The 57501-nt window shown below is 38.0% G+C and carries 61 protein-coding genes and 1 tRNA gene (2 of these 62 running past the window's edge); 52 read left to right on the plus strand and 10 right to left on the minus strand.

Going from position 1 to position 57501, the window contains the following annotated elements:
- From G521_RS0106710 to G521_RS0106720, 3 genes are all read left to right on the plus strand, one after another.
- Positions 1 to 607 carry the 3' portion of a VOC family protein gene (locus G521_RS0106710; protein ID WP_220096046.1) on the plus strand. 158 nt of this gene lie to the left of the window's left edge, so 607 of the gene's 765 nt are visible here — the last part of the coding sequence; the start codon falls outside the window, past its left edge; it ends in the stop codon at positions 605 to 607.
- A 118-nt stretch (positions 608 to 725) separates the two neighbouring features.
- Positions 726 to 1838, plus strand: a complete 1113-nt coding sequence (locus G521_RS16670) for a ligand-binding sensor domain-containing protein (protein ID WP_081675022.1) — start codon at positions 726 to 728, stop codon at positions 1836 to 1838.
- A 197-nt stretch (positions 1839 to 2035) separates the two neighbouring features.
- Positions 2036 to 2677, plus strand: coding sequence for a hypothetical protein (locus G521_RS0106720; protein ID WP_155975691.1), 642 nt, complete (start codon positions 2036 to 2038; stop codon positions 2675 to 2677).
- On the opposite strand, the gene G521_RS18285 is transcribed toward G521_RS0106720, so the two are convergent.
- A complete protein-coding gene (locus tag G521_RS18285; protein WP_026897857.1) occupies positions 2647 to 3030 on the minus strand; it encodes a helix-turn-helix domain-containing protein in 384 nt (127 codons plus the stop codon). The two genes, G521_RS0106720 and G521_RS18285, sit on opposite strands and share 31 nt — an antisense overlap.
- Here G521_RS18285 and G521_RS0106730 point away from each other — a divergent pair.
- The gene (locus tag G521_RS0106730; RefSeq protein WP_026897858.1) at positions 3017 to 3454 is read left to right on the plus strand and encodes a VOC family protein; all 438 of its coding nucleotides are present in this window, start codon (positions 3017 to 3019) and stop codon (positions 3452 to 3454) included. The genes G521_RS18285 and G521_RS0106730 overlap by 14 nt on opposite strands.
- Positions 3455 to 3579: 125 nt before the next feature.
- Here G521_RS0106730 and G521_RS17735 read toward each other — a convergent pair whose 3' ends face one another.
- Positions 3580 to 4881, minus strand: a complete 1302-nt coding sequence (locus G521_RS17735) for a sensor histidine kinase (RefSeq protein ID WP_051189537.1) — start codon at positions 4879 to 4881, stop codon at positions 3580 to 3582.
- Between the two features lie 42 nt (positions 4882 to 4923).
- Between G521_RS17735 and G521_RS18110 the strand changes: the two genes are divergently transcribed.
- Entirely contained in the window at positions 4924 to 5079 is a 156-nt protein-coding gene (locus G521_RS18110) for a hypothetical protein (RefSeq protein ID WP_155975693.1), read from the plus strand.
- A gap of 45 nt (positions 5080 to 5124) precedes the next feature.
- Here the strand turns inward: G521_RS18110 and G521_RS0106745 are convergent, their stop codons facing one another.
- Positions 5125 to 5304 carry a hypothetical protein gene (locus tag G521_RS0106745; protein ID WP_026897859.1) on the minus strand — a complete coding sequence of 60 codons (180 nt, stop codon included), beginning with the start codon at positions 5302 to 5304 and terminating at the stop codon, positions 5125 to 5127.
- A gap of 168 nt (positions 5305 to 5472) precedes the next feature.
- On the opposite strand from G521_RS0106745, the gene G521_RS0106750 reads away from it, so the two are divergent.
- Positions 5473 to 6318: a CvfB family protein gene (locus G521_RS0106750; protein WP_036678281.1), complete on the plus strand. Its 846-nt coding sequence runs from the start codon at positions 5473 to 5475 to the stop codon at positions 6316 to 6318.
- Positions 6319 to 6335: 17 nt separating this feature from the next.
- On the opposite strand, the gene G521_RS0106755 is transcribed toward G521_RS0106750, so the two are convergent.
- Positions 6336 to 8711 (minus strand): hybrid sensor histidine kinase/response regulator, encoded by a 2376-nt coding sequence (locus G521_RS0106755; protein ID WP_051189539.1) that lies wholly within the window; start codon positions 8709 to 8711, stop codon positions 6336 to 6338.
- A gap of 232 nt (positions 8712 to 8943) precedes the next feature.
- Between G521_RS0106755 and G521_RS0106760 the strand changes: the two genes are divergently transcribed.
- From G521_RS0106760 to G521_RS0106775, 4 genes are all read left to right on the plus strand, one after another.
- Positions 8944 to 11232: a GH92 family glycosyl hydrolase gene (locus tag G521_RS0106760; protein ID WP_026897862.1), complete on the plus strand. Its 2289-nt coding sequence runs from the start codon at positions 8944 to 8946 to the stop codon at positions 11230 to 11232.
- A gap of 10 nt (positions 11233 to 11242) precedes the next feature.
- Positions 11243 to 13582 (plus strand): GH92 family glycosyl hydrolase, encoded by a 2340-nt coding sequence (locus tag G521_RS0106765; protein WP_036678284.1) that lies wholly within the window; start codon positions 11243 to 11245, stop codon positions 13580 to 13582.
- Between the two features lie 210 nt (positions 13583 to 13792).
- Complete coding sequence (locus G521_RS16680) at positions 13793 to 19510, plus strand: HAMP domain-containing protein (RefSeq protein WP_051189541.1); 5718 nt, start codon at positions 13793 to 13795, stop codon at positions 19508 to 19510.
- Positions 19511 to 19531: 21 nt separating this feature from the next.
- Positions 19532 to 20731, plus strand: a complete 1200-nt coding sequence (locus G521_RS0106775) for a hybrid sensor histidine kinase/response regulator (protein WP_026897864.1) — start codon at positions 19532 to 19534, stop codon at positions 20729 to 20731.
- Here the strand turns inward: G521_RS0106775 and G521_RS0106780 are convergent, their stop codons facing one another.
- Positions 20732 to 21598: an SDR family oxidoreductase gene (locus G521_RS0106780; protein WP_026897865.1), complete on the minus strand. Its 867-nt coding sequence runs from the start codon at positions 21596 to 21598 to the stop codon at positions 20732 to 20734. It lies immediately after the preceding gene.
- Between the two features lie 165 nt (positions 21599 to 21763).
- On the opposite strand from G521_RS0106780, the gene G521_RS17740 reads away from it, so the two are divergent.
- From G521_RS17740 to G521_RS0106795, 3 genes are all read left to right on the plus strand, one after another.
- Positions 21764 to 24637: a PAS domain S-box protein gene (locus G521_RS17740; RefSeq protein WP_051189543.1), complete on the plus strand. Its 2874-nt coding sequence runs from the start codon at positions 21764 to 21766 to the stop codon at positions 24635 to 24637.
- A gap of 67 nt (positions 24638 to 24704) precedes the next feature.
- Positions 24705 to 25238: a hypothetical protein gene (locus tag G521_RS16690; protein ID WP_051189545.1), complete on the plus strand. Its 534-nt coding sequence runs from the start codon at positions 24705 to 24707 to the stop codon at positions 25236 to 25238.
- Between the two features lie 55 nt (positions 25239 to 25293).
- Positions 25294 to 26247: an acetyl-CoA carboxylase carboxyltransferase subunit alpha gene (locus G521_RS0106795; RefSeq protein ID WP_026897866.1), complete on the plus strand. Its 954-nt coding sequence runs from the start codon at positions 25294 to 25296 to the stop codon at positions 26245 to 26247.
- Between the two features lie 142 nt (positions 26248 to 26389).
- On the opposite strand, the gene G521_RS0106800 is transcribed toward G521_RS0106795, so the two are convergent.
- A complete protein-coding gene (locus G521_RS0106800; RefSeq protein ID WP_026897867.1) occupies positions 26390 to 29551 on the minus strand; it encodes a glycosyltransferase family 117 protein in 3162 nt (1053 codons plus the stop codon).
- 213 nt (positions 29552 to 29764) lie between these two features.
- On the opposite strand from G521_RS0106800, the gene G521_RS0106810 reads away from it, so the two are divergent.
- From G521_RS0106810 to G521_RS0106830, 5 genes are all read left to right on the plus strand, one after another.
- Positions 29765 to 29835, plus strand: a tRNA-Gln gene (locus tag G521_RS0106810).
- Positions 29836 to 29900: 65 nt separating this feature from the next.
- Complete coding sequence (locus G521_RS0106815; RefSeq protein ID WP_026897868.1) at positions 29901 to 30845, plus strand: ribose-phosphate pyrophosphokinase; 945 nt, start codon at positions 29901 to 29903, stop codon at positions 30843 to 30845.
- Between the two features lie 79 nt (positions 30846 to 30924).
- Positions 30925 to 31500, plus strand: a complete 576-nt coding sequence (locus G521_RS0106820; RefSeq protein ID WP_026897869.1) for a 50S ribosomal protein L25/general stress protein Ctc — start codon at positions 30925 to 30927, stop codon at positions 31498 to 31500.
- 107 nt (positions 31501 to 31607) lie between these two features.
- Positions 31608 to 32168: an aminoacyl-tRNA hydrolase gene (pth, locus tag G521_RS0106825; protein WP_026897870.1), complete on the plus strand. Its 561-nt coding sequence runs from the start codon at positions 31608 to 31610 to the stop codon at positions 32166 to 32168.
- Between the two features lie 4 nt (positions 32169 to 32172).
- Positions 32173 to 32520: an ArsC family reductase gene (locus G521_RS0106830; protein ID WP_036678287.1), complete on the plus strand. Its 348-nt coding sequence runs from the start codon at positions 32173 to 32175 to the stop codon at positions 32518 to 32520.
- Positions 32521 to 32556: 36 nt separating this feature from the next.
- On the opposite strand, the gene G521_RS0106835 is transcribed toward G521_RS0106830, so the two are convergent.
- Positions 32557 to 35022, minus strand: a complete 2466-nt coding sequence (locus G521_RS0106835) for a helix-turn-helix domain-containing protein (protein WP_036678290.1) — start codon at positions 35020 to 35022, stop codon at positions 32557 to 32559.
- A 262-nt stretch (positions 35023 to 35284) separates the two neighbouring features.
- Here G521_RS0106835 and rpsL point away from each other — a divergent pair, with 262 nt between their 5' ends.
- The 4 genes from rpsL to rpsJ all read left to right on the plus strand — a co-directional run bounded on the left by rpsL (position 35285) and on the right by rpsJ (position 38733).
- Positions 35285 to 35698 (plus strand): 30S ribosomal protein S12, encoded by a 414-nt coding sequence (gene rpsL, locus G521_RS0106840; RefSeq protein ID WP_026897873.1) that lies wholly within the window; start codon positions 35285 to 35287, stop codon positions 35696 to 35698.
- 15 nt (positions 35699 to 35713) lie between these two features.
- The gene (gene rpsG / locus G521_RS0106845) at positions 35714 to 36181 is read left to right on the plus strand and encodes a 30S ribosomal protein S7 (RefSeq protein WP_026897874.1); all 468 of its coding nucleotides are present in this window, start codon (positions 35714 to 35716) and stop codon (positions 36179 to 36181) included.
- 10 nt (positions 36182 to 36191) lie between these two features.
- On the plus strand, positions 36192 to 38300 hold the full coding sequence (gene fusA, locus G521_RS0106850; protein ID WP_026897875.1) for an elongation factor G: 2109 nt from the start codon (positions 36192 to 36194) through the stop codon (positions 38298 to 38300).
- 127 nt (positions 38301 to 38427) lie between these two features.
- Positions 38428 to 38733, plus strand: coding sequence for a 30S ribosomal protein S10 (gene rpsJ / locus G521_RS0106855; RefSeq protein WP_008244591.1), 306 nt, complete (start codon positions 38428 to 38430; stop codon positions 38731 to 38733).
- A gap of 198 nt (positions 38734 to 38931) precedes the next feature.
- On the opposite strand, the gene G521_RS0106865 is transcribed toward rpsJ, so the two are convergent.
- The 3 genes from G521_RS0106865 to G521_RS0106875 all read right to left on the minus strand — a co-directional run bounded on the left by G521_RS0106865 (position 38932) and on the right by G521_RS0106875 (position 40838).
- Positions 38932 to 39471 carry a hypothetical protein gene (locus tag G521_RS0106865; protein WP_026897876.1) on the minus strand — a complete coding sequence of 180 codons (540 nt, stop codon included), beginning with the start codon at positions 39469 to 39471 and terminating at the stop codon, positions 38932 to 38934.
- Between the two features lie 32 nt (positions 39472 to 39503).
- The gene (locus G521_RS0106870; protein WP_026897877.1) at positions 39504 to 40022 is read right to left on the minus strand and encodes a hypothetical protein; all 519 of its coding nucleotides are present in this window, start codon (positions 40020 to 40022) and stop codon (positions 39504 to 39506) included.
- 201 nt (positions 40023 to 40223) lie between these two features.
- Entirely contained in the window at positions 40224 to 40838 is a 615-nt protein-coding gene (locus G521_RS0106875) for a hypothetical protein (protein ID WP_026897878.1), read from the minus strand.
- Positions 40839 to 41270: 432 nt separating this feature from the next.
- Here G521_RS0106875 and rplC point away from each other — a divergent pair, with 432 nt between their 5' ends.
- The 30 genes from rplC to dnaK form a co-directional block, all read left to right on the plus strand.
- Positions 41271 to 41888: a 50S ribosomal protein L3 gene (gene rplC, locus G521_RS0106880; protein WP_026897879.1), complete on the plus strand. Its 618-nt coding sequence runs from the start codon at positions 41271 to 41273 to the stop codon at positions 41886 to 41888.
- Positions 41889 to 41892: 4 nt separating this feature from the next.
- Complete coding sequence (rplD, locus tag G521_RS0106885; RefSeq protein WP_026897880.1) at positions 41893 to 42522, plus strand: 50S ribosomal protein L4; 630 nt, start codon at positions 41893 to 41895, stop codon at positions 42520 to 42522.
- 1 nt (position 42523) lies between these two features.
- Complete coding sequence (rplW, locus tag G521_RS0106890) at positions 42524 to 42814, plus strand: 50S ribosomal protein L23 (RefSeq protein WP_026897881.1); 291 nt, start codon at positions 42524 to 42526, stop codon at positions 42812 to 42814.
- 7 nt (positions 42815 to 42821) lie between these two features.
- Entirely contained in the window at positions 42822 to 43646 is an 825-nt protein-coding gene (gene rplB / locus G521_RS0106895) for a 50S ribosomal protein L2 (RefSeq protein ID WP_026897882.1), read from the plus strand.
- On the plus strand, positions 43646 to 43912 hold the full coding sequence (rpsS, locus tag G521_RS0106900; RefSeq protein WP_026897883.1) for a 30S ribosomal protein S19: 267 nt from the start codon (positions 43646 to 43648) through the stop codon (positions 43910 to 43912). Before rplB ends, rpsS begins: the two co-directional genes overlap by 1 nt.
- A gap of 3 nt (positions 43913 to 43915) precedes the next feature.
- The gene (gene rplV, locus G521_RS0106905; RefSeq protein ID WP_026897884.1) at positions 43916 to 44278 is read left to right on the plus strand and encodes a 50S ribosomal protein L22; all 363 of its coding nucleotides are present in this window, start codon (positions 43916 to 43918) and stop codon (positions 44276 to 44278) included.
- Positions 44279 to 44282: 4 nt separating this feature from the next.
- Entirely contained in the window at positions 44283 to 45170 is an 888-nt protein-coding gene (gene rpsC / locus G521_RS0106910; RefSeq protein ID WP_026897885.1) for a 30S ribosomal protein S3, read from the plus strand.
- Positions 45171 to 45210: 40 nt separating this feature from the next.
- A complete protein-coding gene (gene rplP, locus G521_RS0106915) occupies positions 45211 to 45633 on the plus strand; it encodes a 50S ribosomal protein L16 (RefSeq protein WP_026897886.1) in 423 nt (140 codons plus the stop codon).
- A gap of 113 nt (positions 45634 to 45746) precedes the next feature.
- The gene (rpmC, locus tag G521_RS0106920; protein ID WP_026897887.1) at positions 45747 to 45974 is read left to right on the plus strand and encodes a 50S ribosomal protein L29; all 228 of its coding nucleotides are present in this window, start codon (positions 45747 to 45749) and stop codon (positions 45972 to 45974) included.
- A 14-nt stretch (positions 45975 to 45988) separates the two neighbouring features.
- Positions 45989 to 46243 carry a 30S ribosomal protein S17 gene (gene rpsQ / locus G521_RS0106925; RefSeq protein ID WP_026897888.1) on the plus strand — a complete coding sequence of 85 codons (255 nt, stop codon included), beginning with the start codon at positions 45989 to 45991 and terminating at the stop codon, positions 46241 to 46243.
- A gap of 1 nt (position 46244) precedes the next feature.
- Complete coding sequence (gene rplN / locus G521_RS0106930) at positions 46245 to 46613, plus strand: 50S ribosomal protein L14 (RefSeq protein WP_008244575.1); 369 nt, start codon at positions 46245 to 46247, stop codon at positions 46611 to 46613.
- A gap of 1 nt (position 46614) precedes the next feature.
- A complete protein-coding gene (gene rplX / locus G521_RS0106935) occupies positions 46615 to 46956 on the plus strand; it encodes a 50S ribosomal protein L24 (RefSeq protein WP_026897889.1) in 342 nt (113 codons plus the stop codon).
- Positions 46956 to 47525, plus strand: coding sequence for a 50S ribosomal protein L5 (gene rplE / locus G521_RS0106940; RefSeq protein WP_026897890.1), 570 nt, complete (start codon positions 46956 to 46958; stop codon positions 47523 to 47525). The genes rplX and rplE overlap by 1 nt, the downstream gene beginning before the upstream one ends.
- Positions 47525 to 47794: a 30S ribosomal protein S14 gene (gene rpsN / locus G521_RS0106945; protein WP_026897891.1), complete on the plus strand. Its 270-nt coding sequence runs from the start codon at positions 47525 to 47527 to the stop codon at positions 47792 to 47794. Before rplE ends, rpsN begins: the two co-directional genes overlap by 1 nt.
- Positions 47795 to 47925: 131 nt before the next feature.
- Positions 47926 to 48324 (plus strand): 30S ribosomal protein S8, encoded by a 399-nt coding sequence (rpsH, locus tag G521_RS0106950; protein ID WP_026897892.1) that lies wholly within the window; start codon positions 47926 to 47928, stop codon positions 48322 to 48324.
- Positions 48325 to 48338: 14 nt separating this feature from the next.
- Positions 48339 to 48896 (plus strand): 50S ribosomal protein L6, encoded by a 558-nt coding sequence (gene rplF / locus G521_RS0106955; protein ID WP_026897893.1) that lies wholly within the window; start codon positions 48339 to 48341, stop codon positions 48894 to 48896.
- A 5-nt stretch (positions 48897 to 48901) separates the two neighbouring features.
- On the plus strand, positions 48902 to 49255 hold the full coding sequence (gene rplR / locus G521_RS0106960) for a 50S ribosomal protein L18 (RefSeq protein WP_026897894.1): 354 nt from the start codon (positions 48902 to 48904) through the stop codon (positions 49253 to 49255).
- Positions 49256 to 49267: 12 nt separating this feature from the next.
- Entirely contained in the window at positions 49268 to 49786 is a 519-nt protein-coding gene (gene rpsE, locus G521_RS0106965) for a 30S ribosomal protein S5 (protein WP_026897895.1), read from the plus strand.
- A 4-nt stretch (positions 49787 to 49790) separates the two neighbouring features.
- A complete protein-coding gene (gene rpmD / locus G521_RS0106970) occupies positions 49791 to 49970 on the plus strand; it encodes a 50S ribosomal protein L30 (protein WP_026897896.1) in 180 nt (59 codons plus the stop codon).
- 94 nt (positions 49971 to 50064) lie between these two features.
- Positions 50065 to 50511: a 50S ribosomal protein L15 gene (rplO, locus tag G521_RS0106975; RefSeq protein WP_026897897.1), complete on the plus strand. Its 447-nt coding sequence runs from the start codon at positions 50065 to 50067 to the stop codon at positions 50509 to 50511.
- A gap of 3 nt (positions 50512 to 50514) precedes the next feature.
- Positions 50515 to 51840 (plus strand): preprotein translocase subunit SecY, encoded by a 1326-nt coding sequence (gene secY, locus G521_RS0106980; RefSeq protein ID WP_026897898.1) that lies wholly within the window; start codon positions 50515 to 50517, stop codon positions 51838 to 51840.
- Positions 51841 to 51845: 5 nt separating this feature from the next.
- Positions 51846 to 52631 carry a type I methionyl aminopeptidase gene (gene map, locus G521_RS0106985; protein ID WP_026897899.1) on the plus strand — a complete coding sequence of 262 codons (786 nt, stop codon included), beginning with the start codon at positions 51846 to 51848 and terminating at the stop codon, positions 52629 to 52631.
- Positions 52632 to 52703: 72 nt separating this feature from the next.
- Positions 52704 to 52922, plus strand: coding sequence for a translation initiation factor IF-1 (gene infA, locus G521_RS0106990; RefSeq protein WP_026897900.1), 219 nt, complete (start codon positions 52704 to 52706; stop codon positions 52920 to 52922).
- A gap of 1 nt (position 52923) precedes the next feature.
- Entirely contained in the window at positions 52924 to 53040 is a 117-nt protein-coding gene (gene rpmJ / locus G521_RS16695) for a 50S ribosomal protein L36 (RefSeq protein WP_036678297.1), read from the plus strand.
- 83 nt (positions 53041 to 53123) lie between these two features.
- Positions 53124 to 53501, plus strand: a complete 378-nt coding sequence (rpsM, locus tag G521_RS0106995; protein ID WP_026897901.1) for a 30S ribosomal protein S13 — start codon at positions 53124 to 53126, stop codon at positions 53499 to 53501.
- 13 nt (positions 53502 to 53514) lie between these two features.
- Complete coding sequence (gene rpsK, locus G521_RS0107000; RefSeq protein WP_026897902.1) at positions 53515 to 53904, plus strand: 30S ribosomal protein S11; 390 nt, start codon at positions 53515 to 53517, stop codon at positions 53902 to 53904.
- Positions 53905 to 53975: 71 nt separating this feature from the next.
- A complete protein-coding gene (rpsD, locus tag G521_RS0107005) occupies positions 53976 to 54584 on the plus strand; it encodes a 30S ribosomal protein S4 (RefSeq protein WP_026897903.1) in 609 nt (202 codons plus the stop codon).
- Between the two features lie 72 nt (positions 54585 to 54656).
- Positions 54657 to 55649, plus strand: coding sequence for a DNA-directed RNA polymerase subunit alpha (locus tag G521_RS0107010; RefSeq protein ID WP_026897904.1), 993 nt, complete (start codon positions 54657 to 54659; stop codon positions 55647 to 55649).
- A gap of 72 nt (positions 55650 to 55721) precedes the next feature.
- Positions 55722 to 56288: a 50S ribosomal protein L17 gene (rplQ, locus tag G521_RS0107015; protein WP_026897905.1), complete on the plus strand. Its 567-nt coding sequence runs from the start codon at positions 55722 to 55724 to the stop codon at positions 56286 to 56288.
- A 243-nt stretch (positions 56289 to 56531) separates the two neighbouring features.
- On the plus strand, positions 56532 to 57501 hold the 5' portion of the coding sequence (gene dnaK, locus G521_RS0107020; protein WP_026897906.1) for a molecular chaperone DnaK. Its footprint extends 953 nt past the window's final position; the window shows 970 of its 1923 coding nt (coding positions 1-970); the start codon lies at positions 56532 to 56534; the stop codon falls past the right edge of the window.

Genomic DNA, 57501 nt, shown 5'->3' on the forward strand with positions numbered 1-57501 from the left:
ATTAAATTTCACTTTATTAGAAGACACTATACTTTCCGACACAAAACGTTGGGTTTTGGTTAGACCAAAAGGTGCAAATGAGTGTTCTTTATTGTTAGCCAAAGGAGCAAATGAAGAACAAATAAGCAGAATTGGAAATCAAACTGGCGGACGAGTTTTTTTATTTTTGCATACTGACAATTTCAAAAGAGACTATCAAAACCTAATAGAAAACGAAATTAAGATTGTTAGAGAACCAAGTTTTGAAGACTACGGAACAGTAGCCGTTTTTGAAGATTTATACGGAAATCTTTGGGATTTAATTGAACCTAAAAAAGTTGAACAAAATTTCTATTCGACAGGAATTTTAAAAATAAAAGACCTGACCAAAATTGATTTCGCAGTTTCTCAACTTATAAAATTGAGAGATCAGACACTGCTTGAAACTGGAAATATTTCATTCGACATAAAACAAGTGAAGGATGACCCAAGCAAAATTATTCTTTGGGAATGCTTTAAAAATGAACAGTCATTTAATGACCATTTAAACTCAAAACATCTTCAAGACTTCACAAAACTTTGCTTGGTAGAACTTGAAAATGGGTACATAACAAACAATATTGAATAAGCAACGAACCGCCAACATCGGTTTGGCAATGTGGCGCTGAAGTGCTTCTATGAAACATTTGTGCAACGCCAAATCGCAAAGCCGACAATTGTTATGAGTCATACTAAAAACCAGCTGAATGCGAGTAAAATCAAATAGACAATACATATTTATCCTTTGCTGCACATTTTTGATTGTTGTAACAATCTCTTGTAATAATCAAAGTCGATCAAATAAGGGAAATCAGATAGTACAGGCTAAAAGTAATACTCAACCCATTGAAAGTGGAATCAACGCTATAAGATTAAAATACACAACAGGAGTTCGTTCAATATTAGAAGATAGTAAAGGAAATATTTGGTTTGGTAGTTACAATGAAGGAGTGTGTTTGCTTCATAATGGAAAGCTCCAATATTTCACAACAAAAAACGGATTAAGTGACAACCAGGTTAGGAATATTTATGAAGATAAAAATGGCATAATTTGGTTTGAATGCGGAAGAGGGTTGAGTATTTATAGTGGAAAAGAAATAACTACATACAAACACCGAAATTACAATACAAAGAACGAGTGGAAATTAAATGAAAGTGACCTTTGGTTTAAAGGAGATGAAATTGAGGGCTATAATAAACTTGAAAATTATCCTGGAGTGTATCAATATGAAGGTCAAAAGCTTTCCTATCGCCCGTTTCCTGTTACACCCAAACCCGGAGATGGGTTTAAATATTACATTTCAACACCTTTTGTCAAAGGTAAAAATGGAACTGTTTGGTTTGGAGCATACGGCGCTGTAATAGGATATAATGGTTCAAATTTTAAGATACTGGATAATGAGTATCTTGGGCTAAACTCAGAAACTAGTTCTTTGCATGTTCGAAGTATAATTGAAGATAGAAAAGGAAATCTCTGGATTGGTAATAATGGTATGGGGGTTTTGAAATATGATGGAAAAAAAGTAGTCAATTTCACAGTACAACAGAAATTGACGAAGGAGTATACGAAAGGCAATTCTCTTGAAAAGGTTTTTTCGATTGGTGAAGATGCTAAAGGAAACATTTGGTTCGGTACTGTAGGTTCCGGTGTATGGAGATATGATGGTAATTCCGTAAAAAATTTCACTAATGAGGATGGACTTAAAAGTAAACACATTTGGACTATTTATAAAAGCAAACAAGGAGAGTTGTGGTTTGGAGGAGCAAACCCAAGTGGTATATATAAATTCAATGGCAAGTCATTTGAAAAAAAATATTAACAAGAAGTACGAATGCATAACAGGCGTTTGGCAAAAAATCGAGTTGAGTGGTTAATTGAACATTTTACCTCATATCAACTTTTGTGTAGGGCTGACATGTTTAGTGCTTCAAAATTCGCTTCTTCGCCAATGCAAAATGTTATGGGATATCTTATTGTCAGGATACGGGATTATTCCGTTATAAAACCAAAAATATAATGAAACAAATAATTTATCTATCAGCTATACTGGCAATGCTCTCCTGCAACAACCATCCGCCAGCGAATGAAGAATCGGCTAAAGAAACTCCAACTACAATATCAAAATCTCCGGAAAGTTCATCTAAAGCGTTGAACAAAATACAGACCGTTGATGGAATAAAGGCTGCTTATTCATCCATAATTTCTAAAATTGCAATGAAAAATATGGATTCGATCTCATTTAAATACAATTGCAATGGCGAAAAAACCGGAAAAGTGCTATACTTTATTGAAAACGGAAAAGTCCGATTAATAAAACATACATATAATGAATACAGCCATTTCTCTGCAACTGAACAATACTTTATAAATGATGGCGAAGTTTTCTTTGTTCTTTATAATCACGTCTCATGGAGTTTTGTTGACCAGGACAAAACCAAAGACGATATTACGGAAAAGCGATTCTATGTAATAAATAACAATCCTGTAAAATGCCTCCAAAATAAATCTACAGTCATATCCAGTTCTGGCAAAGCAGGTAAACCAACTGTTGTTTCAAACAACGAAATAGAATGTTCATCATTTGAACCTGCATTAAAGCAGTTTAATACGCTTATAAAATTAAGTGGTCAAAGGAAGGATCTTAAATGTCTGGAATAGAAATCCACTAACAACAATTTACGAATGACTGGAAATCCCATTTCATCGGATATTTCTGAAATATTCAGGTTTTTGTTTTCCGGCAGCAAAACAATTCGTTCTTTAGCGTATCGTTGTATCCATTGCGATGCTGTAATGCCTGTATTGGTTTTGCAAATTTGATTCAGATGTTTTGCGGTGTTATGTAGTCGGTCGCTGTAAAATTGCACTTCCCGATTTTTCCTGCAATGGAGTTCAACCAGATAAACAAAGCGTCCGTATAAGGTTCCAAGTAATGCTGAACTGCAAATTTCCTCTTTTGTGTTTATATTAAACTTTTGTACATTAATACCAAAAATTATGGCACTGATCAATCCTCACATTAACTTCAACGGAAATGCTGAAGAAGCTTTCAATTTCTACAAATCTGTATTTGGTGGAGAGTTCGTAAAGATTATGCGTTTCAAAGATCTGTCAAGCCCTGAAAATCCGGTAGCAGAAAATGAGGCAAATAAAATAATGCACATTGCTTTGCCAATTGGCAAAAATATTTTAATGGCCAATGATGTTCCCGAAAGTATGGGTCGGGTAAATGAAAATGAGAACAGATCTAAAATCTCTATTAGTGCGGTAAGCAAAGAGGAGGCCGACAGGCTATTTAGCGGACTTTCAGCAGGCGGAAATATTGAAGTGCCAATTGGCGAAAGCCCCTGGGGTTCGTATTTTGGAATGTTTAGAGATAAATATGGTATTGAATGGATGGTAGATTTTGACCCAAAATATAAGGGGGAATTTTAAAATTTATAAAGCTCATTGGTAATAAATGGAAATAAAATACGCTACACAAATGAGTTATATGTTGCACTCTAAGTTTTAATGAGATAAAATTTAAATCTAATGGAATAGTTGCTTCTCAATTCAAATTATCCGGCCTTTGTATTCGGAATAATTAAAGAAAAGGCACTTCCTTTCCCGAATTCAGACTCTGCGGTAACTGTGCCTCCTATCCGATCAAGGATTTCTTTTACAATATAAAGTCCCAGTCCGCTTCCTGTAATACTCGAATTTGCCCGGTAAAACATTTGAAAGATCTTATTCAATTTATCTTCCGGAATTCCTAAGCCGTTATCAATGATTTCTATTTTTGCCTCATCAGTACCTGTTTTAATCCGGATATGGATGAATCGTTCTGCTTTATCGGGATCATAATATTTAATTGCATTGGAGATCAGGTTATTTAAAACCACCGCAATTCTCTTTCTGTCTGAATAAAAAATCCCCTGTTGCTCAATATCCAACTGAATATTCAGATTTTCTGTTTCAATAGAATAGCTCAGTGGTTTTTTAATTTCCTCCAGTAGGTTGCTGAAACTGATTTCGTCATGCTCAATATCTACCCGGCTATTCTTAGAGTATTCAATAATATCTTTAATTAGCCCGTCGAGGCTGGCTACACAACTTTCAATCAGATTGATGCATTTATTTTTTTCTGCCTCCGTATCCTGAAGCTTGGCAAGAGTTACTAATCCCATAATGGAAGTTAAAGGAGAACGCAGCTCGTGCGACGCACTGTACACAAAGCGATCGAGTTCTGAATTGGTTTTAACAAGCTCTTTATTTTGATCTTCCAGCTTTTGTTCAGCCAGCTTGCGTTCGGTAATATTCTTAATTATTCCATCAACCTGCGTTAGTTTACTATCAGTAAACACCGGTACAACCGATACTTCGATCCAGCGAATGTTTTTGTCTTTCAGTATAATTCGGTATTCAGAATTGATAGATTCTCCGGTCAGGAGTCTTTCATTGTCGCGGTCAATAATATACCGGTCATCGGGATGAATTACTTCAAACCACAGATTTACATTATTTTTAAAGTCCTCGATAGAATATCCGTAAATCTTTTGGCATCCGGCCGATAAATAATTATACCGGTTATTAATCAGGTCCCGGGAATAGAACCCTTCGCTAACTACATGAAAAATTCGGTTTAATTCGTTTTTGGTCAATTTAAGTTCTTCAGATTCTTTTTGAAGCCGGCTTTCTAAATTGAGTTTTTGATTTTCCAGATCTGATACCAGGGTTTCCTTTTGGAGCTGATCCTTCTCAAAAGTGTCATAGGTGCTGCTGATTTTGCTTAACAAACGCAAAAAATCATCCGGTAACGAGCTCTGTTCAATAGAAAAATCCTTAATCTGATCAGACAGCAACTTATTTAAATCTCCCATACATAGCACTATTATTTGGCGTATTAAACTTAATCCATTCTTTTGGGAGAAAGAATTACTGCAATTTATTTTCTTAAATATAAAACAGTAAATGTTAAAATGAAAATTTTAAATAGCCTGAACAATAGGAATTTATTATTTGTGGCTGTGGAAGATTCAACTGCAAACCAAATGATTGTTGCAATGGGGGCAAAATAAAAAAGCCCGATCTTTTGAGATCAGGCTAATTGTATTTTAGAGAAATTATTTAGAGGCAGGTGCTGAAATATAATTTTGGGATTTCAGTGTTTTTCCGGTTGACTCTTTGTTGCACTGACCTAACAGAAAATAGATCAGGACGAAAATTAATATGGTCGAAAAACAACCACCTCCCAATTTTTTGGCACCATATCCGGCAATTAATGCTCTGAAGAATTTATTCATATTCGTTTTGTTAATTAAATGAAGTTTTTTACTAACTGATAATTGGTAGAAAAGTTTGCCGAAATACAATCGTTTCAAAATTTCATTATCACCTAAAGGATTATAATATCTTTGCAGTTCAGAAAGATTTAATATTCTTCAGAATACTAATCAGCAGCAAGCATAAAAATGGAAATCGGAAATTATAACGAGCTCAGATATATAAAAAAAACAGACTCAGGTTTGATTTTAACTGACGGAGAAAAAGAGGTGATATTGCCTTATAATCATGCACCAGCCGAAGCAAATATCGGCGATAATTTACATGTGTTTGTGTATGTGCATGCCGATGGAAGATTGTTTGCAACTACCCAAACTCCTTTAGCGTGTGTGGGCGATTATGCCTTTTTGCAGGTTGTTGATGAGAATGAGAACGGAGCATTTCTAAGCTTAGGGATAGATAAAGATGTTTTCGTTCATCAGAGAGATCAAAAGCGTCCCATGAAAATGGGAGGAAAATACGTGGTATATATTTTTCTCGACGATAACGACCGCATTTCTGGCTCTTCCAAAGTAGCCGAGTTTGTGGAAGTTGAAGACATTGATCTGGAAGTGGCTGATGAAGTAAATTTGCTGATTTTTGATCAAAGTGATTTGGGTTTTAGCGCAATTGTTAATCAGAAATACGCCGGACTTTTATATCATAACGAGGTTTTTGAAGAACTGCAACCGGGCGATGTAAAAAGAGGATTTGTAAAAAAGATTACTGAAGGGAATAAAATAGACCTGAGCCTGCAGGTTATTGGTTTCAAGCATATTCTGGATTTGAAAGAAAGCATCATGCTTGATCTGAAGGAAAGCGGCGGAATATTGGCATTGGGAGACAAAAGTTCTCCTGACGAAATTTATACCCGTTTAAAGATCAGCAAAAAGGCATTTAAAAAAACAATAGGTTCTTTATACAAAGAGAGACTGGTAGAAATTTCTGATTTTGAAGTAAAACTGGTAAAGCCTCCTTTGGATGATGAAAACTAAGCTGCAATAAACTTTTATTAAGTAAGTACATTTTCAATCTTACTCAACAGGCTGGTTACTTTCTGATATAAAAGTTTGGCGTCCAGAGGTTTGGTCATATAGTCATTTACACCTAACTCAAAAACACGGTCTTTGGTGCTTTCCAGAACATCGGCAGTTAAAACAATGATTGGGATTTGCCTATTAGACTCTCCCGCAGTTCCGTTTCTAATGGCCTCAGTAGCTTCATAGCCATCCATAACCGGCATTTGAAGGTCCATTAAAACTATGTCAATATCCGTAGTTCGCAGTATTTCCAGGCTTTCCAGTCCGTCGTTTGCAAAACTAACTCTGGTATTTTTCCATTTTTTGAGAATCATTTTAATGACCATCTGGTTCATTTGATTATCCTCAACTACCAAAATATGCTTATCTGATAAATCACATTCATCAACAGGAAAAAGGTTGACCGGTTTTTTCTCTTCAGGAGCCAGGACGTAATCTAATGAAATGCAGCATACTGTTCCTTCATTCGGTTTGCTTTCTAATTCTATTTTTCCTTCATGAAGATCAACCAAAGCTTTTACCACGCATAAGCCTATCCCAAAACCGCCGAATTTTCGTTTATTGTTGATGTTTATCTGAGAAAACATTTCGAAAACAGAATCCAGCTTTTCAGGCGCAATTCCAATTCCCGTATCGCTGATAATAAAATTTAAGCTGATTTCATTATCCTCATGATTTTGGGTTTCAACACTGAAACGTACAATTCCCTGTGGAGTAAATTTCAGGGCATTGCTTAGGATATTGTTTAATATCTGTTCAAGGCGAAGCGGATCTCCAATAACCGATGCATTTTCAGCCAGGGCGGAAGAGAAATTAAAATCAATTCCATTACTCAAAGCCTGCGTTTTAAACTTCTCATTCACTTTCTGAATAATAGAATGCGGACGAAATTTGATCCTGTCCAGCTTCAGATCACCCCGTTCAATTTGAGAAAAATCAAGAATGTCATTCACCGATGAAATCAGGCTGTTGGACGCCTGTTTAATTATTCCGCAGTTGGCTTTAATTTTCGGATCATCAATTTCACTTTCAATCATGATGGTCATGCCCAGAATTGCATTTAAGGGAGTACGCAACTCATGACTCATGTTTGATAAGAAATAAGATTTCATATCATTCATTTCCTCAGATTTTTGCAGGGCAATAGCCTGAAGTTCCTCTTTTTTAGTTTTTAACAGGCGAATGCGGTTGGCCATAGAAAGCGAAAGAGCAATGATTTCTAAACCGATACCTAATTTAGTAATGTTATCAATTGACGCGTTGTTTATCCATCCGAAATTAATTGCAATGACCAGGGTAAAACAAATAAATAAAATGCTGATACCCGAGGCATAATACAAATCAACGGGCTTCTTTTTAAACACTAAATGTCCTATCGATATTACGATCAATATCATCCCGGTTAAGGTTAAAATATTGACAACAGGATATGAAAACTTTAGAAAAGCGGGAATGAAGATGATGCCGCTCAGCACTATCCCGAAAAAGATATACAGCAATTTAAAACTGTATCTGAGCAATTTATTGCTGTTTTTAACATCTAAAATGATTTCGCTGTATTTGCCGAAAAAATAGGAGGAAACCACGGCAAAGATGATTACTGCATGAAGATTAATCCATGAATTACTGCGATCCAGATACTGATGGAAAAATCCGTCAAGCGCAAACTGGCATAGTGCTACAAAAGCAACGTATAAAGAATAATACAGGAAAGAAAGTTCGCTTATTGCAAAATAAAAAAACAGGTAAGTGACGGCAATTATTAAAAGAACGCCATAAAAAATACCCATAATAAACTGGTCATGATAGGTTGATTGCAATAAACTTTCCTGGCTGATTAGGTTTAGAGGTAAGCTATTTCTTTCTCCGTCATTTTTGATTTCTATAAATGCCTGTTTACGCTCGCCGGGATTTAATTTAATTTTAAACAGGGTTTTTCGATGATCAACAGCCCGTTGATTAAATGAAAGTTTGTCCCCGTTATGTTGGGTTAATACATTGCCCCGGCTGTCAATTAAATATAAATTTACATTATCGGTAATTGATTCTGCCGCTTCCAGATAATAAAACACCGGAATATTCAGAGTGTTAAGAAGTTCAAATTTTAGCCAGTAAGTATGATCTGTAAAACCCAGTTTCCCTAAATTACCGTTAAGCCAGCGAAATTTTAGATTTGCGGAATTGCTTTTAACCTGCTCAATAGAATAGTCCTGATAATTTGCGTCGGCCAGTTCAGCATACTTTAAAATCGAAATTTTAACCGGTAGTTCATCCTGTTTAAAAACATATTGGGAATGAGATTCTGTATAACAGAATAAAAGCAGGATTAAAATATAAAGTTGTTTCAAGTATAGAATATTCAAGGGATCAATACATGATTCTGACGCCCTAATGGGATCAACATTTTGCCAGAATCAATGGCGTGTAGATTATACGCAATATACCTCCATCGGGTTTAATACTTTTCTTTAAAGTTTCTTAAGTTGAATTAGAAATGAATTGAGTCCATTTTAAAACTTCATTTATAATACATAATCCCTATTTTGACTTTTTAATTTTTACATAGTTATTATTCATCGTATGCGATTTTTAATTCTTATTACGGGCTTATTTTTATCTGCCGGCCTTTCTGCACAAATAAAAAATTCAAGTTTTGAACCCGCAGAATATGTAAATCCCTTAATGGGAACCGATTCAAAACCTTCTCTTTCTAACGGAAATACGTATCCTGCCATTGGTGTTCCCTGGGGGATGAATTTATGGACTCCTCAAACCGGGAAGATGGGAGATGGCTGGGCATATACGTACGGAGCAGACAAAATTCGCGGATTTAAACAAACGCACCAGCCTTCGCCATGGATGAATGATTACGGACAATTTTCCATTATGCCCGTTACCGGAACTCTTAAAATTGATCAGGATGAACGTGCCAGCTGGTTTTCACATAAATCAGAAATTGTTAAGCCATATTATTACAGCGTTTACCTTGCAGATCATGATGTAAGTACAGAATTAACCACTACCGAACGTGCTGCTCAATTCCGGTTTACTTTCCCAAAAACCGACAGCGCATGGATAGTTCTGGATGCTTTTGACAAAGGATCATATGTTAAAATTATTCCCGGCGAACGAAAAATTATGGGTTACAGCACCCGCCACAGCCGCGGAAAATATGATGATTTTAAAAATTACTTCGTCTTAGAATTTGATACAGATTTTAAACTGGCGGGAACTTGGGATGGCAAAGAATTCAGTTCCAAAAAAATGGAGTTAAAAGCAAACCATACGGGTGTGGTTATCGGGTTTAAAACTCAAAAAGGAGAAAAAGTAAATGTTAAAGTCGCATCTTCCTTTATCAGTTTTGAACAGGCCAGCCTGAATCTGCAAAGAGAAATAGGGAAAGATGAATTTGAACAGACCAAAGAGAAGTCCAGAAAAATATGGAATGAAACCCTTGGTAAAATAAAAGTTGAAGGCGGATCAACCGATGAACTTAAAACATTTTATTCCTGTCTGTACAGAACGGTTTTCTTTCCCAATAAGCTTTATGAAATTAATGCCGTCAATGAAATAATTCACTGGAGTCCGTATAACAGCAAAATACTGCCGGGATATATGTTCGCCGGAACCGGTTTCTGGGATACATTCCGGGCATTATATCCTTTTCTAAACCTGGTTTATCCCTCCATAAATAAAGAAATGCAGGAAGGTTTGATAAATGATTACAAAGAAGGAGGTTGGCTGCCCGAATGGTCCAGTCCCGGCTATGCCAATATTATGATCGGTAATAATTCGGCTTCGGTAGTGGCCGATGCCTATGTGAAAGGCTTGAGAGGCTATGATATTGAAACGTTATACAAGGCGCTGATTCACGGAGCCAATAATGAAGGGCCCATTGAAGCTGTAGGCAGAGCCGGGGTTGACTATTATAATTCATTGGGTTTTGTTCCTTATGATGTTAAAATCAATGAAAATGCAGCCCGAACTTTGGAATATGCTTACGATGATTTTGCCATTTACCAGCTTGGAAAAGCTTTGGGAAAGCCAAAAGCAGAGATTGATGTGTATGCTAAACGGAGTATGAATTATAAAAATTTATTTGATCCGTCTACAGGGTTAATGAGAGGGAAAAACAAGGCAGGTGATTTTCAGTCCCCCTTTAATCCGTTTAAATGGGGAGATGCATTTACAGAAGGAAACAGCTGGCATTATACATGGTCGGTTTTTCAGGATATTGAAGGATTGGTTACGCTCATGGGAGGTAAAGAGAAATTTGTGAATAAGCTCGATTCCGTTTTCACTCTGCCGCCTGTTTATGATGACAGTTATTATGGCGGTATGATTCATGAGATAAAAGAAATGCAGATAGCTAATATGGGCCAGTATGCGCATGGAAATCAGCCTATTCAGCATATGATTTATTTGTATAATTACGCTGCTGAGCCATGGAAAACTCAATATTGGGTTCGCGAAACGATGGACAGGTTATATAAAGCAAGTCCGGACGGCTATTGCGGCGATGAAGATAACGGACAAACTTCTGCCTGGTATGTTTTCTCAGCCATGGGTTTCTATCCGGTTACGCCGGCCACCGATCAGTATGTATTGGGTGCGCCGCTGTTCAAAAAAATTACTCTGACACTTGAAAATGGGAAGCAAATAATTATTGATGCTCCCAATAATTCCGCAAAGAATAAATATATCAGTAAGATGAAGATTAACGGGTCGCTGTATAATAAGAATTGGCTAAGTCATTCAGAACTTCTTAAAGGAAGCAGGATTAATATAGAGATGTCGCCCAATCCAAATCTTAAACGCGGAACATCCGCCTCATCATTTCCTTATTCGTTTTCAACCCAGGCACAATAATATTGTTGTTATGTATTTTTCAAAATCCAGATTTCTTCAGATTAGTCTAATCCTTATATTTTCGGCTGCGTCAGGTTCATTAAGCGCCCAGACAAAAAAATTGGATCTGCTTCAGTATGCAAATCCAATGATCGGTACAGAAAAAATGGGCCATACTTTTCCCGGCGCTACAGTTCCGTTTGGTTCCGTACAGTTAAGTCCTGATACGGATACAATTCCATATGCTGTAAATGGGAAGTACAATGGCGATGTTTACAAGTATTGTGCGGGCTATCAGTACAATGATCCGACAATTGTGGGTTTTAGCCATACGCACTTTAGCGGAACAGGTCATTCTGATTTGGGTGATTTCCTGATAATGCCTACTGTAGGTGCGCTGCAGTTAAACCCGGGAACCAAAGATCATCCCGAAACAGGGTATCGTTCGCGGTTTTTTCATTCTACAGAAAAGGCCGAGCCTAATTACTACAAAGTAAAACTGGAGGATGATAAGATTCTGGCCGAAATGACTACCACCACCCGGGTTGGATTACACCAGTATACATTTCCCAGATCAGATCAGTCGCATATTATTTTAGACATGATGCATGGCATTTACAATTATGATGATAAAAATGTATGGACCTTTATCCGTGTAGAAAACGATTCGCTGGTTACCGGTTACCGCCAAACCAATGGCTGGGCCAGAACCCGCACCGTGTATTTTGCCATGTCTTTTTCTAAACCGTTTAAATCTTACGGATCAAAGGAATATTCTAAATCCCAGCCATATAAAGGCTTCTGGCGAAAGTTTGATCAGAGTAAGAATTTCCCTGAACTGGCCGGCAGGCAGTTAAGAATGTATTTTGATTTCGATACAAAGGAAAATGAACAGGTAAAAATCAAATTCGCACTTTCTCCGGTAAGCACAGAAAATGCATTGGCAAACATGAAAGAGGAAATTCCCTCATGGGATTTCCAAAAAGTTAAAATGGAGGGTCAGAACCAATGGAATTCAGAATTTAACAAGGTTCAGGTAAAAACGGGTGATCCAAAAGATTTGGTTAATTTTTATACCGCCATGTACCATGCATTTCTCAGCCCGACTGAATACATGGATAAAAACAGGGAATATAAAGGACTGGATCAAAACAGACATGTAGCCAAAGATTTTACAAACTACACAACCTTTTCTTTATGGGATACCTACCGGGCGCTTCATCCATTATTCAATTTGATTCAGCCCTCCAGAAATAATGATATGGCCAAATCGATGCTGGCCCATTATGATCAGAGTACTCTGAAAATGCTGCCTGTATGGTCGCATTATGCCAATGATAACTGGTGTATGAGCGGCTATCATAGTGTTTCTGTACTGGCAGATGCGATTATAAAAGGAAATTTTACAGGAGATATAAACAAAGCTTTGGAGGCTTGTATAGCTACAGCTAATCATCGAAGCTACGAGGGAATTGGAGAGTATATTGATAAAGGATACATTCCCTCAGACAAAAACGGCACTTCGGTTTCATCTACTTTGGAATATGCTTATGATGATTGGAGTATTGCTCAGATAGCTAAAAAAATAAATAATTTACAGGTCTACAATGAGTTTTTAAAGCGATCTCAAAACTGGAAAAATGTGTACGATGCCTCTATAGGTTTTATGAGACCCAGGCTTAGTGACGGGAATTTCAGAAAAGACTTTGATGTGCTGAATACGGAAGGTCAGGGCTTTATTGAAGGGAATGCATGGAATTACAGCTTGTATGTTCCGCAGGATCCATCTGGTCTGATTGCTATGATGGGTGGGGATAAAAAATTTATTCCTCATCTGGATTCCTTATTTACCATGCATCTGCCCGATGAATTTTTTGCTCATACCGAAGATATAACCCGGGAAGGAATTATAGGAAATTATGTTCATGGCAATGAGCCTGCTCACCACGTAGCCTACCTTTATAACTGGACAAGCCAGCCCTGGAAAACTCAGGAAAGAGTTCGGATGATCCTTAAAAAGCAGTATAATAATGGTCCGGATGGTTTGGGCGGAAATGATGATTGCGGACAAATGAGTGCCTGGTATATTTTTAGTTCACTCGGGTTTTATCCGGTTGCCCCGGGATCTGATCAATATTCAATAGGTAGTCCATTGGTACAATCCGCTGTTCTTCATTTTGAAAATGGAAAAGTTTTAAAAATTACCGCGAAAAACCAGAGCGATAAAAATGTGTATGTGCAGAAAATTTTGCTGAATGGTAAGCCTTTAGATCGGTTATTTTTAACACATCAGGAGCTTACAAATGGCGGAGATTTAATTTACATGATGGGAAAGTTGCCCGGCAACAATATTTTCCATTCCAAAAAATAGTTGATGGGTGTAATAATTAACAAACTACTCAGTTGCAACGGCATGATTTTGGATACTGTCGGAAACTTCACTATCAACTAAATTGTTACAATAAGTAAACAATAATTTGTTAATTGGAATATATTGATTTCCTGCATTTAAAGTTTTTTGGAAAAGCTGCTTTTGTCAGGTTTAAATTATAGAACTGAATTTTTTAGATGACTCGAAACGATGAATTCAAAAGATAACAATGCCCCTGATGAAGATTCTCTGGATCTGAAAGAACTGCTTCGGGTTTTATCCCTTGTTAAAATTGGGAAGTTAAATGTAAGGATGCCCGTTACTCAGGCGGGTATAAGCGGAAAAATCTGCGAAGTGCTTAATGATATCATCGATATGAATGAGCGGGTAGTTTCAGAGATTTCTGCCGCAGAAAGAGTTATTGGTCATCAGGGAAATCTGTCCAAAAGAGTAGACATTCCGGAAGCCCGGGGCCAATGGTTATCTGGAATTAATTCATTAAACTGCTTAATTTCCAATCTTACTGTTCCCACCATAGAAATGGCTGGAATGATAAATTCTGTTGCTCGCGGTGATCTGTCAAAACAGATTCCTTTAGAGGTAAATGGCCAACCTTTAAGAGGCGAATTTTTAAGAATCGCCAAAGAATCCAATACGATGATTAGCCAGCTCAGGCTGTTCACCATGGAAGTAACCCGGGTTGCCCGCCAGGTGGGTTCTGAAGGTAAACTTGGTGAACAAGCCAGAATTAAGGGAGTTGCAGGGGTATGGGCAGAGCTGACAGATTCGGTAAACCAAATGGGAAGTAACTTAACTACCCAGATGAGAAATATTGCCGAAGTAACTACAGCTGTTGCTAAAGGGGATCTTTCCAGAAAGATTACCGTGGATGCAAAAGGAGAGATTCTGGAATTAAAAAATACGATTAACACGATGGTGGATCAGTTGAATTCATTTTCATCTGAGGTAACCCGTGTAGCACTCGAAGTAGGTACAGAAGGAAAACTTGGAGGCCAGGCTAAAGTAACCGGTGTGGCCGGAACCTGGAAAGATTTGACAGATTCTGTAAACCAGATGGCGGGTAATTTAACTGCCCAGGTCCGAAACATTGCCGAAGTTACTACCGCTGTAGCAAAGGGTGACCTTTCCCGGCATATAACTGTTGATGTAAAAGGGGAGATACTGGAACTGAAAAACACTATTAATACAATGGTGGATCAATTGAACGGTTTTGCTTCTGAAGTAACCCGGGTGGCTCTGGAAGTAGGTACCGAAGGAAAACTGGGCGGCCAGGCTAAAGTACCCGGTGTTGCCGGAACCTGGAAAGAATTAACAGATTCAGTAAATCAGATGGGAGGAAATTTAACTTCTCAGGTAAGAAATATTGCAGATGTTACCACCGCTGTTGCCAACGGAGATCTTTCCCGAAAAATTACGGTTGATGTTAAAGGCGAGATTCTTGAATTAAAGAACACGATCAACACGATGGTGGATCAGCTGAATTCCTTTGCCTCGGAAGTAACCCGGGTAGCCCTTGAAGTAGGTACAGAAGGTAAGCTCGGCGGTCAGGCTAAGGTGAGAGGTGTTGGCGGAACCTGGAAAGATTTAACAGATTCAGTAAATAAAATGGGTAGCAATCTGACTACCCAAATGAGAAATATAGCAGAAGTTACCACGGCGGTGGCCAAAGGAGATTTGTCAAGAAAGATTACTGTGGCGGCAAACGGGGAGATTTTGGAGCTGAAAAATACCATTAATACAATGGTAGACCAGTTAAACTCTTTTGGTAATGAGGTTACGCGGCTGGCCAGAGAAGTAGGTACGGAAGGTAAGCTCGGCGGACAGGCATATGTGCCGGGTGTTGCCGGAACCTGGAAAGATTTAACCGATTCGGTAAATCAGATGGCCGGTAATTTAACTGCCCAGGTTCGTAATATTGCGGCCGTAACTACAGCGGTTGCCAATGGAGACCTTTCCAAGAAAATCACGGTAACCGTAGAAGGCGAAATTTTTGAATTGAAAGAAACCATTAATACAATGGTGGAACAGCTGAACGCATTTGCTTCTGAAGTAACACGTGTAGCACTCGAAGTAGGAACTGAAGGGAAACTGGGCGGGCAGGCTAAAGTAAAAGGAGTTGGCGGTGTTTGGAAAGATCTAACCGATTCGGTAAATAAAATGGGTAGCAACCTGACTCTTCAGGTTCGGAATATTGCACAGGTAACCACGGCAGTAGCTAAAGGAGATTTATCTCGAAAAATTACCATTGAAGCCAGGGGCGAGATTCAGGAATTGAAAGATACCATTAACACAATGGTGGATCAGCTGAACGGTTTTGCTTCCGAAGTAACCCGGGTAGCTCTCGAAGTAGGTACCGAAGGAAAACTGGGTGGTCAGGCTAAAGTTCCCGGTGTTGCCGGAACCTGGAAAGAGCTTACAGATTCGGTAAACCAGATGGGTGGAAATTTAACTTCGCAAGTGAGAAATATCGCGGATGTAACCACCGCAGTGGCGTATGGGGATTTAAGTAAAAAAATTACGGTAGATGTAAAGGGAGAAATTCTCGAATTAAAAAACACTATCAATACGATGGTGGATCAGCTGAATGGTTTCGCCTCTGAGGTAACCCGTGTGGCAAGAGAAGTAGGAACCGAGGGTCGGTTAGGCGGTCAGGCGTTTGTGCCGGGTGTTGCCGGAACCTGGAAAGATTTAACAGATTCGGTAAATAACATGGCTTCGAATTTAACAAGTCAGGTACGTGGTATTGCCAAAGTAGTAACTTCTGTAGCAAATGGAAATCTGAAACAAACACTTTCCATTAATGCTCAGGGTGAAGTTTACCAGTTAACGGAAACAATTAATGGGATGATTGATACCCTGGCTGTTTTTGCTGAGCAGGTAACAACTGTAGCCCGTGAGGTGGGAGTAGAAGGAAAGCTGGGTGGCCAGGCCAATGTGCCGGGCGCATCCGGAACATGGCTTGATTTAACTAAAAACGTAAATCAGCTGGCAGAAAACTTAACCACACAGGTGAGGGCTATTGCCGAAGTTGCTTCGGCGGTTACTAAGGGAGATTTAACCCGAATGATTCGTGTGGATGCCCGTGGCGAGGTGGAAGCTCTGAAAGATACCATCAACCAAATGATCGCCAACCTGAAAGATACTACTACAGAAAACCGGGAACAGGATTGGCTGAAATCTAACCTGGCCAAGTTTGCCCAGATGCTGCAGGGACAGCGGGATAGAAATGCGGTTGCAAATAAAATTTTATCTGAGCTTGCAGAATTGGTAAACGCCCGTTATGGTGCATTTTATATATTGCAGCCGGCCGAAGAAAATAAGGAACCTAAGTTAAAGCTCTTTGCAGGTTATGCTCAAAAATCTCGCAAAACTATTAATAAAGAATTCTCGCTGAGTGAAGGACTGGTAGGACAATGTGCTACCGATAAGGAGCGGATTTTATTATCCAACGTTCCGGGCGAATATCTGAGAATTAATTCCGGAATTGGAAATGCGCCACCGCTTGATCTGGTAATTCTGCCGGTATTGTTCGAGAATAATATTAAAGCGGTTATAGAGCTAGCTTCTTTTCAGCATTTCAGTCATACACATCTCGATTTCCTCGATCAGTTGACAGAAAGTATCGGTATCGTGTTAAACAATATCGAAACCAATACCCGTACAGAAGAACTTTTATCTCAGTCGCAATCCCTTTCGGGAGATTTAAAATCCCAGCAGGAAGAATTAAGAAGGGCCAATGATGAGCTGCATGAAAAGGCTCAGTTATTAGAAAAGCAAAAAGAGGAAGTAGAGCAAATTAATAAAGAAGTAGAGGAGGCCCGTCGTTCACTGGAAGATAAGGCAGAACAGCTCACGCTGACTTCTAAATATAAGTCGGAGTTTTTGGCTAATATGTCGCATGAGTTACGCACGCCACTAAATAGTTTGCTGATTTTAGCTCAGCAACTTTTTGAAAATCACGACGGAAATTTATCAGAAAAGCAGATCAGGTATGCAAAAACAATCCATTCATGCGGTAATGATCTGATTCACCTGATTAACGATATTCTCGATCTTAGCAAGATTGAATCCGGAGTAATCACAATTGATATTACACCGGTAGATTTCAGGGAAATTGTTTCCTTTGTTGAAACAACGTTCCGCCCGATTTCTGAAACCAAAAACCTGAATTTCAAAATCGAAATTGATGAGAATCTTCCCGAAAAATTAGATACTGATGTACAGCGACTGGCTCAGATCTTAAAAAATCTCCTTTCAAATGCATTTAAATTCACCGAAAAAGGGGAAGTTAAACTGAGTATTCAGCGCACCTCGCTGAAAAATGTTAGTCCGGCCAGCGGAGATTCATTCATTGCATTTTCTATAGAAGATACAGGAATCGGTATTCCGGAGAAAAAACAATCGCTGATATTTGAAGCCTTTCAGCAGGCGGAAGGTTCTACTAGCCGAAAATACGGAGGCACAGGTCTGGGACTTTCAATCAGCAAAGGTTTTGCCGAATTATTAGGCGGCGCTATTATGGTAGAAAGTATTCCGGACAAGGGAAGTATTTTTACCTTATATCTCCCCCTCAAATATAATGAGGGTAAAAAACCATTACATATTTCACCTGCAAAAGAATTCGGAGACACTGCTACGTCCACAGCCATCAAATTGAAGGATTTTGATGAAATTCTGATAGAGGATGATAAACCTCAGATATCTTCCAAAGATAAAGTGGTTTTACTTATTGAAGATGATCTCAGGTTGAGAAGTATAATGAGAGAGAAGGCTCATGATGCAGGTTTAAAAGTGGTTATAGCCATCAGTTATCTCGAAATATTTGAGTGTATTCAGAATTTTAAGCCGATTGCCATTACGCTGGATGTAAATATGCCTGAATCAAATGGGTGGAATATTTTAAAACTTTTAAAAAGCAATTCTGCAGTTCGCCATATTCCCGTATATGTGATTTCCGGAGTAGATTATAAAGACGTTTCGTATAAATTGGGCGCAAAAAGTTTCCATATAAAACCGGTTTCTGCTCCCCTTATGGAAAATTTATTTGAAGAAATGATCGCTTTTAATAATCGCCAGCTTAAAAAAGTGCTGGTTATTAATCCGGTTCAGAAAGTAAATAGCGAATTGAAGGAACTTCTTAAATCAGAATTTATCAGCACTTCGTTTGCTTCAGATGTAAATGAGGGAATGGAATTAATAAAGACAGGAGAGTTCGATTGTATCGTAGCTGATTCGGAATTATCTGATGAGAAAAGCTTATTTAAGTTTTTAAAAGCCGAAAAATCAGAAATACCACTTATACTTTATACTGATAGTGTTGTTAATAAAACAGACCAGAAAAGTGTGAAGGGATTAAACATTAGTACACTTCTAAAGTCAGAAGAATTCAACGGGCATTTATTAAACGAAGTTCTTAGCCGTATTCATTTAAATATAAATACTTTGGAAGATGATAAAATGCGTTTGGTTGAAAAAGCTATTGGAACTGCAGATATACTTGATGGTAAGAAAGTTTTAATTGTGGATGATGATGTCCGGAACTTATTTGCTTTAACTGCTGCCTTTGAGAGATCAAAACTGGACGTTTTAACTGCCGAAAGCGGAAAGGAAGCACTTGAGATTTTAGATTCACAATCGGAGATCGATATTGTATTAATGGATATCATGATGCCTGAAATGGATGGTTATGAAACTATTCAACACATCCGTAAAGAGAAAAAAAATGATAACCTGCCAATTATCGCGGTAACAGCAAAAGCTATGATCGGCGACCGTAAAAAATGTCTGGCCTCTGGTGCTTCAGATTATATTACGAAGCCTGTTAAAACCGATCAATTGTTATCTCTGATGCGGGTTTGGCTTTATCAGCAAAATGAGATTCAGGAGTATGAAAAGAAGATTAAATAAAAGTATAGCAGAACAATCCTAATGGTAAAAATTCTACTGGTTGATGATAATGCGGATAGCCTGATGTCAATGGAAGTTATTCTTGAGAAAGAAGGCTATACATTCTTCAAGGCTCTTTCTGGCAAAGAAGCCCTGAAAATTCTTTTAAAAGAAGAGGATTTTTCGCTGATACTTTTGGATGTTCGTATGCCGGTGATGGATGGGTATGAAACCGCTGAATTGATTTATCAGCGTGATAAATTAAGACACATTCCTATTATTTTTATAACCGGTCAGGATTATGAGGATGCATCGGTATTTAAAGGATATAAAGCCGGAGCAGTAGATTATATCCGTAAACCGGTTAATCCGCAGATACTGCGCTCTAAAGTTGCTGTTTTTGCAGAATTGCATAAGAAGAACATGCTTTTAAAGCGGCAGGAAGAAAACCTGATCAGCATTAATGATGAACTTATCCGCTTAAATCAGGGACTTGAAAAAAGGGTTTCTGAAAGAACCCAGGAACTTGAAGAATTAAATAAGGAACTTAAAGACCTGAATCTGTCAAAAGATAAATTTTTGTCAGTTATTTCACACGATTTGCGGAATCCGCTTACGGCTTTACTTATTTCTTCAGATAAGTTAAGCCGCGATACCGAAAATCAAACTTTTGAAGATATTCAGCCTCTGGCAAAAATCATTCACAGAACCTCCAATAAAATTCTTCAGCAATTGAATGAATTGGTTGACTGGGCCAAAATGCAGCACGAAAAAACAAACTTTAATCCTGAGAAGCTTCATATGGTTAGGGCAATGGATCAGAGTTTGGAATTATTGAAAGCAAACGCACTTCAGAAAAACATTACACTTCGTAATAAAATTCCTTTTGACGTGTATGTAAATGCAGATATTTTAATGCTTCGGTCCATACTCCAGAATTTAGTTACCAATGCTATAAAATATACTCCTCAGGGAGGATTAATAACGGTAACTGCTCAGCGTTTAGATAAGATGATAGAAGTTTGCATCACCGATTCGGGTGTTGGAATGGAAGCAGAAATCCGTGAAAATTTATTTAGCAATTCTACTTCCCAATCAGTTTCGGGCACTAATAATGAAAAAGGATCAGGCCTTGGCTTAATCCTGGTGAAGGATTTTGTAACTCAGCACGGCGGTATTATCCGCGTAGAAAGCGAACCCGGTGAAGGCACCTGCATCATTTTTACAATTCCTGAATCGTAATTATTTGTTTAAGATGTTTTTTCGGATCATGGCCTGGAGATGATTTCCGCTTGTATCCAGGCCGGATTTTAAATACGTAAATTTTTCTGCGTTCTCAGAACTCAGGTATCTTAATGCAGGCTTTTTATCGGCAATGCAAGACGATATAAGTTCAGCAATCTGATCAGGAGTTTGAAAGGCTTTTGCTTTCATTTCATCAGTAAAGGAAGCCCGGTAATCCATATAGTCATTAACCAGCGGCTCGTATGCGCCTTTTTTAATTCCTCCGGATTTCTCCAGATTTTTAAAGATGTTATTTCCAAATTCGGTAATGATTCCGCCCGGCTCAATAATGGAAACATTAATTCCAAAATAAGGCTCCATATAGGTTGCGATGCTTTCAGAAAGGCCTTCAAGAGCAAATTTAGCGGCGCAATAAATTTCATTCATGGGCTGGCCCACCAATCCTCCCACCGAAGAAATATTTATAATATGACCCGCATGCTGTTTACGCATAAAAGGTAAAACCGCCTTCATACACCTGATTGGTCCGTAAAAATTAATATCCATCGTATTATGAATCTCCTCCATAGAGGTCTGTTCCATTGTTCCAATAAATCCGGCGCCGGCATTATTAATCAATACATCAATACGGTTTTCCTTGCTGATAATGGTATTTACGGCGGCTTCAACCTCTTCGTTTTTTTGAATATCAAGCTGTAAGATCTCGAGTGATACATTTTTTAGTCCGGCCAGATTTTCTAAATCTTCTTTTTTAGAAAGATCTCTCATGCTGGCATATACTTTATTTCCCTGAGCGGCCAGATGAACCGCGGTGTGTAATCCAACTCCTGAGGATGTACCGGTAATTAGAATGACTTTTGACATATTACTTTGATTTGGAATTCATGATCTTAACTTATCAATTTCATTCTTGTTTTGATCAGAAGACAATTTTTTTCTTGTGCAATTTAAATAATTCATAACAGTTCAAAATTCAGGCACTTAAATTGGTCTGGATTTTAACTCAATTTTTCACCATTAAAACATAGTATGAACGAAAAAGAAATTTATGGCCGTTTGAATTGGAGCTCCTCTATTTTAATAGCTTTAATAACCTTAACTGTACTTATTTTCTTGCTGGATATATTCTCATTGACTGTATTCAAAATTATAATTTCTGCACTTCTGGTTTTCGCTCTGGTACTTATTGTAACATTGAAAAAAACGATAAGTCACACGATATTTCAGGGAAAAATTCGTCTTAAGTCGGCCGAATATAAGTTTGAAAAAATCTATGAATCAACGATAATTGGTATTCTGATTTCTAATTTTGACGGAGTGGTAATAGATGCCAACGACACATTTTTGAATATGATCGGATATTCAAGAGAAGAATTGATCAAAGGTGAAATACGCTGGAGTGAGATAACTGCTCCGGAATTTATACCCCAATCTTTATCCGCTATTGAAGATCTTAAGTCTTCAGGACAATGTGCTCCGTTTGAGAAACAATATATCCGGAAAGATGGAACACGGGTTTGGGTTCTGATAGGATCTTCAGCTCTTCAGGATCATAACAGGGCGCAGGCTGTAACATATATAATTGATATCACCAATCGCAAAGAAGCTTTCCAGAAAACCGATCTTCTCCAAAAAATTATAGATAAACAACAGGAAGAATTCAAATCTGTATTTATGAATGCGCCTGCATTTATCACGGTTAGACGCGGTCCTGAGCTGAGATATGATTTTGTAAACCGGGCAGTAACCGAATTCTCGAAAAGAAACGATCATTACGGCAAAACTCCCGAAGAAATGTATCCGGGCCTTATTGATCCAAAAGATGCAAAAATTGGCCGCGAGGTTTTTGAAACAGGTAAGCCTCAAAAGGGAAGCAGACACAAACTTAATTTTACCGAACCCAACGGACATCAGAAGGAAATTTATCTTGATTTTAATATTACACCCGTTTATGATCAGCAAGGAGATATTGACGGTATTGCTGCTTTTGGATTTGAAGTTACCGACCTCGTTCTGGCTAACAAAGAGATGGAAATCAGCAAAAACAGAATGGAGTTTATTGCCGATTCAATGCCTCATAAAGTTTGGGTTGCTGATGAAAAAGGCAATGTGAATTACCTGAATAAAGCCTGGATGAGCTACGCCAACATTTCTCTGGATGATGTTAATTCATGGAAATGGGATTCTTTAATCCATCCGGATGAACGGGATGAGTACAATAGAAAGTTGCTCCATTCATTTACAAATCAAACAGAATTTAGTATGGAAACACGTTTGATGGATGCCGGCGGCGAATATCGATGGCATGTTTCGAATGCTATTTGCCTGAAAGATAATTCAGATGAGGTGGTGATGTGGGTTGGAACCAATACCGATATCAATGATCAGAAAATGGAGGTGGATCAGTTAAAGCATGCTGAAAAGTATTTCAAAATACTTGCAGATGAAACTCCTTTTATGGTATGGAAGGCTGATGTGGATGGTAAATGTGTGTATGTAAACAAAAAGTGGATTGAGTTTACAGGAATATCTTTCAACGATAGTTTAGGCTTTGGATTTTATTCAGCAATAATTATGGATGACTCTGAAGAAAGAAAATTCAAATGGTTGGAAAGTGTAAAACGCCGTATTATTTATCATAATAAGCTTCAGTTAATTGATGCTGAAGGTAAGATTCATTGGGTTTTTGCTCAGGCTAACCCCCTTTATATTAACTCCCGTTTCGAAGGTTATGTTGGAAGTATGGTTGATATAACGGAGCAGGAACTGGCCAGCCAGGCTATCAAAGATCTTTCAGAGAAAAAAGATGAATTTCTAAGTATCGCAAGCCATGAATTGAAAACCCCCCTTACAAGTATTAAAGCGTCCATACAGCTTATAGAAAAAATGGTGGATGATGATCATAGCGCTCATAAATTTGCTTTGAAAGCATCAGATCATCTATTGCGTTTAGAAAGACTTATTTCTGACCTTCTGGACGTCTCTAAAATTAATGCCGGTAAATTGGTATACAACGAAACTGAATTTGATTTTATGGAGATGCTTGCTGATAGTGTCAGAAGCATGCAACTTACTTCACATTCACATCAGTTGATTATAGCGCAAACGGAACCGGTATTATTTAAAGGCGACCGATTCAGAATAGAGCAGGTGATTTTCAATTTTCTTTCCAATGCAATCAAATATTCTCCTGATGCAGATAAGGTAATAATCAAGCTTGAAATTATAGATGATAATATTGTAGTTTCTGTGCAGGATTTTGGTATTGGCATTGAACCGGAGAATCTTTCAAAAACGTTTGACCGATATTATCGTGTGGATAATACTTCCATGCGTTTTCAGGGATTAGGTCTGGGTTTATTTATTTCAAATGAAATTCTTAAAAGACATCAGGGCAGTTTATGGATAGAAAGTGAACCCGGAGTTGGTTCGGTATTTTATTTCTCTTTGCCACTTTGTATTCAAAAAACGGAATGTAAACCTGATACAGATAACCAAACTTTTTATTCTGATTCAAAACTTGATATTAAATATATACCTGATAAACAGTGGTTATATGCAGAATGGAAAGGGTTCCAAAACTTCGAGACTGTTAAAAAGGGTTGCCTGGTGATGCTGGATCTTCTGAAAAAAAATAACTGCAGCAAAGTTTTAAACGATAATTCCAAAGTAATTGGTAGCTGGTCTGAGGCTGCCGACTGGGGAGGCGAAATCTGGTTTCCGCAAATGGAAGAAGCCGGATTGAGAAATTTTGCCTGGATATACTCTGGAAGTACGTTCAGCAGGTTATCTGCCAATAAATTAGTAAAACATAAAGAAAGTGAAATTAAAGCTGAATTTTTTATTAATAAAGCCTGTGCAGAAAGCTGGCTTGCAAATAATAGCGGAGAAACGATCAATTGATTTTATGAAAACAGAACCGCTCTAAAATTTTAAGTTGTGATTTTCGTTCCGAAATAAACATATGTATATGAACAGAACATTCAAAATATTTCTAATTGCTGTTGCATTTACCGGCAAAGCTTTTTCTCAGCACAATCAAACCGTAGATAAAACTTCGCAGGAGGTAACTGATGAACCGGAAAAATCTCCCATAAAGTCCTTATCTCTCTCTGAATATAATGCTTACAAACATGGTAAGGGAATGGGTTTGGCAAAGCCGGCAGAATTAAACAGTTATCCGGGACCGATGCATGTTTTGGATTTGGAAAAAGAGCTTAAACTTTCAGCTTTGCAGAAAACTCATCTAACGGCTGCGATAGAAGCCATGAAATTTAAAGCACTGGAAATGGCAGGATTTATACTTGCTGAAGAAAAAAAGATTAATGAATTATTTGCTTCGGGCAAGGCAAATGAAGGTTCTATTATCTACTATACAAACAAAATAGGGCTTTATCAGGCCGAATTGAGAAATGCTCATCTGCAGGCACATCTTAAGGCCAGACGGATTCTAAGTCCTGATCAAATCAAAAAATATAACCGGATTAGAGGTTATTCAAATTAAGCTTGCTTTTGGATTGGTAAAAATGCCTATTTTAGCGGGCTCATTATGTGGATAAATGCATACAACATTTGATTTTGAAAAGCCAATAGCCGATCTGCAAAGCCAGATTGATAAGATCACCCAAGTTTCTGATAAAACCAAGGTAGATATGACGGCTACACTTGCAGAGCTTGAATCAAGGCTGGAAGAAACACGGAAAACCATATATTCTAACCTTACAGGCTGGGAGGAAGTACAACTTTCCCGTCATCCTGATCGTCCGCAAACGTTGGATTACATTTCCTATATATGCGATGATTTTATAGAAATGCATGGTGACCGCACCGTAAAAGATGATAAAGCCATTATTGGTGGATTTGCAACCATTGCCGGTCAAACCGTAATGATTATCGGCCATCAAAAAGGGAAAAATACAAAGGAACGCCAGTATCGCAATTTTGGAATGGCAAATCCGGAGGGCTACCGAAAAGCCCTGCGGTTGATGAGACTTGCTGAAAAATTCAACAAGCCGGTTATTTCATTCATTGATACAATGGGTGCTTATCCAGGTTTGGAAGCAGAAGAACGCGGACAAGGCGAGGCTATTGCCCGCAACCTTTTAGAAATGTCAGTATTAAAAGTACCGATCCTTTGTATGATTATTGGCGAGGGTGCTTCGGGTGGCGCTTTGGGAATTGGGATTGGCGATAAAGTATATATGCTTCAGCATACCTGGTATTCTGTAATTTCACCGGAATCATGTTCTTCTATCTTATGGCGAAGCTGGGATTTTAAACAAAGGGCAGCCGAATGTTTGAAACTTACTTCTAAGAACATGCTGGAAAATAAATTGATTGATGGTATAATCGAAGAGCCGCAGGGCGGAGCGCATCACAATCCGCAAATGATGGCCAATACTATTAAAGAACAGATTTTAAAAGATCTGGCCATTTTAAAAAGCAAAAGCATTGATCAGATCATTACAGAACGTATTGATAAGTTTTGCGCAATGGGAGTTGTGGTAGAATAGCTGATATTTCCTTACAATATCAAAAGGATTTAAGTCTAAATACTATCAAACCTGATATTTAATAATATATAAAAGGCCTGCTTCTGTAAGATAGCAGGCCTTATTGTTACAAGTTAATTTAATAGTTTTAAAGCTCTGATGTTTATTCCATCTGTCTGCCGCCAATAAATTTAGACTCCAGTGCTTTAAATTTACTTTGCAATTTTGCATTTAAAGCAGTCTGTCCGTTTTGTTCAGTAATTTTTACAAGCTCATTCATGATAGACATTCCAAGTTGAATATCCTGTTTTCCAAGATTTTCTTTAGTTTGAGAAATGGCATACATATAATTCAATTGATCCTCAATATAATCTGCGGTGCTTTCCGTAATCTGATTTCCTTTCTGAATATCTTTAAGTTTATAAAACAAATCGGCCATATAAAATTTGCGGATTGTAAAATTCAGAGAGAAGTTTTTGTTAGGAACAACTTCAAGACATTTGTCAAGAACTTTTTTGGCCTCCGCTGTACGACCTTGTTTGTATAAAGATTCTGCCAGGATATTGAAATTGTTTACGATCACCGCAATCATTCTTACAGACTCCGGATCCAGGTAAGCTGCATTTTTCATGTTTCCCCATTTGAATTTATTCATCATGTGGTCATACATTGCATCGGTATTGGTCAGTTCCTGACGTTGCTGAGTGCTGTCGGGAGCAGGTTGTTGCAAAGGAAGCAAGCGGTAAGCAAATCCCTCATTATACAGGTAATTATCTAATCCGATATAGTTATCAGAAGGAACAGTAATCGCAAAATAAACCGGACGCTTCCAGTTGTTATGAGCCAGGATATCAAAAATAGCCAGTTCGGTTTTTGTAACGTAATTCTTGTTGTAATTCCATTCCATCATCGGGGTTATTTGACTCTTCTGAGTTTCATTTACAGTATTTGTTGAAAGAACTACATTGGGATCTACAGTTAATTTGAAGCTTTTAGTCGGAAGGAAGTTTTCTTTTGATCCATCCTGATACGTTGCTTTGTCTGCATCATCTTCTGAAGTAAGAACATCAAACAGAGTTTTCAATTCTACTGCACCCTGAACCTGATAATCCTGGTAGCCCAGAACATCCCTTACACCTTGTACAAATTTTTCATCGGGCATAGAGATTGGAAGTGCATCTGCCTGATTAACTTTCTTTTTCATCTGGCGGATATACCAGTCTGTTCCCAGTAAACTTAAATTCACTACACGCACATCTGGTCTGATATTTTCGACTTCCTGGGCATACCACAGCGGATAAGTATCATTATCTCCGTAGGTGAATAGAATAGCGTTAGGTGCACAAGACTCCAGATAATTGCTTGCCAGATCGCGGGCTGTGTATTTTTCAGAACGATTATGATCATCCCAGCCATCTTTCGCCATCAGCACGGGCGCTGCTAATAAACCTAAAACTGTTGCGGTAATGGCAGCTGTTTTAGAATTGATTTTTTTACGAAGCAAATCGGCAATTCCCGCAACCCCCAAACCAATCCAGATCGCAAAAGCATAAAAAGATCCCGTATAGGCATAATCTCTTTCACGTGGTTGTAATGGGTTTTGATTCAGATAAAGAACAATGGCTAAACCGGTGAAGAAAAATAATAAACCCACTATTCCCGCATCTTTTTGATTTCGCTTAAAATGCCAGAAAGCACCAATAATTCCCAGAATAAAAGGCAGGAAATAAAAACGGTTAAATGCTTTATTCTCGAGCTGACTCTGAGGTAGATCATTTTGGCCGCCTAAAAGCATATTGTCTATAAAAGTGATTCCGCTAAGCCAGTTTCCATGTGTAAAATCTCCATGGCCCTGTTCATCATTTTGCCTGCCTATAAAATTCCATGCAAAATAACGGGTGTACATAAAACTGGTTTGATAGCTTATCAAAAATCCAATGTTATCCATAAAGGTAGGAGACTGAGTTTCGGTCATACCCATCCAGTCTCGATAATAACCTACATGCTGTCCGTCATCGCTGTACATTCTCGGCAGTAAGGTGTCCCGGTCATAAACACGCTCGAACTTACGACCTGCCTGCACATATTTATCTTTTCCTTTGCGATAAATCACATCACCTTGCTTGTTGTCTATTGGCTTTGAATCAAAATACTGGCCATATAATAATGGACGATCGCCATATTGTTCACGGTTTACATAGCTCAGTAAAGCAAATGCATTGTCCGGATCGCTGTTGTTTAATGTTGGATCTGCTTTAGCCCGGATTACGATCATGGCATAGGATCCATATCCTAAAATAATAAAAACGATTGAGATGAGAGCCAGGTTTAAAATCCGGCGTTTTTGACGGATTTTAATCAGATATTCAAGACCGGCTAATAAAATTGCAGAAACTATCATTCCGCCAATTCCACCGCCAATGGTCATAAGGGCTACAAAAGAAGCTACAGCTGCAATTAAATAAGTGCGTTTTGGATTAATAGTATATAATATACCGGATGTAAGTGCAATAATCAGAAGTATGGCAAAGAAAGTAACTCCAGATCCGAACCCTAAGCCCAAGGTGTTCACGAAGAACAGATCAGAATAAGCGGCAAATTTAACCAGATACTGAACAATTCCGTACTGGATAAAAGCCAGAATAACAATACCTACAAAAAGCGCCAGAATTGTTCCGCCGGAAGTTCGTGTTTTAGCTCTTCGGAAATAATAAACCAGAGCAATAGCGGGAATCGCCAATAAATTTAACAAATGGACACCTATAGATAAGCCCATAACGTAGGCAATGAAAATTAACCATCTGTCTGCAAAGGGTTCGTCAGCATGAGCATCCCATTTTAAAATTGCCCAGAAGACAATTGCTGTACATAATGAGGAAAGGGCGTAAACCTCAGCCTCTACCGCCGAAAACCAAAATGAATCTGAAAATGTATAAGCCAATGCGCCAACCAACCCGGAACCCATGATAATAACTAATTGGGAAGTTGACACCTTTTCTACAGGTTTTACCAATACTTTTTTTGCTAAAGCAGTAATGGTCCAGAATAAAAACAGAATGGTTGCGGCACTTGCAAGTGCTGAACTCATATTTACCCAATAAGCTACCCTACTTAAGTCGTCTCCGGCTATCAATGAAAATATTCTGCCAATCATTAAGAAAAGGGGAGCACCCGGCTGGTGCACAACCTGTAATTTAAAAGCGGCAGAAATAAACTCTCCGCAATCCCAAAAGCTTGCGGTAGGTTCCAATGTTAAGGTGTAAACAATCGCGGCTACAACAAATGTTGTCCAACCTAAAATGTTATTTATTTTCTGGTAATTCATTGTTTGGGGTTGTCTTTTAAGAAAAATTTGCTGCCGAAAATAGTGAATACAATTGATAAATTGGAAATCTTGCTTTTCATTTAACACAATTTAACCGCTCTGTCAGGCAGTTAAAGAAATTTTAAAAAAAAATAAAATTGATTTGCAGGATATACTATATCCCGCTATATTTGCATTCCATTTCAAAAGGACGTTAGCCCTTAGATTTAGAATTGCCCGATAGTATAAAGGTAGTACAACTGTTTTTGGTGCAGTTTGTCTAGGTTCGAATCCTGGTCGGGCAACAATAAGGATTTCGGATTGAGCATTTCAATCCGAATTTTTTTTAATCCTATTACTCCCGAGCGCCATGCCCTTGTCTTTCAATCCCGTAAAATTATTTGCCGGTTCCGGAACTACAGTACTCGCAGAAAATATTGCCAGAGCTTATGGTAAAGATCTTGGAGATATAACTATTTCCAGATTTAGTGATGGGGAATTTCAGCCGCATTTTAATGAAACTGTTAGGGGATGTGATATTTTTTTAATTCAATCTACCAATCAGCCTAATGATAATCTGGTTGAACTTTTATTAATGACGGATGCAGCAAAGCGTGCTTCTGCTCATTACATTACGGTAGTTATTCCTTATTTCGGTTTAGCCCGTCAGGATCGGAAAGATAAACCCAGGGTTGCTATCGGAGCTAAATTAATGGCTAATCTGATCACCGCTTCAGGTGCACACCGTATTATGACTATGGATTTGCATGCTGCTCAGATTCAGGGATTTTTTGATATTCCTGTTGATCATCTGGATGCATCAGTAATTTTTGTGCCGCATATTAAGGCATTGAATTTACCAAATCTTACCATTGCTTCACCAGATATGGGCGGATCTTACAGAGCTCGTACATTTGCAAAGTTTTTTAATGCAGAGGTTGTTATTTGTGATAAACGCCGTAAACGTGCTAATGAAATTGAGTCAATGTCCATCATCGGTGATGTAACCGGTCAGGATATTGTATTGATTGATGATATTTGCGATACAGCAGGAACTTTAGCGAAAGCAGCGGGCTTAATAATGGAGAATGGTGCTAACAGCGTGAGAGCGGTTTGTACACATCCTGTTTTATCCGGAAAGGCAATTGAAACAATTGAAAACTCGGCTTTAGCTGAATTAATAGTTACCGATACCATTCCTTTGAAGCAACAGAGTCCTAAAATAAAAGTATTGTCAACAGCAGATTTGTTTGCAAGAGCAATTGCGAATGTAAACGAACACGGCTCTATAAGCGAGCTGTTCAGAGTTGATTAAACAGGAAAAAAGTTAAAAGAATCAGGAATATAAATTCTGATTTTTAAAAAGAGAATACAAACAATTAAATAAATAAATAATGAAATCAATTGCAATTAGCGGTTCTCCAAGAGAGAACGTAGGGAAAAGAGACGCTAAGGAATTGCGTTACCAGGGATTGGTACCAGCAGTTCTTTACGGTGGTAAAAATCAAATCCACTTTGCCGTTTCAGCATCTGATTTGAAAGGTTTGGTTTACACACCAGATGTTCAATTCGTTGATCTTGATGTAGCGGGTGTTAAAACTCAGGCTATCATTCAGGATGTGCATTTTCATCCATTAACTGATCTTCCTCTACATGTTGACTTTTTAGAGTTAAACGATGAGAAACCAGTTGTTATGGAAATTCCGGTAAAATTAACCGGTGTATCTCCGGGTGTAAAAATTGGTGGTAAATTAGTTCAGAAGTTACGTAAGCTGCGTGTTAAATCTTTGCCAAAAGATATGCCTCAGAGTGTTGAAGTTAACATCGGCAAACTTGATGTTGGTAAATCAGTAGGTGTTAATGAATTGAAATTTGATAATTTCAAAATTATGAACAACCCTGATGATACAATCGTTTCTGTAACAATGTCTCGTGCATTGAAGCAAGCTGAAAACGAAGGCAAAAAATAATTTGTTGATTGCACAGATTGTGTAAATTACAATGATAAATGGCAGTACAGAATTATTCTGTACTGCTTTTTTTTTAATTTATCTTTTATCCTATATAAATACCTTTTATGAAATACTTGATTGTAGGCCTGGGAAATATTGGTCCTGAATATGCTGATACTCGACATAACATTGGGTTTATAATAGTGGATGAAATGGCCCGCCGTGCCAGGGAATCGTTTCATAACATGCGTCTGGCGTATTACACGGAGCTGAGTCATAAGGGCAAAAAAATACATTTAATTAAACCTACCACTTTCATGAATTTAAGTGGTAAAGCGGTTAATTACTGGATGCAGGAATTAAAAATTCCGGTTGAGAATGTATTAATTATTGTGGATGATCTGGCCTTGCCATTTGGCACTATTCGTTTAAAACCCAAGGGAAGTGCCGCCGGTCATAATGGTTTAAGAAGTATTGAAGCAGTTCTTGGAAGATCCGATTATCCAAGGCTCAGATTTGGTATCGGTGATAATTATCCTAAAGGCCGGCAGGTTGATTATGTATTATCCGGATTTGATAAAGAAGAACTACTGGATTTACCGGCATTAACGGATCGTTGTATAGAAATTATCGAAAGTTTCGTGAGTGCAGGAGCTGAATTAACCATGACCAGATTTAATAAATAATGTGATGAAAGTTTACGGAATCAAAAACTGTAATACAGTTAGCAAAACAATAACCTGGCTCAATGAAAATAATATTGAATTTGAGTTCCATGATTACAAGAAATCAGGCATCAGCGAAAGCAAATTAAAGGAATGGGCAGATCAGGTCGGCTGGGAAGCATTGATTAATAAAAGAGGGACTACCTGGAAAAAGCTAGATGCGGAAACTCAGATTTCCATCGTATCTCCTGAAACCGCATTTGCGGTCATAGTACAAAAAACAAGTTTAATTAAGCGCCCAATTCTGGAAACATCAAAAGGCATCCTGCTTGGTTTCGAGGAGTCTGTTTACCGGAAAGAGTTAATTGGCTAATGCTTTACCGGTTCTTTTTATTAAAAGTTGAATTGATTATTCAACTTCTGCATTAATAAATGCAAGATGATTCATCACAGCTTTTAAATCTCCGTAAGAAATATCATCTCCTAAGGCGGATTTTATTTCATTACTGCCTGCACCCGGATGCTGAATGATGTAGGCCATAATTCTGGCAACTTTTAGTTTTGAAACAATATCGAATATAGAGATTTCTCCGCTACTTATGAAATGCGCTAAATGACCTTCTATGGTTGCGGTTGTAAACCCACGTTCAGAAGCTATTTCCGCAATTGATTTCCCTTCTTTATACAAATCAAATGAAAGTTTTTTAGTGTCAATTTTAATTTTTTCCGCTTTTAAAGGAATCATCATTGCAGTCCGCTGTATATCATTATCCTCGCAATAATCATTAATCAATTTCATTATTTGTGAGCCATATTGCTTCACTTTTGTTTTTCCAATACCCTTAACAGATCCAAGTTCATCCAGATTTGATGGTAATTTTTTTACCAGTTCTTCAAGGGCCTTTTGTGGCAATACCATATAAACCGGCAAATCGTTCTCTTCAGCCAAATTATCCCTCCATCTTTTAAGTTCAGTATAAAGTTTTGGGTGAGCTATATCAGAAGGGGATTTAACCGTTCTTATTTGTTTATTATTTTTTGACTTCTCCGAGTAATCTATTTCTGCATTTGCTGTAGTTTGAAGATAGGAGAGAGTAGAAAAACCGTTTTGGCAAACCTTCATACCTGCCATCTTTACAAAAGCCTCTTTTTGCAAAGTAGCCATCGCTTCGGTTATACTTGCTTGTACAGCTTTATTGTCGCTATCTATATTGATTTTTTGCGAAGTCAGATAAATCCCGGTTTCAATTTTCTCATGAAAATAGGAGCATGCCTTTTTTAATCTTTCCTGCAGTTCCGTGTTTTCTTCAGGCATATCTTCAGAAATTAACAGGTTTCCGAGCTGCTTTTTAAAGATATTTGCAACAGTATAAATTTCTTTTTCTGAATTGAGGTGCAAGGTATTTAATTCGTTTATAAGTGTTGCAGGCAGCGAGGGATGATGATCTTCAGCCAATTTCCTGCAATGATAATAGCGTGATTTGATAGAGGTAAAATCAAATAACTGATATAATAAGGATTGCTGAAAAGCAATTTTAGAATCCTGCAAATGCTGCTCGCCCGGGGCATTTTTGTCTGCATTTTTGGTGTATTCAGCAACCGTTCCATCTGTTTTTACACTATTAAAAGAAATTGGCGAACGCAGCACCATTCCTTCAAAACTTTTACATCGGCTTAAAGCAACATAAACCTGCCCGTGTGCAAAGGCTGCGTTTGCATCAATAATTGCTTTTTCAAAAGTTAAACCCTGACTTTTATGGATTGTTATCGCCCAGGCTAACTTAAGCGGATATTGTGTAAAGCTGCCAATTATCTGCTCCTCAACCTCTTTGGTTTGTGTATTAAGAGTGTATTTAATATTAGTCCAGTCAAGAGGTTCAACCTTAATTACGTGTAAATCTCCGGGGCACTTAACATAAATAATTTCATTCTCAATTTTAAGCACCCGGCCAATTTTACCATTGTAAAATAACCGTTCCCGGGATGGATCGTTTTTAACAAACATTACCTGTGACCCTATTTTCAATTCTAGCTCTGCAATTGTGGGATATGTATATTCAGGAAAGTCATCCCGGATAACTGCACTAAAAGTGTATACCGGTTTATTGATCTCTTTGAGCTTTACTTCATTAATCTGCTGCGCCGATTGATTGTGTGTTGTTAAGGTAATATATCCCTCATCATCCGCAGGTTTAAAATCTGGAATGTAGCGCTGATTGAGCTGTTGTAAAATATTTGCATCAATATTATTCTGACGAACGCTGTTTAACAAATCAATAAAATACGTATCAGACTGTCGGTAAATATGTTTAAGCTCAATACTTACCGGCAATGTCTTTTGCAAGGCCTTACTGCTGAAGAAATACATATTAGGATAAAAATCTTTCAGGATTCTCCATTCTTCATCTTTAACTACCGGCGAGAGCTGATGCAAATCTCCAATCATTAATAATTGCACTCCGCCAAAGGGTTTGTTTGGATTCTTATAGCGCTTTAGTATCTCATCCATGTTATCCAAAGTATCGGCACGCACCATGCTTATTTCATCGATCACCAATAAATCCAGACTGCGGATGAGGTTGATTTTGTCGCGATTAAATCTTTTCTGTCTTTGCGCATTATCATTTGCCAATCCTGCACCTTCTGCAACGTAAGGACCAAACGGCATTTGAAAAAAAGAATGGATAGTTACTCCGCCGGCGTTAATTGCTGCAACCCCGGTTGGCGCAACAATAGCCATTCGTTTAGGCGATGACTTTTTTAAATTGTGTAGGAAAGTGGTTTTTCCGGTTCCAGCCTTTCCCGTAAGGAAAATGTTCCGGTCTGTAAACGTCACAAAATTATATGCCAGATTCAGCTGGAGATTGGAATTCATTATCTTAGTTTTTATAGATTAGTTGTTAAATTAAACTGTTTATTAATTACAGGAACTGATATAATCTCCGGATGGAGTTAATATTAATTTAAGAACTTTTAGCTTATCATTCTTGTTGGTACGCTCATTATTTATAGTCCACCGATGGAAATCTTAATCCAGGCTAAATAAATAAATCCCAACCTCTTGATTATCACAAATTAAGTTTCTACTTTTGCAGTCCCTTAAATAAGGATAAAACTATAAACAATAAAAGGAAAAAATGCCTACTATCCAACAATTAGTTAGAAAAGGTAGAGTAGCTCTGGTTGACAAGAGTAAGTCACCAGCGTTGGACAGCTGTCCACAGCGAAGAGGAGTGTGCACCCGTGTGTATACCACTACCCCTAAAAAACCAAACTCAGCAATGCGTAAAGTTGCACGTGTGCGCTTAACCAACGGAAAAGAAGTGAATGCTTACATTCCGGGTGAAGGTCACAACTTGCAGGAACACTCTATCGTGTTAATCCGTGGTGGTCGTGTTAAAGATTTACCAGGTGTGCGTTACCACATCATCCGTGGTGCATTAGATACTTCAGGCGTTGCCGGTCGTAATCAGCGTCGTTCTAAATACGGAACTAAAAAACCAAAACCAGGTCAGGTAGCAGCAGCTCCAACCAAGGGTAAAAAGAAATAAACGGAGGAAAGCAACATGAGAAAGTCAAAACCAAAAAAGAGAATCATCCTGCCAGATCCAAAGTTTAACGACGTAATGGTAACCAGGTTTGTAAATAACATGATGTATGATGGAAAGAAATCCATTGCATACAGCATTTTTTACGATGCAGTAGAATTAATAGAGAAAAAAACCAGCGAAAGCGGTTTGGAGGCTTGGAAAAAAGCTTTGAATAATGTAATGCCGGCAGTTGAGGTTAAATCTCGTCGTGTGGGTGGTGCAAATTTCCAGGTTCCAACAGAAGTTCGTCCGGAGCGTAAAATTGCTTTGGGAATGAAATGGTTGATTAACTATTCGCGTAAGCGTGGTGAAAAAACCATGATGGAGAAATTAGCCGGTGAAATTATTTCTGCTTCTAAAGGCGAAGGTGCCGCAGTGAAAAAGAAAGAAGATACCCATAAAATGGCTGAAGCGAACAAAGCGTTCTCTCACTTCAGATTCTAATTAAAATATAATGTCAAGAGATTTAAAATACACAAGAAATATTGGGATTGCAGCTCATATTGATGCGGGTAAAACCACAACTACCGAGCGTATTCTTTACTACTCTGGTGTGAGTCATAAAATAGGTGAAGTGCACGAAGGTGCAGCAACTATGGATTGGATGGCACAGGAGCAGGAACGTGGAATCACTATTACTTCTGCAGCTACAACTGTAGATTGGAAATACAGAGGCCAAACATACCATATCAACATTATTGATACACCGGGACACGTGGATTTTACCGTAGAGGTAAATCGTTCATTACGTGTATTGGATGGATTAGTATTTTTGTTTTCTGCGGTTGACGGTGTTGAGCCTCAATCTGAAACCAACTGGCGCTTAGCAAATAACTACAGCGTTGCACGTATCGGTTTTGTTAACAAAATGGATCGTTCAGGTGCTGATTTCTTAAAAGTTGTGAAGCAGGTTAAGGACATGCTTGGGTCTAATGCAGTTCCATTGCAATTGCCTATCGGCTCTGAAGATACTTTCAAAGGTGTGGTTGATTTAATTAACTTCCGTGGTATTGTTTGGAATGAGCACGATAAAGGAATGACCTTTACCGAAATTCCAATTCCGGAAGATATGATCGAGGAAGCAACTGAGTGGAGAGAAAAACTTCTTGAATCTGTAGCGGAATATGATGAAGGCTTAATGGAGAAATTCTTCGATGCACCCGAAACTATTACCGAACGTGAAGTTTTAGATGCTTTACGTCAGGCTGTTTTGGATGCAAAGATTGTTCCTATGGTTTGTGGTTCATCTTTCAAAAATAAAGGTGTTCAAACCATGCTTGATTACGTGATGGAATTACTTCCTTCACCGATGGATGTGGAAGGTATTTCAGGTACTCATCCCGATACTGGTGAAGAAATTGTTCGTCAGCCATCTGAAAAAGAGCCATTCGCAGCATTAGCATTTAAAATTGCAACCGATCCGTTTGTAGGCCGTTTATGTTTCATCCGTGTGTACTCAGGTAACCTTGAAGCAGGCTCGTATGTTTACAATATGAGATCTGGTAACAAAGAGCGTATTTCCCGTATCTTCCAAATGCATGCTAACAAGCAAAATCCTATTCCAAATGTTGGAGCGGGTGATATTGCAGCAGTTGTTGGATTTAAAGATATTAAAACAGGAGATACTCTTTGTGACGAGAAAAACCCAATCATCTTAGAATCTATGAATTTCCCTGAGCCGGTAATTGGTTTAGCTATCGAGCCTAAAACTCAGGCAGACGTAGATAAATTGGGTATGGCTTTAGGAAAATTATCAGAGGAAGATCCTACATTCCACGTAAAAACGGATGAAGAAACTGGTCAGACAGTTATTTCAGGAATGGGCGAGCTTCACCTGGATATTATCATGGATCGTTTGAAACGTGAGTTTAAAGTTGAAGTAAATCAGGGTGCTCCTCAGGTTTCTTACAAGGAAGCAATTACAGGTACTACACAGCACCGCGAAACCTATAAGAAACAAACGGGTGGTCGTGGTAAATTTGCCGATATACAGGTTGTTATTTCTCCTAATGATGAAGGAAAAACTGGTTTACAGTTTATCAATGAAATTTCTGGTGGATCTATTCCCCGTGAATTTATCCCTTCTATCGAAAAAGGATTTGCAGCTGCAATGGTAAATGGCGTTTTGGCCGGATATCCTTTACAGGATATGAAAGTTCGTTTAATTGACGGATCTTTCCACGCGGTCGATTCAGATGCTTTATCATTTGAAATTTGTGCTAAATCCTGCTTCCGCGAAGCTTTACCAAAATGTAAGCCTGTTTTAATGGAGCCGATCATGAAAATCGAAATATTAACCCCTGAAGAAAACATGGGTGATGTAATCGGTGATATGAACCGTCGTCGTGGACAGCTTTTAGGTATGGATTCACGTGCCGGTGCTCAGGTTATTAAGGCTACTGTTCCCCTTTCAGAAATGTTTGGTTATGTAACTCAACTACGTACTATCACTTCTGGTCGTGCAACGTCTACAATGGAGTTTGATCACTATGCTGAAGCTCCAAGAAACGTACAGGAAGAAGTTATTGCTAAAATTAAGGGCAAAAAAGCAGCTAACGCTTAATTGCAAAAGAGATAAGAGATCCAGGAGTAAAGATGATTATCGTTTTATTCCTGACTCTTTAATCAGATAAAATAATCAGGTTCTCGTTATAAATAGCTCTAACGAGGATCATAAACTAAAAATAAAAATGAGCCAACGTATCAGAATCAAATTAAAATCTTACGATTATAATTTAGTAGATAAATCTGCTGAGAAAATCGTTAAGACCGTAAAACCTACAGGTGCTGTAGTTAGCGGACCAATTCCATTGCCAACTGAAAAGAAAATTTTCACAGTTTTGCGTTCTCCGCACGTGAATAAAAAAGCTCGTGAGCAATTTCAGTTATGTGCTTACAAGCGTTTGTTAGATATTTACAGTTCTAATTCTAAAACTGTTGATGCTTTAATGAAACTTGAATTGCCAAGTGGTGTTGAAGTAGAAATCAAAGTATAGGTTATACTTAATGATAAAAGAAAGGCTACCCGATGGGTGGCCTTTTTTGTTTCTATTTTTTAGAGGCTAGCTTCCGGAGTGGGTTTATCATCTATCAGAAAATCAAGTTCAGATTTTGCTGTCTCCGGCAGGATTATTAACAAATAAAAAAAGCTTTCCAGAATATGGAAAGCTTTTTTATGTCAATTTAAAACAGAATTAGTTTCCTGATTTTGTTTTCATTTCATCGTCTTCAATTTTGGTTTTCGAATCTCCGTCTTTGATCTTTACTTCATCACCGTCAACTTTCTTTTTATAATCACCGTCTTTCACTTTGCTGTCTTCACCGTCAATCTTGATTTTAGAATCGCCGTCTTTGATCTTTATTTCATCGCCGTCAACTTTAACTTTAGTTTCATCAAAACTCCATTTTCCACCGGTATTAACCAACGAATGGTTTACTACTAATCCTGTTTTGTATAAAGTATCAGAGGTGGTCGGGTTGATATAAAAGTCAACAGGAACTTTGCTGATGCTGTCAATTGCGTAGCCAGTTGTGGGATCAACCACAATATAAACTGTTTTTCCAGTATTCAGATCTACATAAGATCCCGGAACTACGGTTGCCTTGGTTTCGGTATATTCTACATTATCTGTATCAGTAGAATCATTCATCTCAACAGTTTTTTGTTCGTTATTGCAGGCTGCAAATGCAACCATCATTGTTGCTCCTAAAACTAATTTATAAGTCGTTTTCATTTTGCTTTGTTTAATTTTAAATCTGTAATTGTTTAGTTTTTTGTTTTAGTAACTACTCCGTCTTCTATTTTTATCTTGGTATCGCCATCTTTAATTTTCACTTCATCGCCATCTACCTTCTTTTTATAGTCTCCATCTTTAATTTTCATCTCATCGCCATCCACCTTCTTTTTATAATCACCGTTTTTGACTTTGTATTCATCTCCATCTACTTTCTTTTTGTAGTCGTCGTATTTTATTTTGATCTCTTCATCATCAACCTTAACTTTGGTTTCATCCACTTCATAAATGCCTTCTGTACTCGCAATTAATTTATTATTAACTACTACCCCAGTTGTAAAAACAGTATCCTGATTGTCATCAACATATAAATACACAGGTTTTTTGGTCTCTGCATTATAGGCATATCCGGTTTCGGGATCTGCCATCACCTCTATAGAATCTCCCGTATTTAGATCTACGTAAGTTCCGGGAACAATTTTTTGATTGTTGTTACATGATGCCAATGCAATGATCATTGCGGCACCTAGAATTTTGCTGTAAGGTTTCATAATTTTCTGGTTTAATAGTTATATAGTAATCAACTATGAAACCAAAACAGAAATTTAAAGAGGAAGTCTCCTCCAGACTTTAAAAACAGGGGAATATTGAATTGGGAAAAACTATAAGCGATTGAGTATTGTCAGTATACTGTCTTTATTACTAAACACATTGTCTTTAATAGTACGATATTTTAGTTGAAATTAAAATAACTAACGTGCTGTTAATTCGTCAACTCTGTTCTTTTCAGTTTGCAGTTCTCGGGCAAGACGTTTTTCCTTTTCGTTCGCTTTAATTTTATAAGTCTGAAACTCTTCAGATAAATCTGAAAATAACTTAATACGGTAGCGTGCTTCTTTTCTGTAAGATTGCGATTGGAACAGGGTAAACGCAAGGGCGGCTGCTAACAAAAATAAAACTCCCCACATAACCATACTGTATGTAGATTTATTTACTGGCATTCCTAGAAATTCAATTTGATTAATCAGATCTTCAGATTTACTTAAATTTTCTTCTTTGGTTTTTATACCGGCATTTAAAGTATTAATCTGCTTGTTCTGATCATTTAATTGTGAAATTGCCTCGGCAAGTTTTTGCCGGCTTGTATTTAAACTATCCGTGAGATTTCTTTTAAAGGTTTGCAGCCTTACCGGATTGATAATCTTATATCCCTGATTATTATTTTTAGATTTTTTAATAAGTTCATTATACTGACCTGAAATAGTAGGATCTGAAGTCTTTAATGTATCCTGGGCAATTGCAGAAGTGCATAAAAATCCCAGGAGCAGGAAAAATGATAAGAAATGTTTTGCTGTATATTTTGTCATGAACTAAGAAATTGATTTAAAAACCTTCTAAAGTAACCGTCTTAAAAATCATTTATTGTTGCCTATGTTATTAAATCACATTAAAAAGTGTTTTAAAGTTGGCAATCAACCTTTTAAATATATTGATAAGAGATGTATTTTTAAATGTTCTTTTAGTTGCTTTCTTATTAAATGTTGAATTTATAATTTGCTGATAAATACAATCATTCTCCTGTTTTTCGTTTTATATTGAAGAAATTCAAAGAATAATTCTTCATTTTATTAAAACAATATGTGCGGATAAAAAATATATTATCACTTATTGTAGAAAATAACTTCCTAACTGTTTGATAATTAATAAGACTTTTCTATCTTTGCCCTCCCTTTAAGGGGTTTACTATGCCTTGAACGAAGCCCTACTGCTTCGATGGGCACAAATTGAATTATTAGAAAATGTCAGGAATTATTGGAAAAAAAGTAGGAATGACCAGCATTTTCGATGCTGAAGGGAAAAACATCCCTTGTACAGTTATCGAAGCTGGGCCTTGCGTAGTAACTCAACTACGCACCGTTGATCAGGACGGCTACGCAGCAGTTCAGTTAGCTTTCGATGAAAAGAAAGAAAAAAACACATCCGGACCATTAAAAGGACATTTCGTAAAAGCAAGCACAACTCCAAAGCGTAAGCTGGTTGAGTTTAAGACGTTTGAAGATGAGAAAAGCCTTGGTGATACGGTTACTGTAGAAATTTTTGCCGAAGGAGACTTCGTGGATGTAGTTGGTACATCTAAAGGTAAAGGTTTCCAGGGTGTTGTTAAGCGCCATGGTTTTGGTGGTGTGGGTGGTCAAACTCACGGTCAGCATAACCGTTTAAGAGCGCCGGGTTCATTAGGAGCTTCTTCATGGCCTTCACGTGTATTCAAAGGAATGCGCATGGCAGGACGTATGGGTGGTGATCGTGTAAAGATCCAAAACCTGGAGATTCTGAAAGTGTATCCGGAACAAAACTTATTAGTAGTTAGCGGTTCAATCCCGGGAGCTAAGGGTTCTTACGTAATCGTTGATAAATAAGAGGATGGAAGTTAACGTAATAAATATATCAGGCAAAGAAACAGGTGCCAAGGTGCAACTTCCTGATGCGATCTTCGCGGTAGAACCCAGCGATCACGCAATCTACTTAGATGTTAAGCAATACCTTGCGAATCAACGCCAGGGAACGCACAAGTCTAAACAACGTAATGAAATTGCAGGTTCAACCCGCAAATTATATAAGCAAAAAGGTACAGGTGGTGCCCGTGCCGGATCAATAAAATCTCCATTGTTTAATGGTGGTGGTCGTGTATTCGGTCCTCAGCCACGTGATTATAGCTTTAAGCTGAATAAAAAGCTGAAATCTTTGGCTCGTAAGTCTGCTTTGACTTATAAAGCACAGGATAACAATATTGTGGTTTTAGAAGACTTCAGTTTTGATGCTATCAGTACTAAAAATTACATCAAGTTGGTTTCAGATTTAAACCTGACTGACGAGAAAACATTATTGGTATTGCCGGCTGCAGATAATAATGTTTATTTATCAAGCAGGAATTTAAAGAAAGCAAAAGTTGTTACCGCTGCTCAGCTTAATACATATGATGTATTAAACGCAGGAAAACTTTTGTTAACTGCAGAAACTGTTAAAACATTGGAGGAGGCGTTTGCCAAATAAGATGGAAATTTTAAAGAAACCTATTTTAACTGAAAAAGCATCAGCATTAACTGAAAAGTTAAACCGCTTTTCTTTTAAATGTGATCACAGAGCCAACAAATTACAGATCAAAGGTGCGATCGAAAAAATGTATGGTGTGAATATCGAAGCTATCAATACAATGGTAGTTTTTGGAAAAACAAAAAATCGTAATACTAAAGCAGGTATGGTATCTGGTAATGCTGCCAAATACAAGAAAGCTATTGTTACGCTTAAAGATGGTGAAACCATTGACTTTTACAGCAATATTTAATTAAGACATGGCAGTAAGAAGATTTAAACCGGTTACCCCTGGTACTCGTTTCAGAGTAGGAGGAGTTTTCTCTGATGTAACAACTAACGTTCCTGAAAAGTCGTTGGTTACAGCAATCAAGAAATCTGGAGGTAGAAATAATTCCGGTAAAATGACTATGCGTTATCTCGGTGGGGGACATAAAAAGTCATACCGATTGATTGATTTTAAACGCGATAAAAACGATATCCCCGCAACTGTTGCCACAATTGAGTACGATCCGAATCGTAGCGCACGTATCGCCCTGGTAAATTATGCCGATGGTGAGAAACGTTACATCATTGCTCCAGAAGGTTTAACAGTAGGTCAGAAGATAGTTTCTGGCGATGCTGTACCACCCGAAGTTGGTAATTCATTACCATTAAAAAGCATTCCTTTAGGTTCTATTATTCATAATATTGAATTGAATCCGGGACAAGGTGCCACAATTGCTCGTAGCGCCGGAACATATGCCCAGTTATCAGCACGTGACGGTAAATACGCTATCATCAAGATGCCATCAGGCGAAACCCGCATGATTTTATCTACTTGTATGGCTACTATCGGAACCGTTTCAAACTCTGAAAAAGCTAACGAAGTGTTAGGTAAAGCAGGTAGAAAACGTTGGTTAGGACGTCGCCCAAGAGTTCGTGGTGTAGCCATGAACCCAGTCGATCACCCAATGGGTGGTGGTGAAGGTAGATCATCAGGTGGTCACCCTCGCTCTAGAAAAGGTTTGTTATCGAAAGGTTTCAAAACTCGCGACAAAAAGAAATCATCGGATCGTTACATCATTGAGAGAAGGAAGAAATAATGGCTCGTTCAATAAAAAAAGGACCCTATATAGATCATAACGTAGAGAAGAAAGTAAACTCTATGAATGATGCTAATAAAAAATCGGTAATTAAAACCTGGTCACGTCGGTCAATGATCTCCCCGGATTTTGTCGGTCATACGTTCGCAGTTCATAACGGAAATAAATTTATTCCTGTTTATGTAACGGAAAATATGGTTGGTCATAAATTGGGAGAATTTGCTCCAACCAGGACATTTAGAGGTCACGCTGAAAAGAGGAAATAAGCAATGGAAGCAATAGCAAAATTAAATAATTGCCCTACCTCACCACGTAAAATGAGATTGGTTGTCGATCTGATCCGCGGTGAAAGAGTTGAGAAAGCGTTATACATCTTAAAGTATACGAATAAAGAAGCTGCAATAAGAGTTGAGAAACTTTTATTATCAGCCATCAAAAACTGGGAGGCTAAAAACGAAGGCCAGCGTCCGGAAGACAATGAATTGTTTGTGAAAACAATCATGGTAGACGGTGGACGTCAGTTGAAGAGATTAAGACCAGCTCCTCAGGGTCGTGGACATAGAATTCGCAAGCGTTCTAATCACGTTACTCTGATAGTTGACAGTAAGAATATTGAACCAAAAGCTAACTAAGGAAATGGGACAAAAAGCAAATCCAATAGGTGCCAGATTAGGTATCATCAAAGGATGGGATTCTAATTGGTTCGGTGGCAATGACTACTCCGAGAAATTAGTTGAGGACGAAAAAATCAGAAAATACCTGTCTGCACGTATTTCAAAAGGCGGAATATCTAAAGTAGTTATCGAGCGTACTTTGAAACGTATCACTATAACTGTTCACACTGCCCGTCCGGGTATTGTAATCGGTAAAGGTGGTCAGGAAGTAGATAAGATTAAAGAAGAGTTAAAGAAGCTGACTAAAAAAGATGTTCAGATCAATATTTTTGAGATCAAACGTCCTGAACTAGATGCACAATTAGTTGCAGAAGGTGTAGCCAAGCAATTGGAAGCTCGTATTTCTTTCCGTCGTGCCATGAAAACTTCAATCGCATCAACTATGCGTATGGGAGCTGAAGGAATCAAAATTATGTGTTCTGGTCGTTTAGGGGGTGCTGAGATGGCACGTACCGAACAATACAAAGACGGTAGAACTCCATTGCATACATTACGTGCTGATATTGATTATGCATTAGCTGAAGCCTTAACCACTTATGGTAAGATTGGTGTTAAAGTATGGATCTGCAAAGGTGAAGTATATGGTAAACGCGATCTTTCACCTAACATTGGTCAAACTACCGGTGTAAAAGGTAAAGAAGGTAGCCAGGCTCCATTTAGCGGTGGCGACAGACGCGGTGGTGCAGGTGCAGACAGACGTGGTGGCGATAACAGACGTGGCGGTGATAACCGTGGCGGCGCTAACCGTGGTGGTGGTGCAGGAGCAGGCGGCGGTGCGAACCGTGGCGGCGGACCGGGCCAGAATCGTGGTGGTGGAAACGCAGGTGGTGGTTTCAGACCAAAAAAATAATTAAGATTTAGACATCGGTTAACGATAAAAAAATAAGAACATGTTACAGCCAAAGAGAACGAAGTTCAGAAAGATGCAGAAGGGCAAAATGAAAGGTTTAGCCACCCGTGGTGCTGAACTTGCATTCGGTTCTTTCGGAATTAAATCATTAGAGCCTGCCTGGATCACCAGTCGCCAGATCGAAGCTGCCCGTATTGCGGTTACCCGTTTTATGAAACGTGAAGGTCAGGTGTGGATCCGTATTTTCCCGGACAAGCCCGTTACCAAAAAACCAGCCGAAGTACGTATGGGTAAAGGTAAAGGTGCACCGGAATATTGGGTAGCAGTAGTAAGACCAGGAAGAATGATTTTTGAAGCAGAAGGCGTGCCTTTAGAAGTAGCTAAAGAAGCAATGCGTTTAGCAGCTCAAAAATTACCGGTACAAACCAAATTCGTTTTACGTAGAGATTACGTAGAAGTATAGAAAGGCTATTCATTGTAAGCTGAAGATTTCCTTCAATTTACAATGAATATCTAATAACAGTTGTTGGCCGTTACCTAACAACTAACAACGGTTAACTAACAACTAATATTAAAATGAAGAACGCAGAAATTTTAGAGCTAACAACCGAAGAAGTTGTAGCCCGAATTAATGAAGAGAAAGCTAATCTCACCAAATTAAAATTTGCACATACAGTTTCAACTATCGAAAATCCTACCCGGATTACTAAAGTTAGAAAAGATGTTGCACGTTTAAACACAGAATTGACTAAGCGCAAGGCGGAAGCACAAGCATCTGCTGCGACAGAGTCCGCTTCTGAATAAATCAAGAGTCCAAAATGGAAAGACAATTAAGAAAAACAAGAACCGGGCTGGTTGTAAGCAACAAGATGGCAAAGTCTATCGTGGTTGCTGTTGAGCGGAAGGTGAAGCACCCGATCTATGGTAAGTTCGTGAAGAAAACTACCAAATTTATGGCTCATGACGAGACTAACACGTGTGGTATAGGTGACACGGTTGTTATTATGGAAACTCGTCCGCTGAGTAAGACCAAGAACTGGAGATTAGTGGAAATTTTAGAAAGAGCTAAGTAACATGGTACAACAGGAATCAAGACTGAATGTTGCTGACAACAGTGGAGCTAAAGAAGTTTTAGTGATCCGTGTTTTAGGTGGTACCGGTAAGCGTTATGCATCCATAGGTGACAAAATAGTTGTTACAGTAAAAAGTGCGCTTCCATCAGGTAACATCAAAAAAGGAACTGTCTCTAAGGCAGTTGTTGTGAGAACAAAAAAAGAAATAAGACGCAAAGACGGATCTTATATCCGCTTTGACGATAATGCAGCGGTATTATTGAATGCACAGGACGAACCGCGTGGAACACGTATCTTCGGCCCAGTTGCCAGAGAATTGCGTGAGAAACAATTCATGAAAATTGTATCACTAGCACCGGAGGTTTTGTAAGATGAAAAAGAAAGTAAACACACAACCTAAGTTGAAAATCCGTAAGGGTGACCTGGTAATGGTTATCGCCGGAGATTCTAAAGGTACACAAGGAAAGGTTTTAGAAGTTTTGTTGGAAAAAAACAGAGCGATTGTAGAAGGTGCCAATATGGTATCTAAGCATACAAAACCAAGTGCGGCTACTCCAAACGGAGGAATCGTTAAAAAAGAAGCTACGCTTCACGTTTCTAACCTGATGCTTATTGATGCCAAAACCGGCAAAACTACGCGTATTGGTAAAAAAAGAGATTCTGAAGGTAAATCAGTTCGCATATCTAAAAAATCTGGGGAGGAAATTAAGTAATGACTTACGTACCAAGATTAAAATCAAAATATAAAGAGGAAATCGTTACCGCTTTAAAGGATAAATTCCAATATAAAAGCGTAATGCAGGTACCTCGCCTAAGTAAAATTGCCATCAACCAGGGTGTTGGTGCAGCAGTTACTGACAAGAAATTAATTGACAACTCTATTAAAGAGATGACAACTATTACCGGTCAGCAGGCCATTGCAACAAAATCAAAAAAGGATATCTCAAACTTTAAATTACGTAAAGGTATGCCAATTGGTGTACGTGTTACTTTACGTGATAACCAGATGTATGAGTTTCTAGATCGTTTGATCGCGGTAGCTTTACCTCGTATCCGTGATTTCAAAGGTATTAATGATAAAGGTTTTGATGGCCGTGGTAACTACACATTAGGTGTTACTGAGCAGATCATTTTCCCTGAGATTAATATTGATCAGATCAACAAAATAATGGGTATGGATATTACTTTTGTAACCACTGCAAAAACAGATGTTGAAGCATTGGAATTACTTAAGCAATTTGGTTTACCATTTAAGAATCAAACTCCAAATACAAATCTATAATGGCTAAAGAAGGTGTAAAAGCACGCGACGTTAAACGTGCCAGATTAGTTGCTAAGTATGCTGACAAAAGAGCTGCAATGAAAGCGGCAGGTGATTACGAAGGATTAGATAAATTGCCGAAGAATGCTTCTCCGGTACGTTTGCATAACCGTTGTAAGTTATCTGGTCGTCCACGCGGTTATATGCGTCAGTTTGGTATTTCACGTATTGTTTTCCGTGATATGGCCCTTGCAGGTAAAATTCCTGGTGTTAAAAAAGCAAGCTGGTAAAATTAAAAGCAGGTTATAGGGTAAAGATTATTTCTAAAACCTGAAGCTGCCTGCTTTAATTAATAAAAATTAACCGATGTAAGGTCGCCCCGAATAGTTTGGGAAGGAAACCAACATCATAACTCAATAAAATGAATACAGATCCAATAGCAGATTATCTTACAAGAGTAAGGAATGCCATTAAGGCCAACCACCGGGTTGTTGAAATTCCTGCATCAAACCTTAAAAAAGAAATGACTAAAGTTCTTTTTGATAAAGGTTATATCACAAATTATAAGTTTGAGGATACCGATCCGCAGGGAATAATTAAAATTGCACTGAAGTATAACCCCATTACAAAAATACCTGCTATACGCACAATTTCACGTGTAAGTAAACCTGGTTTAAGAAAGTATGCTGGTGTTGCAAATATGCCACGTGTATTAAACGGTTTAGGGATCGCTATCCTTTCTACTTCTAAAGGTGTAATGACTGATAAAGAAGCTAGAAACCTTAATATTGGTGGCGAAGTTTTATGTTACGTTTATTAATAGGAGGATAAGAGATGTCAAGAATAGGAAAAGCGCCAATAAGTATTCCTTCGGGAGTAACTATTACAGTTTCTGATGATAATTTAGTTACAGTAAAAGGGCCAAAGGGAGAATTAACTCAGAAAGTAGATTCAGAAATGATTCTTACCCAGGAAGACGGAACCCTTACAGTTTCACGTCCTTCAGAACAAAAACGTCATAAAGCATTGCACGGCTTATACCGTTCATTAATTAATAACATGGTTTTGGGTGTAACTGAAGGTTACAAAACTCAGCAGGAGCTAGTAGGTGTAGGTTACCGTGCAACCACCAATGGTAATACATTGGATATGGTTTTGGGATTTTCTCACCATTATGTGTTTGAGTTACCTAAAGAAATCACAGTTACTACAACTGCAGATAAGGGTAAGAACCCAACCATCATTTTAGAAAGTATCGACAAACAATTATTAGGACAAGTAGCAGCAAAAATACGTTCGTTACGTGCTCCTGAGCCTTACAAAGGTAAAGGTATCAAGTTTGTAGGTGAAGTGTTAAGAAGAAAAGCTGGTAAATCAGCCGCTAAAAAATAATCATCATGGCAGGAATTAAATTATCTCGCAGAGAGCGAATAAAAAGAGGAATCAGAAAGAGATTAACCGGTTCTGCTGAGCGCCCGCGTTTATCTGTATACAGAAGTAACAAAGGAATTTATGCTCAAATTATCGATGATAATAGCGGCTTAACCATTGTTTCAGCATCATCTTTATCTAAAGATTTTACTGCTGAAGGAAATAAATCTGAGCAATCAAAAGCAGTTGGAAAAGCAGTAGCTGAAAAAGCTCTTGCAGCCGGTGTTAGTCAGGTAGTTTTCGATCGTAATGGTTATTTATATCATGGCCGCATCAAGTCATTGGCTGAAGGTGCACGTGAAGCTGGTTTAATATTTTAATCTGAAACAGAGATGTCAACTATCAATATAAAAAGAGTAAAAACAAGCGAAATTGAATTGAAAGATCGCTTAGTTAGTATCCAGCGTGTTGCTAAAGTTACTAAGGGCGGGCGTACATTCAGTTTTTCAGCTATCGTAGTGGTAGGTGATGAGAACGGTGTTGTAGGATACGGACTTGGTAAAGCAAAAGAAGTTACTGAGGCAATTGCCAAAGGAATTGATGATGCGAAAAAGAATCTGGTTAAAGTTCCAATTATTAACGGAACAGTACCTCACGAGCAAGTAGGTAAATATTCAGGTGGTTTTGTATTTATCAAACCAGCTGCAAATGGTACCGGAGTTATTGCTGGTGGTGCAATGCGTGCAGTTTTAGAGAGTGCAGGTGTTCACAACGTATTAGCAAAATCAAAAGGATCATCTAACCCGCACAACGTGGTTAAAGCAACTGTATTAGCACTTTCACAAATGCGTGATGCTTATACTGTAGCTCAGCACCGTGGTGTTGATTTAAAGAAAGTATTTAACGGATAAGCACATGGCTAAAATTAAAATCACTCAAATCAAAAGCGTTATCGACAGAAGCGAGCGCCAGAAAAGAACCATGCAGGCTTTAGGTTTAAGAAAAATAAATCACTCTGTAGAGGTTGAAGCCAATCCGGCAATTATCGGAATGGTTAGAAAAGTAAACCATTTGGTAGCTGTAGAAGCTATTTAATTATTGAAACTGTTTTTTTAAACAGTTTCAATTTATTTATTTATCGTTGTCCCTGATTAGTGAAAGCGAAGGGCACATAAAAAAGTTTGAAATAATGAACTTAAGTAATTTAAAACCTGCAGAAGGTTCTACAAAAAATAGAAAAAGAATTGGTCGTGGTACCGGTTCTGGTCGTGGCGGAACATCTACACGTGGTCATAAAGGTGCCGGATCTCGTTCTGGTTACAAAAGCAAAGTAGGATTTGAAGGTGGTCAGATGCCATTACAGCGTCGTGTACCTAAGGTAGGATTTAACCCGATTAATCGTGTTGAATATGTTTCCATTAACCTGGATGCCTTACAAGCTCTTGCTGAGAAATTCAACCTGACAACTATTGATTTCAATACGTTTAAAGAACACGGATTAGCATCAAAAAATGATCTGATCAAAGTTTTAGGACGTGGAGAATTAACAGCAAAGTTAGAAATTACAGCCCATGCATTTTCAGCAACTGCTCAAAAAGCAATTGAAACTGCAGGTGGTGCAATCGTAAAATTGTAATACATGAAGAAGCTGTTCACAACTTTATCCAACATCTGGAAAATTGACGACTTAAGAGCTAGAATTTTATTCACGCTCTTATGTCTTTTAGTTTATAGGATAGGATCATTTATTGTATTGCCGGGTGTAGATCATAACACTCTGCAAACTGAAGCAAAAGAAGGTTTATTAGGTTTGTTGAACATGTTTGCCGGAGGCTCTTTTTCCAGAGCTTCTATCTTCGCTCTGGGTGTAATGCCTTATATTTCTGCCTCTATTGTTGTGCAGTTATTAGGTATTGCGGTTCCTTATTTCCAGAAGTTGCAGAAAGAAGGTGAAAGCGGTCGTAAGAAAATTAATCAGCTAACCCGTTACCTCACGTTGGTTATTACAGCATTACAAGCTGTAGCATACGTAAGATCACAAATTAGTCCGGATGCCCGGATGATGTCTGAGCCATTATTCACTATATCTTCAATGGTTATTTTAACTGCAGGTACTATGTTCATCATGTGGCTTGGAGAAAAAATTACTGATAAAGGTATTGGTAATGGAATCTCAATTTTGATCATGGTGGGTATCATCGCTCAGTTACCGTTTGGTGTGAGTTCTGAATTTATCTCACGTATGGGTGGCCAGGGTGGTTTAGTTCCATTTATCGTAGAGATTGCTGTTTTGTTTTTAGTAGTTATGTTCACTATCCTGATAGTGCAGGGAGTACGTAAAATACCTGTTCAGTATGCAAAAAAGATTGTTGGAAATAAACAATATGGTGGTGTTCGTCAGTACATTCCTTTAAAGGTAAATGCAGCGGGTGTAATGCCTATCATTTTTGCTCAGGCAATTATGTTTGTACCAGCAACAGTCGGACAATTTTTTCCGGGTGCTCAATCATCATTTTTAGCTTCTTTCAGTGATTATACATCTTTAACTTATAACCTGACTTTCGCTTTCATGATCATCGCCTTTACGTTCTTCTACACTGCCATAACCGTTAATCCGGTTCAAATGTCAGATGATATGAAAAAGAACGGTGGATTTGTACCGGGAGTTAAACCAGGTAAAACAACTGGAGATTATATTGATTCTGTGATTTCAAAAATTACGTTACCCGGATCTATATTTCTTGCTATAATCGCAATCATGCCATCTATAGCTATCATCTTCGGTGTTAACAGTCAATTTGCTCACTTCTTTGGAGGAACATCACTGTTAATTCTTGTAGGAGTTGTTTTAGATACTTTACAGCAAATTGAAAGTCACTTGTTAATGCGTCATTACGATGGATTAATGAAAACCGGACGGATTAAAGGTCGTTCACCAGTTGCTGCAGGTGGTCCTGTAATATAAAACGAATGTCTAAGATTTATTATAAGTCTGTCGAAGAGATAGAACTCATAAGAGAAAGTTCTTTACTTGTTGCTAAAACACTGGGGGAAATTGCGAAAGTAATCAGACCAGGGATTCAAACTATAGAATTAAATAATCTGGCTGAAACTTTCATCCGTGATAATGGAGGAGTTCCTGCCTTTTTAAACTACAGTGGTTTTCCTTATTCTTTGTGTATTTCATTAAACGACCAGGTAGTTCATGGATTTCCCGGCACGTATGAATTAAAGGATGGTGATATAGTTTCGGTTGACTGTGGCGTCATTCTCAATAAATATTTTGGAGATTCGGCTTATACTTTTGCTATTGGTGAAGTTAAACCCGAAACTCTGCAGCTGATGAAGGTTACACAGGAATGTCTGGATCTGGGAATTCAAAAAGCAGTTGTTGGAATGCGGACCGGTGATATTGGTTATGCTGTTCAGGAACATGCTGAAAAGAATGGCTTTGGTGTAGTTAAGGAATTGGTTGGTCATGGAGTTGGAATAAAGCTTCATGAAAAACCCGAAGTTCCAAATTACGGTAAACGTGGTTCGGGCATCAAGCTGGAAGAAGGAATGGTCATTGCCATTGAACCTATGATTAATGCCGGTCGTGCCGGTGTTAAGTTTTGGAAAGATGGCTGGACTGTTAGCAGTATAGATGGTAAACCTTCAGCACATTACGAACATACAATCGCTGTAAAAAAGGGTAAAGCAGATATTCTATCAACATTTAGTTACGTTGAAGAAGTTTTAAAACAAAAACAATAAAAAGTTAATATTTTTATTTAATTTTGCCGACCCGTACGGGCGGGGCTAATTGAGTAGAAATCAATAAAATATATGGCCAAACAGGCTTCGATTGAACAAGACGGAATTATAAGAGAGGCATTGTCTAATGCAATGTTTCGTGTGGAGTTAGAAAACGGACACGAGATTATTGCTCATATTTCCGGTAAAATGAGGATGCACTACATCAAAATTTTACCAGGTGATAAGGTAAAGCTGGAAATGTCTCCATATGATTTAAGTAAAGGCAGAATAACTTATAGATATAAATAAGATGAAAGTAAGAGCATCAATAAAAAAGCGTAGTGCTGATTGCAAAATCATTCGCCGTAAAGGTGTACTTTATGTGATCAACAAAAAGAACCCAAAGTATAAACAACGTCAAGGATAACAAGAATTTAAGGTTTTGGATTTACGAACTGCGATTGTTCAGCGTAAATCTGGAATCGTAAATCTTAATCGCTAAATAGAAATATGGCAAGGATAGCAGGTATTGATTTACCAAGAAACAAAAGAGGAGAGATCGGACTTACTTACATTTTCGGTATCGGCAAGGCAACTGCACAACGCATTTTGAATACTGCTGATATTAGTTATGATGTAAAAGTAGAAGAATGGACCGATGATCAGTTAGCGGCAATTCGTGGTTTAATTAACGACGAAATTAAAGTTGAGGGAGCTTTACGTTCAGAAATTCAGTTAAACATCAAGCGTTTAATGGATATCGGATGTTACCGCGGTCTTCGTCACCGTAAGGGATTACCAGTTCGTGGTCAGCGTACCAAAAACAACTCACGTACACGTAAGGGTAAACGTAAAACAGTGGCAAACAAAAAGAAGGCTACTAAATAATAATTGATAGATAATGGCTAAAACTAAAAAAGTAACCAAAAAGCGTATAGTTATTGTTGAGCCGGTAGGTGAGGCGCACGTAAATGCAACATTCAACAATATTATAATTACCTTAACCAATACTCAGGGACAAACTATTTCATGGTCGTCTGCTGGTAAAATGGGCTTTAAAGGTTCAAAGAAAAATACTCCATATGCTGCTGGTCAGGCTGCTGGTGATTGTGCTAAAGTAGCTCATGATCTTGGTTTGCGTAAAGTAGAAGTATTTGTAAAAGGTCCTGGATCTGGTCGTGAATCAGCTATTCGTACTTTGCAAACTTCAGGTATTGAAGTAACTACAATAAAGGATATTACACCGCTTCCACACAACGGTTGTCGTCCTCCAAAAAGAAGAAGAGTTTAATTTTAATTAATCAGTTTTAAAGCTAAGATTCTCCTGGCACAGGTCGGGATGATACTTTAAAAACACACAACATGGCAAGATATACCGGACCAAAGTCCAAAATAGCCCGTAGATTCAGAGAACCAATTTTCGGTCCTGATAAGGCATTAGAAAGAAAAAATTATCCTCCGGGAATGCACGGTACCTCCAGAAAAAGAGGTAAGCAATCAGAATATGCTGTGCAGTTAATGGAGAAGCAAAAAGTGAAGCATACGTATGGTGTGTTAGAGCGTTACTTCGAAAACCTGTTTCACAAATCTTCTGCTAAAGAAGGTATAACAGGAGATAACCTTTTAAAATTCCTGGAAGCACGTTTGGATAATACTGTTTATCGTTTAGGCATTGCTCCAACCCGTTCAGCTGCCCGTCAGTTAGTTGGTCACAAGCACATTACTGTAAACGGTGAGATTGTAAATATCGCTTCTTACTCATTACGTGCCGGCGATATCGTTGCTGTACGTGAGCGTTCAAAATCATTAGAAGCAGTTACACAATCTGTAGCAGGCAAAATGATTAATAAATATAGTTGGTTAGAGTGGGATGCAAACAGCTTAACAGGCAAATTCCTGAATTATCCAAGTCGTGATGAGATTCCTGAAAATATCAAGGAAAACCTTATCGTCGAATTGTACTCTAAGTAATAATAGATCCGGAGCTGTTTTTACAGTCCGGATCAGTTTAATATTAACAAATACATTTAACAAAAATAGTAAATGGCAATCTTAGCATTTCAGAAACCTGATAAAGTTATCATGCAGAAATCTACGGATTTCGACGGGACATTTGAATTCAGACCATTAGAGCCTGGTTTCGGTGTTACCATTGGTAATGCTTTACGGCGGATTCTTTTATCTTCTCTTGAAGGTTTTGCAATAACTTCTGTTCGCTTTTCAGGTGTTTCTCATGAGTTTTCTACCATCAAAGGTGTTGTAGAAGATGTTACTGAGATCATCTTAAACTTGAAGCAGGTTCGTTTCCAGAAAATTGGTGACTCAGGCGATTCTGAAAAGATCTTTGTCATAATTAACGGTCAGGATCAGTTCAAAGCAGGTGATATTTCTAAATTTTCAAATAATTTTGAAGTATTAAATTCTGATATGGTGATCTGTAACATGGAATCATCTGTTACTTTGGAAATTGAATTGACAGTTAACAAAGGCCGAGGTTACATTGCAGCAGAAGAAAATAAAAATGCTGATGCTCCTGTAGGTGTGATTGCAATTGATTCGATTTATACTCCAATCAAAAATGTAAAATTCACTATTGAGAATTTCCGTGTTGAGCAGAAAACAGATTATGAGAAGTTAATTCTTGATATTTCTACTGACGGTTCAATTCATCCGGAAGAAGCTTTGAAAGAAGCTGCTAAAATATTGATTCATCACTTCATGTTATTCTCTGATGAGAACATCATGTTTGAATCTCAGGCCAAAGAAGAAACTAAAGAAGTTGACGAGGAAATTTTACATATGCGTAAAATCCTTAAAATGGAATTAGTTGATTTAGATCTATCAGTACGAGCATTAAACTGTTTAAAAGCAGCAGATATCCGCTCACTTGCTGATCTGGTTTCTTACGATGTTGCTGATATGTTAAAATTCAGAAACTTTGGTAAAAAGTCATTAACTGAGATACAGGATCTGGTTAAATCGAAAGGATTATCTTTTGGTATGAACCTTTCAAAATTCAAATTAGACGAAGAATAATAAGCGAACGGCATAATTCCCGGTCCCTTTTAAGGTTGACTGACGGTATGCACGTGCACAACAAAACAAACAATGAGACACGGTAAAAAAATTAATCATTTAAGTCGTACAGACAGTCATCGCCGGTCGATGCTTTCTAACATGGCTTCTTCGCTTATCCTGCACAAGCGTATTACTACTACACTTGCTAAGGCAAAAGCTTTACGTACCTATGTAGAGCCTTTGATAACTAAATCGAAAACAGATTCTACGCATTCACGCCGTACTGCTTTTAGTTATTTAAAAGATAAAGAAGTAGTAGCAATGCTATTCCGCGAAATCGCTGAAAAAGTGGCAACCCGTCCGGGTGGTTACACTCGTATTCTAAAATTGGGCAATCGTTTAGGTGATAATGCTTCAATGGCTATGATCGAGTTAGTTGATTTTAACGAACTTTATACAACTGGCGAAGTTGCTGCTGAAAAGAAAACAACTCGTCGTCGTGGTGCTAAAGCTAAAAAAACCGATACACCGGCAACTGAAACCAAAGCTTCTGCTAAAGCAGAGAAAGAAGAAGTAAAAGCTGCTGATACGGAAGTTAAAGAAGAAACTCCTGCAACTGATGCTGCAGCAGACACAACTTCTGAAGATAAAGCTTAAGCAATATAAAATTTATAAAAGCCCTGCTCAATGAGCAGGGCTTTTTTGTTGACTGATAATTTGTGTGAAATTTATCATTCTCTGATTCTTCAATTCTGCCATCCTGTCATTTTAAATTTTACAGGTAATGACGTATTTCTTAATGAATGTATGTCATCAATTCCGTCAATGCTACTTGGCACATTGCTTGTTATTCAGCTAGAGTATATTGAATTAAATTTTTAAACTAAAGAATATATTAACATGTCAAAAATCATTGGTATCGACTTAGGAACCACAAATTCATGTGTTGCAGTAATGGAAGGTAATGAGCCTGTCGTTATTTCTAACAGTGAAGGGAAGCGTACCACTCCATCAATTGTTGCTTTTATAGAAGGTGGAGAACGCAAAGTGGGTGATCCGGCAAAACGCCAGGCAATCACAAACCCTACAAAAACTATATCTTCTATCAAACGCTTCATGGGAAATGGCTTTGATGAAGTAAAGAAGGAAATGGAACGTGTTCCATATACAGTTGTCAAAGGCGATAACAACACTCCGCGTGTTGAGATTGATGGCCGTAAATATACTCCTCAGGAAATTTCTGCAATGGTATTGCAGAAGATGAAAAAAACTGCAGAAGATTTCTTAGGTCATGAAGTAACCGAAGCGGTTATCACCGTACCTGCTTACTTTAATGATTCACAGCGTCAGGCAACTAAAGAAGCCGGAGAGATCGCTGGTTTAAAAGTAGCCCGTATAATCAATGAGCCTACAGCCGCAGCTTTAGCATACGGTCTGGATAAAGCTCATCGCGATATGAAAATCGTAGTATTTGATTGCGGTGGTGGTACTCATGACGTTTCTGTTCTTGAATTGGGTGAGGGTGTATTTGAAGTAAAATCTACAGATGGTGATACACACCTGGGTGGAGATGACTTTGATGCGGTTATCATCGACTGGATGGCAGACGAATTTAAAAGTGATGAAGGTATCGACCTGCGTAAAGATCCAATGGCATTACAGCGTTTGAAAGAAGCTGCTGAGAAAGCTAAGATCGAATTATCAAGTACTGCACAAACAGAAATTAACCTTCCATATATTTCTGCAGGTGATGGAATGCCGAAGCACCTTGTTAAAACGTTAACCCGTGCTAAATTTGAATCTTTAGCAGATAGTTTAATTAAGCGTACAATTGATCCTTGCAGAACTGCTTTGAAAAATGCAGGCTTAA

Source organism: Daejeonella oryzae DSM 19973 (assembly GCF_000422945.1).
Taxonomy (GTDB): domain Bacteria; phylum Bacteroidota; class Bacteroidia; order Sphingobacteriales; family Sphingobacteriaceae; genus Daejeonella; species Daejeonella oryzae.

Excerpts from the sequence above, each read along its gene's own strand:
- G521_RS16670 (WP_081675022.1), top strand. The coding sequence starts at position 726 with ATGCGAGTAAAATCAAATAGACAATACATATTTATCCTTTGCTGCACA.
- G521_RS0106720 (WP_155975691.1), top strand. The coding sequence starts at position 2,036 with ATGAAACAAATAATTTATCTATCAGCTATACTGGCAATGCTCTCCTGC.
- G521_RS0106730 (WP_026897858.1), top strand. The coding sequence starts at position 3,017 with ATGGCACTGATCAATCCTCACATTAACTTCAACGGAAATGCTGAAGAA.
- G521_RS17735 (WP_051189537.1), bottom strand. The coding sequence starts at position 4,881 with ATGGGAGATTTAAATAAGTTGCTGTCTGATCAGATTAAGGATTTTTCT.
- G521_RS0106745 (WP_026897859.1), bottom strand. The coding sequence starts at position 5,304 with ATGAATAAATTCTTCAGAGCATTAATTGCCGGATATGGTGCCAAAAAA.
- G521_RS0106750 (WP_036678281.1), top strand. The coding sequence starts at position 5,473 with ATGGAAATCGGAAATTATAACGAGCTCAGATATATAAAAAAAACAGAC.
- G521_RS0106760 (WP_026897862.1), top strand. The coding sequence starts at position 8,944 with ATGCGATTTTTAATTCTTATTACGGGCTTATTTTTATCTGCCGGCCTT.
- G521_RS0106765 (WP_036678284.1), top strand. The coding sequence starts at position 11,243 with ATGTATTTTTCAAAATCCAGATTTCTTCAGATTAGTCTAATCCTTATA.
- G521_RS16680 (WP_051189541.1), top strand. The coding sequence starts at position 13,793 with ATGAATTCAAAAGATAACAATGCCCCTGATGAAGATTCTCTGGATCTG.
- G521_RS0106775 (WP_026897864.1), top strand. The coding sequence starts at position 19,532 with ATGGTAAAAATTCTACTGGTTGATGATAATGCGGATAGCCTGATGTCA.
- G521_RS0106780 (WP_026897865.1), bottom strand. The coding sequence starts at position 21,598 with ATGTCAAAAGTCATTCTAATTACCGGTACATCCTCAGGAGTTGGATTA.
- G521_RS17740 (WP_051189543.1), top strand. The coding sequence starts at position 21,764 with ATGAACGAAAAAGAAATTTATGGCCGTTTGAATTGGAGCTCCTCTATT.
- G521_RS16690 (WP_051189545.1), top strand. The coding sequence starts at position 24,705 with ATGAACAGAACATTCAAAATATTTCTAATTGCTGTTGCATTTACCGGC.
- G521_RS0106795 (WP_026897866.1), top strand. The coding sequence starts at position 25,294 with ATGCATACAACATTTGATTTTGAAAAGCCAATAGCCGATCTGCAAAGC.
- G521_RS0106800 (WP_026897867.1), bottom strand. The coding sequence starts at position 29,551 with ATGAATTACCAGAAAATAAATAACATTTTAGGTTGGACAACATTTGTT.
- G521_RS0106815 (WP_026897868.1), top strand. The coding sequence starts at position 29,901 with ATGCCCTTGTCTTTCAATCCCGTAAAATTATTTGCCGGTTCCGGAACT.
- G521_RS0106820 (WP_026897869.1), top strand. The coding sequence starts at position 30,925 with ATGAAATCAATTGCAATTAGCGGTTCTCCAAGAGAGAACGTAGGGAAA.
- pth (WP_026897870.1), top strand. The coding sequence starts at position 31,608 with ATGAAATACTTGATTGTAGGCCTGGGAAATATTGGTCCTGAATATGCT.
- G521_RS0106830 (WP_036678287.1), top strand. The coding sequence starts at position 32,173 with ATGAAAGTTTACGGAATCAAAAACTGTAATACAGTTAGCAAAACAATA.
- G521_RS0106835 (WP_036678290.1), bottom strand. The coding sequence starts at position 35,022 with ATGAATTCCAATCTCCAGCTGAATCTGGCATATAATTTTGTGACGTTT.
- rpsL (WP_026897873.1), top strand. The coding sequence starts at position 35,285 with ATGCCTACTATCCAACAATTAGTTAGAAAAGGTAGAGTAGCTCTGGTT.
- rpsG (WP_026897874.1), top strand. The coding sequence starts at position 35,714 with ATGAGAAAGTCAAAACCAAAAAAGAGAATCATCCTGCCAGATCCAAAG.
- fusA (WP_026897875.1), top strand. The coding sequence starts at position 36,192 with ATGTCAAGAGATTTAAAATACACAAGAAATATTGGGATTGCAGCTCAT.
- rpsJ (WP_008244591.1), top strand. The coding sequence starts at position 38,428 with ATGAGCCAACGTATCAGAATCAAATTAAAATCTTACGATTATAATTTA.
- G521_RS0106865 (WP_026897876.1), bottom strand. The coding sequence starts at position 39,471 with ATGAAAACGACTTATAAATTAGTTTTAGGAGCAACAATGATGGTTGCA.
- G521_RS0106870 (WP_026897877.1), bottom strand. The coding sequence starts at position 40,022 with ATGAAACCTTACAGCAAAATTCTAGGTGCCGCAATGATCATTGCATTG.
- G521_RS0106875 (WP_026897878.1), bottom strand. The coding sequence starts at position 40,838 with ATGACAAAATATACAGCAAAACATTTCTTATCATTTTTCCTGCTCCTG.
- rplC (WP_026897879.1), top strand. The coding sequence starts at position 41,271 with ATGTCAGGAATTATTGGAAAAAAAGTAGGAATGACCAGCATTTTCGAT.
- rplD (WP_026897880.1), top strand. The coding sequence starts at position 41,893 with ATGGAAGTTAACGTAATAAATATATCAGGCAAAGAAACAGGTGCCAAG.
- rplW (WP_026897881.1), top strand. The coding sequence starts at position 42,524 with ATGGAAATTTTAAAGAAACCTATTTTAACTGAAAAAGCATCAGCATTA.
- rplB (WP_026897882.1), top strand. The coding sequence starts at position 42,822 with ATGGCAGTAAGAAGATTTAAACCGGTTACCCCTGGTACTCGTTTCAGA.
- rpsS (WP_026897883.1), top strand. The coding sequence starts at position 43,646 with ATGGCTCGTTCAATAAAAAAAGGACCCTATATAGATCATAACGTAGAG.
- rplV (WP_026897884.1), top strand. The coding sequence starts at position 43,916 with ATGGAAGCAATAGCAAAATTAAATAATTGCCCTACCTCACCACGTAAA.
- rpsC (WP_026897885.1), top strand. The coding sequence starts at position 44,283 with ATGGGACAAAAAGCAAATCCAATAGGTGCCAGATTAGGTATCATCAAA.
- rplP (WP_026897886.1), top strand. The coding sequence starts at position 45,211 with ATGTTACAGCCAAAGAGAACGAAGTTCAGAAAGATGCAGAAGGGCAAA.
- rpmC (WP_026897887.1), top strand. The coding sequence starts at position 45,747 with ATGAAGAACGCAGAAATTTTAGAGCTAACAACCGAAGAAGTTGTAGCC.
- rpsQ (WP_026897888.1), top strand. The coding sequence starts at position 45,989 with ATGGAAAGACAATTAAGAAAAACAAGAACCGGGCTGGTTGTAAGCAAC.
- rplN (WP_008244575.1), top strand. The coding sequence starts at position 46,245 with ATGGTACAACAGGAATCAAGACTGAATGTTGCTGACAACAGTGGAGCT.
- rplX (WP_026897889.1), top strand. The coding sequence starts at position 46,615 with ATGAAAAAGAAAGTAAACACACAACCTAAGTTGAAAATCCGTAAGGGT.
- rplE (WP_026897890.1), top strand. The coding sequence starts at position 46,956 with ATGACTTACGTACCAAGATTAAAATCAAAATATAAAGAGGAAATCGTT.
- rpsN (WP_026897891.1), top strand. The coding sequence starts at position 47,525 with ATGGCTAAAGAAGGTGTAAAAGCACGCGACGTTAAACGTGCCAGATTA.
- rpsH (WP_026897892.1), top strand. The coding sequence starts at position 47,926 with ATGAATACAGATCCAATAGCAGATTATCTTACAAGAGTAAGGAATGCC.
- rplF (WP_026897893.1), top strand. The coding sequence starts at position 48,339 with ATGTCAAGAATAGGAAAAGCGCCAATAAGTATTCCTTCGGGAGTAACT.
- rplR (WP_026897894.1), top strand. The coding sequence starts at position 48,902 with ATGGCAGGAATTAAATTATCTCGCAGAGAGCGAATAAAAAGAGGAATC.
- rpsE (WP_026897895.1), top strand. The coding sequence starts at position 49,268 with ATGTCAACTATCAATATAAAAAGAGTAAAAACAAGCGAAATTGAATTG.
- rpmD (WP_026897896.1), top strand. The coding sequence starts at position 49,791 with ATGGCTAAAATTAAAATCACTCAAATCAAAAGCGTTATCGACAGAAGC.
- rplO (WP_026897897.1), top strand. The coding sequence starts at position 50,065 with ATGAACTTAAGTAATTTAAAACCTGCAGAAGGTTCTACAAAAAATAGA.
- secY (WP_026897898.1), top strand. The coding sequence starts at position 50,515 with ATGAAGAAGCTGTTCACAACTTTATCCAACATCTGGAAAATTGACGAC.
- map (WP_026897899.1), top strand. The coding sequence starts at position 51,846 with ATGTCTAAGATTTATTATAAGTCTGTCGAAGAGATAGAACTCATAAGA.
- infA (WP_026897900.1), top strand. The coding sequence starts at position 52,704 with ATGGCCAAACAGGCTTCGATTGAACAAGACGGAATTATAAGAGAGGCA.
- rpmJ (WP_036678297.1), top strand. The coding sequence starts at position 52,924 with ATGAAAGTAAGAGCATCAATAAAAAAGCGTAGTGCTGATTGCAAAATC.
- rpsM (WP_026897901.1), top strand. The coding sequence starts at position 53,124 with ATGGCAAGGATAGCAGGTATTGATTTACCAAGAAACAAAAGAGGAGAG.
- rpsK (WP_026897902.1), top strand. The coding sequence starts at position 53,515 with ATGGCTAAAACTAAAAAAGTAACCAAAAAGCGTATAGTTATTGTTGAG.
- rpsD (WP_026897903.1), top strand. The coding sequence starts at position 53,976 with ATGGCAAGATATACCGGACCAAAGTCCAAAATAGCCCGTAGATTCAGA.
- G521_RS0107010 (WP_026897904.1), top strand. The coding sequence starts at position 54,657 with ATGGCAATCTTAGCATTTCAGAAACCTGATAAAGTTATCATGCAGAAA.
- rplQ (WP_026897905.1), top strand. The coding sequence starts at position 55,722 with ATGAGACACGGTAAAAAAATTAATCATTTAAGTCGTACAGACAGTCAT.